The sequence below is a fragment of the Winogradskyella rapida genome (assembly GCF_042675845.1).
Lineage (GTDB): Bacteria > Bacteroidota > Bacteroidia > Flavobacteriales > Flavobacteriaceae > Winogradskyella > Winogradskyella rapida.
Map to the genome: position 1 here is coordinate 232,014 of NZ_JBHTKM010000017.1, position 57,671 is coordinate 289,684.

Annotated in this window: 53 protein-coding genes (2 of these 53 cut by a window edge); 28 read left to right on the plus strand and 25 right to left on the minus strand. The window is 35.9% G+C overall.

What is annotated here, in order from left to right:
* The 5 genes from ACFQ13_RS04830 to ACFQ13_RS04850 form a co-directional block, all read left to right on the plus strand.
* Nucleotides 1-8, plus strand: partial view of a GNAT family N-acetyltransferase gene (locus ACFQ13_RS04830; protein WP_386114671.1) — the 3' portion only. The gene continues 1,042 nt to the left of window position 1, outside the view; the window shows 8 of its 1,050 coding nt (coding positions 1,043-1,050); the start codon falls outside the window, past its left edge; the stop codon is at nucleotides 6-8.
* A 243-nt stretch (nucleotides 9-251) separates the two neighbouring features.
* Entirely contained in the window at nucleotides 252-1,292 is a 1,041-nt protein-coding gene (locus ACFQ13_RS04835; RefSeq protein WP_386114673.1) for a GMP reductase, read from the plus strand.
* Nucleotides 1,293-1,315: 23 nt separating this feature from the next.
* Nucleotides 1,316-2,086, plus strand: a complete 771-nt coding sequence (locus ACFQ13_RS04840; protein WP_386114676.1) for a TIGR02757 family protein — start codon at nucleotides 1,316-1,318, stop codon at nucleotides 2,084-2,086.
* 51 nt (nucleotides 2,087-2,137) lie between these two features.
* Complete coding sequence (locus ACFQ13_RS04845; protein WP_386114679.1) at nucleotides 2,138-3,628, plus strand: S10 family peptidase; 1,491 nt, start codon at nucleotides 2,138-2,140, stop codon at nucleotides 3,626-3,628.
* Between the two features lie 70 nt (nucleotides 3,629-3,698).
* On the plus strand, nucleotides 3,699-4,889 hold the full coding sequence (locus tag ACFQ13_RS04850; RefSeq protein WP_386114681.1) for a sensor histidine kinase: 1,191 nt from the start codon (nucleotides 3,699-3,701) through the stop codon (nucleotides 4,887-4,889).
* 81 nt (nucleotides 4,890-4,970) lie between these two features.
* On the opposite strand, the gene ACFQ13_RS04855 is transcribed toward ACFQ13_RS04850, so the two are convergent.
* Nucleotides 4,971-6,863 carry a M61 family metallopeptidase gene (locus tag ACFQ13_RS04855; RefSeq protein ID WP_386114684.1) on the minus strand — a complete coding sequence of 631 codons (1,893 nt, stop codon included), beginning with the start codon at nucleotides 6,861-6,863 and terminating at the stop codon, nucleotides 4,971-4,973.
* 84 nt (nucleotides 6,864-6,947) lie between these two features.
* Here ACFQ13_RS04855 and ACFQ13_RS04860 point away from each other — a divergent pair, with 84 nt between their 5' ends.
* The 5 genes from ACFQ13_RS04860 to ACFQ13_RS04880 all read left to right on the plus strand — a co-directional run bounded on the left by ACFQ13_RS04860 (nucleotide 6,948) and on the right by ACFQ13_RS04880 (nucleotide 12,274).
* On the plus strand, nucleotides 6,948-7,955 hold the full coding sequence (locus tag ACFQ13_RS04860; protein WP_386114687.1) for a glycosyltransferase family 2 protein: 1,008 nt from the start codon (nucleotides 6,948-6,950) through the stop codon (nucleotides 7,953-7,955).
* Nucleotides 7,956-8,119: 164 nt separating this feature from the next.
* Nucleotides 8,120-10,045 carry a BatA domain-containing protein gene (locus ACFQ13_RS04865; protein ID WP_386114691.1) on the plus strand — a complete coding sequence of 642 codons (1,926 nt, stop codon included), beginning with the start codon at nucleotides 8,120-8,122 and terminating at the stop codon, nucleotides 10,043-10,045.
* Complete coding sequence (locus ACFQ13_RS04870; protein WP_386114694.1) at nucleotides 10,042-11,295, plus strand: dihydroorotase; 1,254 nt, start codon at nucleotides 10,042-10,044, stop codon at nucleotides 11,293-11,295. Before ACFQ13_RS04865 ends, ACFQ13_RS04870 begins: the two co-directional genes overlap by 4 nt.
* Nucleotides 11,295-11,627, plus strand: coding sequence for a hypothetical protein (locus ACFQ13_RS04875; protein ID WP_386114697.1), 333 nt, complete (start codon nucleotides 11,295-11,297; stop codon nucleotides 11,625-11,627). Before ACFQ13_RS04870 ends, ACFQ13_RS04875 begins: the two co-directional genes overlap by 1 nt.
* A 2-nt stretch (nucleotides 11,628-11,629) precedes the next feature.
* A complete protein-coding gene (locus ACFQ13_RS04880; protein WP_114309466.1) occupies nucleotides 11,630-12,274 on the plus strand; it encodes an alpha/beta hydrolase in 645 nt (214 codons plus the stop codon).
* A gap of 54 nt (nucleotides 12,275-12,328) precedes the next feature.
* Here ACFQ13_RS04880 and ACFQ13_RS04885 read toward each other — a convergent pair whose 3' ends face one another.
* Together ACFQ13_RS04885 and ACFQ13_RS04890 are read right to left on the minus strand one after the other, a co-directional pair.
* Nucleotides 12,329-12,835 carry a hydrolase gene (locus tag ACFQ13_RS04885; protein WP_386114699.1) on the minus strand — a complete coding sequence of 169 codons (507 nt, stop codon included), beginning with the start codon at nucleotides 12,833-12,835 and terminating at the stop codon, nucleotides 12,329-12,331.
* A gap of 2 nt (nucleotides 12,836-12,837) precedes the next feature.
* Entirely contained in the window at nucleotides 12,838-13,599 is a 762-nt protein-coding gene (locus ACFQ13_RS04890; RefSeq protein ID WP_386114702.1) for an MBL fold metallo-hydrolase, read from the minus strand.
* Nucleotides 13,600-13,808: 209 nt separating this feature from the next.
* On the opposite strand from ACFQ13_RS04890, the gene ACFQ13_RS04895 reads away from it, so the two are divergent.
* Entirely contained in the window at nucleotides 13,809-15,269 is a 1,461-nt protein-coding gene (locus ACFQ13_RS04895; RefSeq protein WP_386114705.1) for a TonB-dependent receptor, read from the plus strand.
* A gap of 82 nt (nucleotides 15,270-15,351) precedes the next feature.
* On the opposite strand, the gene bcp is transcribed toward ACFQ13_RS04895, so the two are convergent.
* Nucleotides 15,352-15,807: a thioredoxin-dependent thiol peroxidase gene (gene bcp / locus ACFQ13_RS04900; RefSeq protein ID WP_386114707.1), complete on the minus strand. Its 456-nt coding sequence runs from the start codon at nucleotides 15,805-15,807 to the stop codon at nucleotides 15,352-15,354.
* A 36-nt stretch (nucleotides 15,808-15,843) separates the two neighbouring features.
* Between bcp and ACFQ13_RS04905 the strand changes: the two genes are divergently transcribed.
* Both ACFQ13_RS04905 and ACFQ13_RS04910 read left to right on the plus strand, forming a co-directional pair.
* Nucleotides 15,844-16,500 carry an endonuclease III domain-containing protein gene (locus ACFQ13_RS04905; protein WP_386114710.1) on the plus strand — a complete coding sequence of 219 codons (657 nt, stop codon included), beginning with the start codon at nucleotides 15,844-15,846 and terminating at the stop codon, nucleotides 16,498-16,500.
* A 47-nt stretch (nucleotides 16,501-16,547) separates the two neighbouring features.
* Entirely contained in the window at nucleotides 16,548-17,099 is a 552-nt protein-coding gene (locus tag ACFQ13_RS04910; protein WP_386114712.1) for a hypothetical protein, read from the plus strand.
* 24 nt (nucleotides 17,100-17,123) lie between these two features.
* Here ACFQ13_RS04910 and ACFQ13_RS04915 read toward each other — a convergent pair whose 3' ends face one another.
* Together ACFQ13_RS04915 and ACFQ13_RS04920 are read right to left on the minus strand one after the other, a co-directional pair.
* Entirely contained in the window at nucleotides 17,124-17,267 is a 144-nt protein-coding gene (locus ACFQ13_RS04915) for a hypothetical protein (RefSeq protein WP_181858379.1), read from the minus strand.
* A 57-nt stretch (nucleotides 17,268-17,324) separates the two neighbouring features.
* Nucleotides 17,325-17,909, minus strand: a complete 585-nt coding sequence (locus ACFQ13_RS04920; protein ID WP_114309460.1) for an RNA polymerase sigma factor — start codon at nucleotides 17,907-17,909, stop codon at nucleotides 17,325-17,327.
* Between the two features lie 361 nt (nucleotides 17,910-18,270).
* Here ACFQ13_RS04920 and uvrA point away from each other — a divergent pair, with 361 nt between their 5' ends.
* Entirely contained in the window at nucleotides 18,271-21,060 is a 2,790-nt protein-coding gene (uvrA, locus tag ACFQ13_RS04925; RefSeq protein ID WP_386114715.1) for an excinuclease ABC subunit UvrA, read from the plus strand.
* Nucleotides 21,061-21,179: 119 nt separating this feature from the next.
* Here uvrA and ACFQ13_RS04930 read toward each other — a convergent pair whose 3' ends face one another.
* Nucleotides 21,180-22,256: a DUF3667 domain-containing protein gene (locus ACFQ13_RS04930; RefSeq protein ID WP_386114717.1), complete on the minus strand. Its 1,077-nt coding sequence runs from the start codon at nucleotides 22,254-22,256 to the stop codon at nucleotides 21,180-21,182.
* Between the two features lie 191 nt (nucleotides 22,257-22,447).
* On the opposite strand from ACFQ13_RS04930, the gene ACFQ13_RS04935 reads away from it, so the two are divergent.
* On the plus strand, nucleotides 22,448-23,587 hold the full coding sequence (locus tag ACFQ13_RS04935; protein WP_386114720.1) for a hypothetical protein: 1,140 nt from the start codon (nucleotides 22,448-22,450) through the stop codon (nucleotides 23,585-23,587).
* Between the two features lie 109 nt (nucleotides 23,588-23,696).
* On the opposite strand, the gene ACFQ13_RS04940 is transcribed toward ACFQ13_RS04935, so the two are convergent.
* From ACFQ13_RS04940 to ACFQ13_RS04955, 4 genes are all read right to left on the minus strand, one after another.
* Nucleotides 23,697-25,160: an oligosaccharide flippase family protein gene (locus tag ACFQ13_RS04940; RefSeq protein ID WP_386114722.1), complete on the minus strand. Its 1,464-nt coding sequence runs from the start codon at nucleotides 25,158-25,160 to the stop codon at nucleotides 23,697-23,699.
* A gap of 46 nt (nucleotides 25,161-25,206) precedes the next feature.
* Nucleotides 25,207-26,496: a glycosyltransferase gene (locus tag ACFQ13_RS04945; protein ID WP_386114724.1), complete on the minus strand. Its 1,290-nt coding sequence runs from the start codon at nucleotides 26,494-26,496 to the stop codon at nucleotides 25,207-25,209.
* A gap of 73 nt (nucleotides 26,497-26,569) precedes the next feature.
* On the minus strand, nucleotides 26,570-29,002 hold the full coding sequence (locus tag ACFQ13_RS04950) for a YfhO family protein (RefSeq protein ID WP_386114726.1): 2,433 nt from the start codon (nucleotides 29,000-29,002) through the stop codon (nucleotides 26,570-26,572).
* Nucleotides 29,003-29,088: 86 nt separating this feature from the next.
* Nucleotides 29,089-29,382, minus strand: coding sequence for a DUF4834 family protein (locus tag ACFQ13_RS04955; protein ID WP_114309453.1), 294 nt, complete (start codon nucleotides 29,380-29,382; stop codon nucleotides 29,089-29,091).
* A 103-nt stretch (nucleotides 29,383-29,485) separates the two neighbouring features.
* On the opposite strand from ACFQ13_RS04955, the gene ACFQ13_RS04960 reads away from it, so the two are divergent.
* Complete coding sequence (locus ACFQ13_RS04960; protein ID WP_386114729.1) at nucleotides 29,486-30,454, plus strand: transporter; 969 nt, start codon at nucleotides 29,486-29,488, stop codon at nucleotides 30,452-30,454.
* A gap of 19 nt (nucleotides 30,455-30,473) precedes the next feature.
* Nucleotides 30,474-31,592, plus strand: a complete 1,119-nt coding sequence (locus tag ACFQ13_RS04965; protein WP_386114732.1) for a GTP cyclohydrolase — start codon at nucleotides 30,474-30,476, stop codon at nucleotides 31,590-31,592.
* A 99-nt stretch (nucleotides 31,593-31,691) separates the two neighbouring features.
* Here ACFQ13_RS04965 and ACFQ13_RS04970 read toward each other — a convergent pair whose 3' ends face one another.
* The 3 genes from ACFQ13_RS04970 to ACFQ13_RS04980 form a co-directional block, all read right to left on the minus strand.
* Nucleotides 31,692-32,951 carry an aminotransferase class I/II-fold pyridoxal phosphate-dependent enzyme gene (locus ACFQ13_RS04970; RefSeq protein WP_386114734.1) on the minus strand — a complete coding sequence of 420 codons (1,260 nt, stop codon included), beginning with the start codon at nucleotides 32,949-32,951 and terminating at the stop codon, nucleotides 31,692-31,694.
* 507 nt (nucleotides 32,952-33,458) lie between these two features.
* On the minus strand, nucleotides 33,459-34,496 hold the full coding sequence (locus tag ACFQ13_RS04975) for a PLP-dependent cysteine synthase family protein (RefSeq protein ID WP_386114736.1): 1,038 nt from the start codon (nucleotides 34,494-34,496) through the stop codon (nucleotides 33,459-33,461).
* Between the two features lie 69 nt (nucleotides 34,497-34,565).
* On the minus strand, nucleotides 34,566-36,629 hold the full coding sequence (locus ACFQ13_RS04980) for a S9 family peptidase (protein WP_386114739.1): 2,064 nt from the start codon (nucleotides 36,627-36,629) through the stop codon (nucleotides 34,566-34,568).
* Between the two features lie 75 nt (nucleotides 36,630-36,704).
* Between ACFQ13_RS04980 and ACFQ13_RS04985 the strand changes: the two genes are divergently transcribed.
* Nucleotides 36,705-37,028: a YbaB/EbfC family nucleoid-associated protein gene (locus ACFQ13_RS04985; RefSeq protein WP_386114742.1), complete on the plus strand. Its 324-nt coding sequence runs from the start codon at nucleotides 36,705-36,707 to the stop codon at nucleotides 37,026-37,028.
* Here the strand turns inward: ACFQ13_RS04985 and ACFQ13_RS04990 are convergent.
* Nucleotides 37,021-38,037 carry a threonine aldolase family protein gene (locus tag ACFQ13_RS04990; protein ID WP_386114744.1) on the minus strand — a complete coding sequence of 339 codons (1,017 nt, stop codon included), beginning with the start codon at nucleotides 38,035-38,037 and terminating at the stop codon, nucleotides 37,021-37,023. The genes ACFQ13_RS04985 and ACFQ13_RS04990 overlap by 8 nt on opposite strands.
* 106 nt (nucleotides 38,038-38,143) lie before the next feature.
* Between ACFQ13_RS04990 and prfB the strand changes: the two genes are divergently transcribed.
* The 4 genes from prfB to ACFQ13_RS05010 all read left to right on the plus strand — a co-directional run bounded on the left by prfB (nucleotide 38,144) and on the right by ACFQ13_RS05010 (nucleotide 42,729).
* Nucleotides 38,144-39,254 (plus strand): peptide chain release factor 2 gene (prfB, locus tag ACFQ13_RS04995; protein ID WP_386114747.1). Its coding sequence is split into 2 segments (ribosomal slippage): nucleotides 38,144-38,206 and nucleotides 38,208-39,254, totalling 1,110 coding nucleotides; the frame shifts between segments, so codons are not numbered across the junction.
* 12 nt (nucleotides 39,255-39,266) lie between these two features.
* Nucleotides 39,267-39,608: an arsenate reductase (glutaredoxin) gene (arsC, locus tag ACFQ13_RS05000; protein ID WP_386114749.1), complete on the plus strand. Its 342-nt coding sequence runs from the start codon at nucleotides 39,267-39,269 to the stop codon at nucleotides 39,606-39,608.
* A gap of 11 nt (nucleotides 39,609-39,619) precedes the next feature.
* Nucleotides 39,620-40,075 carry a hypothetical protein gene (locus tag ACFQ13_RS05005; RefSeq protein ID WP_386114751.1) on the plus strand — a complete coding sequence of 152 codons (456 nt, stop codon included), beginning with the start codon at nucleotides 39,620-39,622 and terminating at the stop codon, nucleotides 40,073-40,075.
* Nucleotides 40,076-40,200: 125 nt separating this feature from the next.
* Nucleotides 40,201-42,729, plus strand: a complete 2,529-nt coding sequence (locus tag ACFQ13_RS05010) for a TonB-dependent receptor domain-containing protein (protein WP_386114753.1) — start codon at nucleotides 40,201-40,203, stop codon at nucleotides 42,727-42,729.
* A 90-nt stretch (nucleotides 42,730-42,819) separates the two neighbouring features.
* Here the strand turns inward: ACFQ13_RS05010 and ACFQ13_RS05015 are convergent, their stop codons facing one another.
* Complete coding sequence (locus ACFQ13_RS05015) at nucleotides 42,820-43,482, minus strand: HAD family hydrolase (RefSeq protein WP_386114755.1); 663 nt, start codon at nucleotides 43,480-43,482, stop codon at nucleotides 42,820-42,822.
* A gap of 126 nt (nucleotides 43,483-43,608) precedes the next feature.
* On the opposite strand from ACFQ13_RS05015, the gene ACFQ13_RS05020 reads away from it, so the two are divergent.
* Nucleotides 43,609-43,770 (plus strand): hypothetical protein, encoded by a 162-nt coding sequence (locus ACFQ13_RS05020; protein ID WP_181858378.1) that lies wholly within the window; start codon nucleotides 43,609-43,611, stop codon nucleotides 43,768-43,770.
* 2 nt (nucleotides 43,771-43,772) lie between these two features.
* On the opposite strand, the gene acs is transcribed toward ACFQ13_RS05020, so the two are convergent.
* From acs to ACFQ13_RS05035, 3 genes are all read right to left on the minus strand, one after another.
* Complete coding sequence (acs, locus tag ACFQ13_RS05025) at nucleotides 43,773-45,680, minus strand: acetate--CoA ligase (protein WP_386114757.1); 1,908 nt, start codon at nucleotides 45,678-45,680, stop codon at nucleotides 43,773-43,775.
* A 35-nt stretch (nucleotides 45,681-45,715) separates the two neighbouring features.
* Nucleotides 45,716-46,072, minus strand: coding sequence for a DUF779 domain-containing protein (locus tag ACFQ13_RS05030; protein ID WP_386114759.1), 357 nt, complete (start codon nucleotides 46,070-46,072; stop codon nucleotides 45,716-45,718).
* Nucleotides 46,073-46,140: 68 nt separating this feature from the next.
* The gene (locus tag ACFQ13_RS05035; protein WP_386114761.1) at nucleotides 46,141-47,640 is read right to left on the minus strand and encodes an aldehyde dehydrogenase family protein; all 1,500 of its coding nucleotides are present in this window, start codon (nucleotides 47,638-47,640) and stop codon (nucleotides 46,141-46,143) included.
* A gap of 172 nt (nucleotides 47,641-47,812) precedes the next feature.
* Between ACFQ13_RS05035 and ACFQ13_RS05040 the strand changes: the two genes are divergently transcribed.
* Nucleotides 47,813-48,733, plus strand: a complete 921-nt coding sequence (locus ACFQ13_RS05040) for an AraC family transcriptional regulator (RefSeq protein ID WP_386114764.1) — start codon at nucleotides 47,813-47,815, stop codon at nucleotides 48,731-48,733.
* A 7-nt stretch (nucleotides 48,734-48,740) separates the two neighbouring features.
* Here the strand turns inward: ACFQ13_RS05040 and ACFQ13_RS05045 are convergent, their stop codons facing one another.
* Nucleotides 48,741-50,117 carry an alanine/glycine:cation symporter family protein gene (locus ACFQ13_RS05045; protein ID WP_386114767.1) on the minus strand — a complete coding sequence of 459 codons (1,377 nt, stop codon included), beginning with the start codon at nucleotides 50,115-50,117 and terminating at the stop codon, nucleotides 48,741-48,743.
* Nucleotides 50,118-50,350: 233 nt separating this feature from the next.
* Here ACFQ13_RS05045 and ACFQ13_RS05050 point away from each other — a divergent pair, with 233 nt between their 5' ends.
* From ACFQ13_RS05050 to ACFQ13_RS05065, 4 genes are all read left to right on the plus strand, one after another.
* On the plus strand, nucleotides 50,351-51,292 hold the full coding sequence (locus ACFQ13_RS05050) for a mechanosensitive ion channel family protein (protein ID WP_386114770.1): 942 nt from the start codon (nucleotides 50,351-50,353) through the stop codon (nucleotides 51,290-51,292).
* A gap of 96 nt (nucleotides 51,293-51,388) precedes the next feature.
* A complete protein-coding gene (locus ACFQ13_RS05055; protein ID WP_386114772.1) occupies nucleotides 51,389-52,477 on the plus strand; it encodes a heparan-alpha-glucosaminide N-acetyltransferase domain-containing protein in 1,089 nt (362 codons plus the stop codon).
* Nucleotides 52,478-52,519: 42 nt separating this feature from the next.
* Entirely contained in the window at nucleotides 52,520-52,972 is a 453-nt protein-coding gene (locus ACFQ13_RS05060; RefSeq protein WP_386114774.1) for a hypothetical protein, read from the plus strand.
* Between the two features lie 133 nt (nucleotides 52,973-53,105).
* The gene (locus tag ACFQ13_RS05065; RefSeq protein WP_386114777.1) at nucleotides 53,106-53,579 is read left to right on the plus strand and encodes a nuclear transport factor 2 family protein; all 474 of its coding nucleotides are present in this window, start codon (nucleotides 53,106-53,108) and stop codon (nucleotides 53,577-53,579) included.
* 137 nt (nucleotides 53,580-53,716) lie between these two features.
* Here ACFQ13_RS05065 and ACFQ13_RS05070 read toward each other — a convergent pair whose 3' ends face one another.
* The 5 genes from ACFQ13_RS05070 to ACFQ13_RS05090 all read right to left on the minus strand — a co-directional run.
* Nucleotides 53,717-54,271, minus strand: a complete 555-nt coding sequence (locus ACFQ13_RS05070) for a 1-acyl-sn-glycerol-3-phosphate acyltransferase (protein ID WP_386114779.1) — start codon at nucleotides 54,269-54,271, stop codon at nucleotides 53,717-53,719.
* A 119-nt stretch (nucleotides 54,272-54,390) separates the two neighbouring features.
* Nucleotides 54,391-55,473 carry an iron-containing alcohol dehydrogenase family protein gene (locus ACFQ13_RS05075; protein WP_386114782.1) on the minus strand — a complete coding sequence of 361 codons (1,083 nt, stop codon included), beginning with the start codon at nucleotides 55,471-55,473 and terminating at the stop codon, nucleotides 54,391-54,393.
* A gap of 193 nt (nucleotides 55,474-55,666) precedes the next feature.
* Entirely contained in the window at nucleotides 55,667-56,368 is a 702-nt protein-coding gene (locus tag ACFQ13_RS05080; protein ID WP_386114784.1) for an HAD family hydrolase, read from the minus strand.
* Nucleotides 56,359-57,087, minus strand: a complete 729-nt coding sequence (gene kdsB, locus ACFQ13_RS05085; RefSeq protein WP_386114785.1) for a 3-deoxy-manno-octulosonate cytidylyltransferase — start codon at nucleotides 57,085-57,087, stop codon at nucleotides 56,359-56,361. Before kdsB ends, ACFQ13_RS05080 begins: the two co-directional genes overlap by 10 nt.
* 327 nt (nucleotides 57,088-57,414) lie before the next feature.
* Nucleotides 57,415-57,671: the final stretch of an ATP-dependent DNA helicase gene (locus ACFQ13_RS05090; RefSeq protein ID WP_386114787.1), read on the minus strand. It continues 1,183 nt past the right edge of the window; only the last 257 of its 1,440 coding nucleotides appear in the window; its start codon lies beyond the right edge, outside the window; the stop codon is at nucleotides 57,415-57,417.

Sequence of the window (57,671 nt, forward strand, 5' to 3'; positions counted from 1 at the left end):
TTTCTTAATTTCCTCCCCCTATTCCCCTTTATAATTTTGAAGGTATCCCTATTCACCTTATAACTTTTTAATCTCAAAAACTAATATTAAGAATTCTACCTTCCCCGAAATAAAAGGGCTTTGTTATAAAGTCAACTACGCCTCTACCCTATAAACAATTGTTAATAAAACAAATGCTGTTCTATCCAAATTTGTGCCGTCTGAAGGTAAAGAACTTGTATTTTTGAATAGCACCAAAATTCATTCTGATTATGCATATAGAACACGATATAAAATTAGGCTTTAAAGATGTGATGATTCGTCCAAAACGTTCCACCTTAAAAAGTAGATCGCAGGTCTCTTTAGAACGTGACTTCAACTTTCTAAACAGCAAAACAAGTTGGAAAGGTATTCCTATTATGGCTGCAAATATGGATACGGTGGGTACCTTTGAAATGGCAACCGCTTTAGCAAAACAACAACTATTTACCGCCATACACAAACACTATACACCACAGCAATGGAGCACCTTTTTAAGTGAGGCCCCAGAAGATATTGTAAATTATATTGCTATAAGTACAGGCACCGGACCTGAGGATACCAAAAAACTAAAAACAGTATTTAAAGCGCATCCGGAATTAAAATTTATCTGTATTGATGTCGCCAATGGGTATTCCGAGCATTTTGTAGAATTTTTACAAAAAACAAGAGCCACTTATCCGGATAAGGTCATTATTGCAGGGAATGTCGTTACCGGCGAAATGGTAGAGCAACTTATTTTATCGGGTGCAGATATTGTCAAGGTGGGTATTGGTCCTGGAAGTGTTTGTACCACTCGTGTAAAAACAGGTGTAGGCTATCCTCAGTTATCCGCCATTATAGAATGTGCCGATGCGGCTCATGGTTTAGGCGGGCAAATTATTAGCGATGGCGGGTGTGCAACCCCCGGAGATATTGCTAAAGCTTTTGGAGCAGGGGCCGATTTTGTAATGCTTGGCGGAATGTTTTCTGGGCATACGGAAAGCGGTGGAGACCTCATTACTAAAGACAATCAACAATACAAGCAATTTTACGGCATGAGTTCTGCTACAGCTATGGACAAATACGTCGGTGGTGTTGCAGAATACCGCGCTAGTGAAGGTAAAACCGTTCAAGTCCCTTATAAAGGTGACGTACAAAACACCTTGCAAGATATCTTAGGAGGCCTTCGAAGTACCTGTACCTACGTTGGAGCAGCACGATTAAAAGAGCTGACCAAAAGAACCACTTTTATACGTGTGGCAGAACAAGAAAACCAAGTCTATAACGGGTAATGCCCCTTTAACTTTTTTGCAATTTGAAACTAAAAAAAGCTGAGCTAAAAGCCTTTCTTAATGAGAAGGTAGAGCTTTATAATCGACCTGATTTTATAGAAAGTGACCCTATACAAATTCCACATCAATTCACACGTAAAGAAGATATTGAGATTGCCGGTTTCTTGGCAGCAACCATAGCTTGGGGTAACCGTAAAAGCATTATTAATAATGCAAATAAAATGATGAACCTGTTAGACCACGCGCCTTACCAGTTTATCACACAGCATCAAGATTCCGACTTAGAGCGCTTAGAAACTTTTGTACACCGTACGTTTAATGGCCTAGATTTTATTCAGTTTATAAAAAGCTTACAACACATCTACGCGCAGCACCAAGGCCTAGAAGCCGTTTTTAAAGCTCATGTAGAAAAGGATTCCATCCAGCGTAGTATTCACGAGTTTAAAAATTGCTTTTTTGAAATTCCACATCTCAAACGCACCCAGAAACATATTAGTGATCCGCTTAAAAATTCAGCAGCAAAACGTATAAACATGTTTTTAAGATGGATGGTTAGAGCAGACAACACAGGCGTTGATTTTGGAATTTGGACAAGCATTTCGCCCGCAGTATTAAGTTGTCCTTTAGATGTACACTCCGGAAATGTAGCTCGGAAATTAGGCCTTTTAAAACGGAAACAAAATGATGGTAAAGCCTTAGCTGAATTAGATAAAACCTTACGAAAGTTAGACCCCACAGACCCCGTAAAATATGATTTTGCCTTATTTGGACTTGGCGTGTTTGAAAACTTCTGATAATCCATTTGTAATTAGTACCTTTAAAGCTTATTTTAAATTGCTCAACATATGAAATGGTACACCTCGTTTTTACTTTTATTTAGTTTTCTATTTAGTTTTTCGCAAGACTTAAAAATTCCAATAGACACCGCTTACACCACACAAGGCAGTGTTAGCATTAAAGGAAAAACTGTAAATTATACTGCTGAAACAGGTTTTCAACCCGTTTGGAATGATGAGGGCAAAATAATTGCGTCACTCTATTACACCTACTACAAGCGCAGCAATATTACTAAGACCAATAACCGACCAATTATCTATTCATTCAATGGAGGCCCTGGCTCTGCTTCCGTATGGATGCATATTGCTTATACAGGTCCTAAAGTATTAAATATTGATGATGAGGGCTACCCTATTCAACCGTATGGCGTTAAGGATAATCCTTATTCTATTTTAGATGTTGCGGATATTGTTTTCATTAATCCGGTAAATACAGGTTACTCTAGAAAAGTGGCCGATAAGGACGGAAAGCTTCCTTCCGATAAATTATTCTTCGGAATTAATGCAGACATTAAGTACTTAGCTAGTTGGATGAATACCTTTACCACGCGTAAAGATCGATGGTCTTCACCAAAATACATCATAGGTGAAAGTTATGGGGGGACCCGCGTTATGGGCTTATCTCTAGAGTTACAGAATAAACAATGGATGTACTTAAATGGGGTAATTATGGTATCGCCTGCAGATTACAAAGTATTGCGTACCGGTGGCCCATTGGCATCTAGTTTAAATTTGCCGTATTACGCAGCAACGGCTTGGTATCACAACAGATTGCCCGAAGCGCTTCAGCAAAAAGACCTTTTGGACGTTTTACCAGAAGTAGAAGAGTTTGCTTTAAATGATCTTATGCCAGCCATAGCAAAAGGCGGATTCATTGCTCCGAACGAGAAAGCTGCTATTGCTAAAAAAATGAGTTACTATTCTGGACTATCTGAAAATGTAATTTTACAACACAACCTCGATGTGCCTACATCTTTCTTCTGGAAAGAACTCTTAAGAGACACTTCTGGAAAAACAATAGGCCGCTTAGATTCTAGATATCTCGGCATTGACAAGACCGATGCTGGCACACGACCAGATTACAATCCGGAATTAACCTCTTGGCTCCACTCTTTTACTCCGGCGATCAATGCTTATATTCAAAATGAATTAGGGTTTAAAACCGATGTAAAATACAATGTGTTTGGTAACGTTGGGCGTTGGGACAACAGTAATGACAGAACAAGAGACAATCTGCGCCAAGCCATGGCTCAGAATCCTTATTTAAAAGTTTTTACACAGTCTGGCTACTACGATGGGGCTACCACATACTTTGCCGCAAAATACTCACAGTGGCAAATTGATCCTAGTGGAAAAATGAAAGATCGCTTCTTTTTTAAAGGTTATAGAAGTGGACATATGATGTATTTAAGACATGAGGACTTAATTAAGGCGAATGATGACCTCAGAGAATTTATTAAAGCGTCTTCTTCAAACGGAACATCTGCTAAATATGAATAAACTTACAATTTTAAGAAACCATTAAGACCTTATTTTCCGTATATAGTTTTTCCAAATTGATCTGATACCTATGAAAAGTCCTACATTTCCAAGTAATGAAAACGAACGCTTAGCGGTTTTAAATTCTTACAACATATTAGACACGGCTCCTGAAAAGGATTATGATAATATTTCTGAATTAGCAGCTACAATTTGCGACGTTCCTATTGCCCTAATTACAATTCTAGACCGGAATCGGAATTTTTTCAAATCTCATTTTGGAACCCCTTTAACCGAAACACCACGCGATGTTTCTTTTTGCGGCCATACCATTCTTGAAGATGATATTTTTATTGTTGAAGATGCCACTAAAGACGATCGCTTTTTTGACAATCCTTTAATTAACGAGCAGAACATATCCTTCTATGCAGGAGTTCCTCTTATTAATCATTCAGGACATAAATTAGGAACCATTTGTGTTTATGATCTAAAACCAAGACAGCTTAACAGTTCTCAAATTAAAGCGCTTAAAACCTTGGCCCAACAGGTGGTTAATCTCTTTGAATTAAAGAAAAACAACGATCATTTAGAAGCGATTAAACAGGAATTAGAACGCCGGAACAAGCAGCTAAAATCGTTTGCCAGTTTAGTGTCTCACGATTTAAAGTCACCTTTATCTAATATCATTTCTTTAACCGATTTATTAAAAGACGAGAACCAAAATAACTTATCGGAAGATTCCCTTCAGTATTTGGATTATATTGAAGAGTCTACCACCATTCTTAAGGATTATATTGATGGTATTTTACTGTATTACTCTGCAGATGAACTCTTAAATTCTAAAACCGAAGATATAGAATTACGCACGGTTATGGAAGATATAGAACTCATTCTTATTTCTGAAAATGATAGTCTTATTTATAACGACAACCTCATTGAAAACATCAATAAAGCAGCCTTAACACAGATATTAATTAACCTAATAGACAACGCTCTTAAATACAATGATAAAACAGAACGCTCTGTAGAGGTTTCTTATCATAAAGATGATACGCACCATAATTTTAGCGTTAAGGACAATGGTATTGGTATTCCTGAAGACCAGCAGACACAAGTCTTTGAAATTTTTAAAACCGTTAAAAACGACAAGATAAAATCGAGCACAGGTATTGGACTGAGTACGGTAAAAAATCTCGTAGAAAAACTCAATGGACAGATAAGTGTCACTTCAAAATTAGGAGAAGGAAGTACTTTTAGTTTCAGCATTGCACAAACCATATAAACACCGCCAGTTTTAAAACATAAAAAAGCTGATAAATATTAAATTTATCAGCTTTTTTTAGGTTTATAAATAAGAGTAGACTTAGCCTTTTAACCAAGCAGCTCTTAATGATTTTTGACCTTCTGTTGCTTCTGGATTCTCAACAAGACCTTCAGATTTTGCGAAAGCTTTAGTTAAGGTTGTTTTAATTACAACAGGTTCGCCATTACGCTCTAAGTCCATAGTTATTTCCTGACCTTCTTGCCATGAAAACATCCCACCAAGCACTTCCTTAGCGTTTAATAGGTTTAATTCTTTACCATTAACCTTGTTAATGATATCTCCTTCTTGTACGCCTTGAGCTTTCCAGAAAGAATTCTTTAAAGCCATTGCAGAAAAGAAAAGAATTCCTTTTTCCTGATCAGCATCAAAAATTATATTCTGTCCACCTGCAAAAATATAGTTGGTTTCTACTTCAGTTTCCCCTTGTACTAAACCTACCATTTCAAAAAACGTATTATAATTGATAGGCACATCTCCTTGTACATGCGTATTTAAAAATTCACCCACACTTGGATAAGTCATCGCAGTAATTTCAGCAATAATCTTATCATCATCAAACGGTTTATTTTTACCGTATTTAGCCGATAATTCTTTCATTAAAGACAACATACTACGTTCTCCATGACTTTCTTTACGCATTAAAATATCAATACACATTCCAATTAAAGCGCCCTTTTGGTACACATTATAATAGTTAGAAGCGTAAGGTTCTTTTAATACATTCTCACTCATTACGGTAAAGCTCATGGCATCATCCATACGTTGCGAGATCTTAATTTTAGACTGCATGGTGTTGTAAAACGTTTGGGCATCCACTAAACCTTCGTACACTTGAAAGTGCTGTGCAAAGTATTCCGTTACCCCTTCATACATCCATAAATGCTTAGAGAATGTAGGTTGGTTATAGTCAAAATAATGTACATCTTCAGAATGTACTGATAAAGGCGTTACAATATGAAAAAATTCATGGGCCACAACATCAACAATTGAAGCCGCTAAAGCTTCTTTAGTTGACGATTCTGGTAATACAACTACCGTAGACGTATGGTGTTCTAAAGCGCCAAAACCTTTAGGTGCCGTCTCTGAACCATCTGATAAATACAGATAAATATCATAACGTGGTGTACTATTTACGTCTCCTAAATAGGCTTTTTGAGCTTCCATCATTTTAAAAACGGTTTCTTTCTGACTAGCAGCGGTATGAATCCCGTTTGGAGAATAGACGCTTAATACAATTTTAATATCACCTACCATAAACTCTTCAACATCCAATTTTCCATACATCATAGGATTATCGGTAATATCAAAATAACGTGGAGCAAAATAACTCGTCGTTACAGACTGTCCATCTTCGCTGGTAGTACTCCCTTTTGTTTCTAAAGCTGAAGTTCTAACGAAATCTGCCGGTGCCGTAACATCTAAAGCATATTGGTTGTTTTTTAAACTATCAAAATACCCCACAAATCCATGAAGGTTTAATACGTAATTATCATCTTCAATATTGGTCCCTGCAGGAGAGAAAGGTTGCTCACCTCCAATTCCACCAACTTTCTCCACATCAAAAGTATCATTCACATAATACTGAATCACGTCTAACTTAGTGGCCTCAGCTATAGTCCAAGTATTATCATCAACCTTAGTTACGGTTAATTCATTTCCATCATAATCCAAAGCTTTAAAATCATCTACATATTTCCCAAAATCACTAACCGAATAGGTTCCTTGCACCACACGTGGTAATCTATAGGTTACCGTTTCTGTAGTAAAACGTCCTGGATTAATAGTTACAGGCACTCTATCGCTGTTCACTGCTGTTAAATCTAAAGCGGTGACAATAGGATTGCTTACTGCTAAGTCATTAATGTTTGGCTTTGCTGTACCGCAACCGACCAAAACGACGCTTAAGCCAAAAATGGCTAAATAATTCTTCATGTTTAAGTTTTTGTTTTTATAATAGACTCACAAATCTACAATCTGTTACTATTAAAAACCTAAAGGTTTTGTTAAATTCGCAGCATGTCAGAACCCACAGTAAGCATCATCATCCCCTTTAAAAATACGGAAGCATTTATCGCTGAATGCCTTAGCTCTATTCTAGAACAAACCTATACGCATTGGGAAGCTATTTTTATAGACGACCACTCGACCGATAATTCGTACAAAATAGCGCAATCTTATGCTGAAAAGGATCAAAGAATCCAACTCTTAAAAAATAAAGATCATGGAATTATAGCGGCCTTACAAACGGGATATTCTGTAAGTTCGGGCATCTATATTACCCGTATGGATAGTGATGATAAAATGGCTGACATCCGTTTAGAAACCATGGTGCAAAACTTAAAAACCTACGGGCCAAAACATCTCGCTATTGGGCAAGTGAAATACTTTAGAGCTGATGGGCTTAGTGATGGCTTTGCACGGTACGAAGCCTGGTTAAATCAGTTAACCCTAACGGGCCAAAACTATACGGAGATTTATAAAGAATGCGTGGTACCCTCTCCTTGTTGGATGCTACATCGTGAAGATTTTGAAGCCTGTGGAGGGTTTAATTGCGAGACCTATCCTGAAGATTATGATTTAGCTTTTCGGTTTTACAAAGCCCAATACCAATGTATTCCTTGTGATCAGATTTTACTTTATTGGAGAGATTATAGTTTTAGAACCTCTAGAACCCATCACCATTATGCCGAAAATTCCTTTTTAGACCTTAAAGTTGACTATTTTTTAGAATTAAATTACGATCGTAGCAAACCTTTAGTCATTTGGGGCGCTGGTAAGAAAGGAAAAACCTTAGCTAAAATTCTTCAGAATAAAGCCATTCCTTTTTATTGGATCTGCGACAACCCAAAGAAAATTGGAAAACATATTTATGGCGAAGAGCTTTTAAATTTTAACTATCTCACTCAAATCAATCAACCCCAAAGTATTGTAACAGTGGCAAACACAACGGCCCAAGAAGAGATTAAAGCCTATTTTAATAAACAAGGCATGAAAGCCATGCGCGATTATTTCTTTTTCTGTTAAATTTCTTAAAACCAAAACAAGCTAATCGGCTTGCGTTACTTATATTTGAAATGACTAAAATGGTTTTTATAAGAATTGTCAAAAGAAGTACCGCAACATTATTATAACGGTCGCATTGACTTTAATTTTATAAAACGCTTAATCAGTAAATTTAAAGATCTAGAATGCATTTTAAACATCCCGAGTTACTCTACGCCCTTTTCTTACTGATCATTCCTATTTTAATACACTTGTTTCAACTCCGTAGGTTTGAAAAAGTGACATTTACCAATGTTAAATTTTTACAAGCCGTAAAACTTCAGACCCGTAAAAGTTCGCAAATAAAAAAATGGATCACACTGTTTACAAGAATGCTTTTATTAGCCTGTATTGTTCTTGCCTTTGCCCAGCCTTTTATTCCAAAAACGACAGCCTTTAATAAGGCTCAAGAAACGGTGATTTACTTAGACAATTCGTTTAGTATGCAAGCTAAAGGACGAAATGGTTCTTTGTTTAATGAAGCGGTACAAGATATCATTAACAGTATTCCTGAAACTGAAAGCATCAGCTTATACACCAACACCGAAACCTTTAGAAATACTAGTCTTAAAACTTTAAAAAAGGATTTAATTCAACTGGAATTCGCTCCAAATCAATTAAGTTACGAAGCCGCTTATCTAAAAGGGAAACAACTGTTCTTAGACCAAGGCGATACAAGCAAGCACTTAATTTTAGTTTCCGATTTTCAACAACAGGCAAAAGCCTTACAATTTGAAGCGGATTCTACAGTGCAAGTCACCTTAGTACAGCCACAAATTAACGACCGCTCTAATATTAGTATAGATAGTGTTTATATTTCAAATACTTCAGCAGAAACTATAGATCTTACCGTAACCTTAAGCAATCAGAACACGCCTGTAGATAATGTCTCTGTGGCCTTATACAACGATGATATTCTAAGTTCTAAAAGTGCCATTGCACTTGATAAGGAGGCAGAAGTTATATTTACTATGCCTTATAATGAAGAAATTAATGGGAGATTAAGCATTGAAGATTCTGGGTTAGAATTTGATAATTCATTCTACTTTAATATTAATGCGAAGCCTAAAATTAAGGTCTTAGCGATTAATGAAGACGCGGAGGATGCATTCTTAAAACGAATTTATACCAATGATGAATTTGACTATCAAAGCGCTGCCTTAGACCGTCTGAATTACAAGCTTATTTTAGATCAGAATCTTATTGTTTTAAACGAACTCAGCAGCATCCCTAAGGCCTTAAGTGAAGCGCTTATTAATTTTACTAAAAACTCGGGGAAACTTTTAATTATTCCTAAAGACGAAATCAACATAAACAGTTATAACCAACTCCTTAAAAACACTAATCTTAATCCGTATACTCCTATTAAAAAGCAAGATAAACGGATAACTAAGATCCATTACAGCCATCCTTTACTGAAAAACACGTTCTATAATAAGGTTAGTAATTTTCAATATCCAAAAGTTGAACACACACAGCAATTTACCTCAAATTCTGGCGCGGTACTCTCTTATGAAGACGGTACAGCCTTCCTGATGGGGAACTCTGAAAATTATGTGTTTGCCTCACCGCTGAACCTTAGCAATTCAAATTTTAAAAATTCACAACTCATTGTTCCGGTCTTGTACAATATAGGGTTACAAAGTTTAAACCTTTCTAAACTTTTTTATACTATAGGAGAAGCCAATTCCATAGCCATCCCAACTTCTATTGGTCAAGATGAAATTTTAACGTTAGCCGATACTAAAAGTGCTGTGATTCCTTTACAAAAAACCTACAGTAAAACGGTAGTTTTAGAAACAGGGGCATTCCCCAATACAGCAGGAATTCTGGAGGTGAAGAACAAAAATAAAGTCATACAAAAATTAAGTTTCAATTATGACAGAGCAGAAAGTCAGCTTAATTATTACGATTTAAATGCTTTAGAAAATGTAAGCCTCGCCTCTCGTTTAGAAACCACTATTAATAATATAAAAAGTCAGGCAAATGTTAATGCGCTATGGAAATGGTTTGTTATTTTTGCACTAGCATTTTTAATAATAGAGATGTTACTTCTAAAATATCTTAAATGAACGCACTCATAAAATCTGCAACCATCGTTGATTCTAAAAGTGATTTTCACAATGAAACGGTTGATATTTTAATTGAAAAAGGTCGGATTTCCAAAATTTCAATAGACCTTGACAATCCTAATAATTACCAAGAAATAGCATTAGACAACCTTCATGTTTCCCAAGGTTGGTTTGATAGTAGCGTTTCATTTGGAGAACCTGGTTATGAAGAACGCGAAACTATAGCAAATGGTTTAAAAACAGCAGGACACTCGGGCTTTACAGCTGTGGGTCTTAATGCTAATTCACGACCTGTCATTGATAGCTATGCTGATATCGCTTTTGTAAAATCTAAAGCCGCTGATAACGCCGTAAGCCTCTATCCTATTGGAGCACTAACGCAATTAAGTGAAGGTGAAGATTTAGCCGAATTATACGACATGAGTAATGCAGGCGCTGTAGCTTTTTATGATTACCAGCATCCTATTTCTAATCCTAATCTCATGAAAATTGCGCTGCAATACGCAAGTAATTTTGATGGTCTCATATGCTCCTTCCCGCAAGAGTCTCGCATTTCTGGACTTGGCGTTGTTAACGAGCATATTAACAGTACGAAATTAGGACTAAAAGGTAATCCGGCTTTAGCTGAAGAATTACAAATTGCTAGAGATTTATTTATCTTAGAATATACGGAGGGAAAATTACATATCCCAACCCTATCTACGGCAAAATCTGTAGACCTTATTAGAGCTGCGAAAGCTAAAAACCTTAATGTCACTTGTAGTGTTGCTATTCATAATCTCATTTTTACCGATGATGTGTTGCACGACTTTGACACCCACTATAAAGTTTTACCGCCATTGCGAACGCAAAAGGATTGTGAGGCTTTAATTGAAGGTTTAAAAGACGGCACTATAGATATGGTCACTACAGATCATAATCCTATTGATATAGAGCATAAGAAAATTGAATTCGATTTTGCCCTTAACGGTACTATTGGTCTTGAATCGGCTTTTGGTGCGCTTCAAAATATCTTCACTACGAAGAAAACAATAGCTTTATTAACACAAGGAAAAGCACGATTTGGAGTGAAAACCGCGAGCATCAATGAAGGAGAACTTGCAGACATCACTTTATTTAATCCTGATAAGTCTTATACCTTTAGTCCAGCAGATATTTCATCTCGATCTAAGAATAGCATGTTTTTAGGATCAGCTTTAAAAGGTGTTGCTTACGGTGTTATTGCTAATGATAAAATGGTTTTAAAATAATGGATCAAACAACTATAGAAAAAGGTAAAACCTTAGCTTTTGTCGCTTACTTAACTTTAATGGGGACTCTCATTGCCTATTTTATGAATAAAGAAAAAGAAAATCCCTTTACTCATTTTCATATTAGACAAGGCTTAGGATTGGGCTTAGCTTATATCTTAATAGCCATTGTGATAGGCGGCTTAGACAATATGATGGTGAGCATGTCTTTCTGGATCTTTTTCTCGGTACTTTACATTTACGGTATTGTAGGAGCGATCACCGGAAAACTTAACAAAGTCCCGTTACTCGGTAACTATTTTCAGAACGCTTTTAAATCTATTGGCCAATAAGTATGTCGCAATTACATTATATTACAAGACCTTCTACTTTAAAAGAAAACGCCCCCTTATTAATTATGTGCCATGGTTACGGGAGTGATGAAAATGATCTCTTTTCTTTTGCTTCGGAATTACCAGAGGAACTTTTTATTATTTCCTTAAGAGCTCCGCACCCTATGCAACCTTATGGAAACGCATGGTATGCTATTAATTTTGATGCTGATAGAGGAAAATGGAACGACGTAGACCAAGCTAAAGCTTCCATTGCATTACTTTCTGACTTTATAGATTACGCCGGAAAAACCTATGCTGTAGATGCTAATAATGTGACCCTTTTAGGATTTAGCCAAGGTTCTATATTAAGCTATGCCGTAGCCCTTACGTTTCCTGAAAAAGTAAAAAACATCATCGCATTAAGTGGTTATATTAGTGAAGATATGCTTCCTTCAACCTTAGACAAGTCTAAATTTTCACATTTAAACTTTTTCTGCTCGCATGGTACGGTAGATCAGGTTATCCCTGTGGCATGGGCACAAAAAACGCCTTTGTTTTTAGACGCTTTAGCAATTAATAATGTCTATTCGGAATATCCTGTAGGCCACGGTGTTGCACCTCAGAATTTTTACGATTTAAAAGCGTGGTTAGAAAAGCACCTTTAAACCTTCAACTTTTATAAGGTAAAATAGGTGCTTTTATAAAATCTTGCTTAGCGCTTAATTAAGGATAGGGTACATTAAGTACTCTACCAATTTATACTTAAGATCGTTATTTTCATCAATAGAATAACTCACTAGAATTTCTCCCCAATGTTTACCATCTGTAAAATTGGCAATAATCCATTTATGGTTTAAAATTCTTACTTTATTAATAAGTAATTTAGAGTCGGTCATAGAAACATAAGGCACTAAAGGATGCTCCTCGCCTTCATAGTCGTTCGTATTATAAAGCCCTTCAACAATAGCAGGAATTAAAGCTTCTGTATCATAACCTAAAGCCTCAAAATAACTTAAGGCGTCCTCATTACCTTCAATATTAAAATAGCTAAGTTCAAAATTCTTGTCTTCTAAAGCGTCTATTTCTTTGTCTTTTTCTACCACTTTAGCCTTAACCTTGACGATATCAGTTTCATATTTGTCAATGATATTTTTAGAATTTACGTATTGAAATAACAGTAACAATACAGAAAAAATAAACAAATACATTAAAATTTTACTCTTCATAATTAGATGGTAATTTGTAGGTTATCGTAAGCTAAAAAAACGTTTTCTGGTAATTCTTTTTCAACAGCATCATGAAATCCTAAATGCGGACTGATGTGGGTTAAGTAAGCACGCTTCGGATTCACCTTAGCGATAAAATCAAGGGCTTCTTCTAAATTAAAATGAGATTGGTGTGGTGTTATTTGCAAGGCATTCACCACTAATACTTCTACTCCTTGGAGTTTTTCTATTTCAGCATCAGCAACCGTTTTCATATCTGTTAAATAGGCAAACTTATCAAAACGATAGCCAAAAACTTGAAGTTCATGGTGTAAACCATCAATGGGCACTATAGACAAATCGCCAGCCACAAAGGGTTTATTTTCAACCACATTTTTTATAACCCCTGGCGCACCGGGATATTTGTTTTCGGTAGCAAAAATATAATCGAAACGTTTTTCTAAAGACGTAAAAACACGTTGGTGTGCATATAAAGGAATATCACCTTGTCTAAAGAAAAATGGACGAATATCATCTAAGCCCATGGTGTGGTCGGCATGCTCATGCGTAAATAAAATACCATCTATTTTAGACACCTCAGCCCTAAGCATTTGCTGTCTAAAATCTGGACCACAATCTACAACAAAAGTATAAGCACCCCATGAAACCAAAATGGAAACACGGAGACGTTTATCTTTAAAATTTTCACTTAAACATACCGGATGATCACTTCCTATAACAGGAATGCCTTGAGAGGTACCAGTGCCTAAAAACGTAATTTTCAAACCTTTTCAATTTAGTGCAAGCCTTTCTCAGTTAAAAAAATCGCAATAAAATTGTCTTTTTTTCGTGTAGAATTCACGATAAAATAAAAAAGACATCTAATTTTTATTATATGCTTTTAAGTCAGAAATGCTAAGACAAAAATAAACTTATTTTTTTGTTTGCAACAGTAAAACCTTACCTTTGCTTAAACGATAGAAACCCAAACTTAATGAAGGACATAACGTATAAAGGCGACACGGATTTCGAGAATATTCCATCTCTAAAAGATAAAGCATTACGAATCAATTTGAATGCCGATATTTATGGAACATTTTCAGAAATTGGCGCTGGCCAAGAAACGGTACGACACTTTTTTAGAGCCGGTGGTGCGTCTGGAACAATTGCTAAGGCAATGTCTGCTTATGACAAAGATTTTAGTGATGCCATTTATGGTATAGAAGATGATCGTCGTTACGTCACTGAAGCCAGACTTCGTAAGATGTTAAATCATGAAGTGAATTTAATGGAGGAACGTATTACTAGAGATAAGCATCCTAACAAGATTTTTTTCTCTTATGCTAATACCGTAGCGACCATTGATTTCGCAAAGCAATATAAGGGTCATGGTTGGGTTGGAATTAAGTTTCAAGTTGAACCAGGACAAGACGAAGAATACAATGAAATTGTGCTTCATATTCGATTTAAAGAAACCGATGCACGTTTACAACAAGAAACCCTTGGTAAATTAGGAACTAACCTTATTTATGGGGCGTTTTATAAATACAATCAACCGCGTAAATTATTACGTTACCTCTACGATCACTTAGATAAAGATCAGTTAGAAATTGATACCATTAATTTCTCCGGACCTGTTTTTGAAGACGTTGACAACCGTCTTATGAGCTTACAATTGGTTAAAAATGGGATGACAGATGCCGTGATGTTTGCACCAGATGGAAACAACGTTTTACCTGCAAGAGTCCTTTACAAGAAAAACATTTTAGCCTTAAGAGGAAGCTTTAGACCCGTTACTAAAGTGAACATGGACATGCTAGAGAAGTCTTATGAAATGTTCATTAAAGAGAACAAGGTCGATAAAGATAGAACTCAGGTCATTTTTGAAATTACTTTATCTAACTTAAGAGCTGAAGGAAAAATTGATGAGCAAGATTTTATGGATCGTGCTAAACTCTTATGTTCTTTAGGACAAACAGTTTTAATTTCAAACTTCCAAGAGTATTATAAGCTTGTTGAGTATTTCTCTCAATACACGAAAAACAGAATGGGCTTAGCTATGGGCGTTAATAACCTTGTAGATATTTTTGATGAGAAATATTACCGCCACTTAAGTGGAGGTATTCTAGAGGCCTTTGGAAAATTATTCTATAAAGATCTACGTGTCTATCTCTACCCAATGGAGAATGAAGATGGTACGTTAACAACCAGTGAAAACCTTAAGGTTCACCCACGTATGAAAGAGTTATTTAAATTCTTTAAATACAATGGTAAGGTGGTTGATATCTCGGATATCGATGCCTCAAACCTATCTGTTTTCTCTAGAAAGGTCTTAAAAATGATTGTTAATAATGAAGATGGTTGGGAAGCTATGCTCCCTGAAGGTGTAGACAAATTAATTAAAGAAAAAAGCTTGTTTGGCTGGGAGTCTGAAGAGATTATTCATAAGCGTTAAACCAAACAGCATTAGATATTAAAAAGCGACGATTTTTATAAAAAATCGTCGCTTTTGTATTATACTAGAATATTCTATGCGTTTAAGCTGGCAATATTTGCTCGGCATGCGCTTTTGTTTTCACTTTAGAAATAATATCTGTAATCACAGCATTTTCATCAATAACAAAGGTAGTTCTATGGATGCCATCATACTCCTTCCCCATAAACTTTTTAGGTCCCCAAACTCCAAAGGCTTCAATTACACTTTTATCCTCATCGGCCAATAAAGGATACTTAAAATCATATTTATTCTTAAAATTAGATTGTCTTTTCGCACTATCTGCACTGACTCCTAATATGGCATACCCTAAACTTTTAAAACGATCGTAATTATCATTTAAGTTACAAGCTTCGGCTGTACAGCCTGGTGTGCTTGCTTTTGGGTAAAAGAAAACTACTAATTTCTGACCTTTATAATCAGATAAAGAGACAGTATTTCCTTGTTCATCTTTTGCTGAAAAATCTGGAGCCTTATCTCCTACTTGTAAATGCGTCATATTGCTTAAATTTGTCTTTCTGTAAAAATACAATGAATGACTAAACAAGAAAAGGTAGATTTTGTTATAAATACGTTAAATCAACTATACCCTGAAATTCCGATCCCCTTAGATCACAAAGATCCTTATACGCTATTAATTGCCGTTTTAATGTCGGCACAAAGTACAGATGTACGCGTCAATCAAATAACACCGTTGTTGTTTGAACGTGCCGATAATCCCTACGACATGGTTAAACTCAGCGTAGAAGAGATTAGAGAAATCATTAAGCCTGTTGGCTTATCGCCTATGAAAAGCAAAGGGATCCATGGCTTATCGCAAATATTAATAGACCAACACAACGGTGAAGTTCCTAAAACTTATGAAGCGCTTGAAGCATTACCTGCAGTTGGTCATAAAACGGCAGCGGTAGTCTTATCTCAAGCTTTTGGTATTCCTTGCTTCCCTGTAGATACCCATATTCATCGTTTGATGTACCGTTGGAATTTAACCAGTGGTAAAAACGTTGTTCAGACCGAGAAAGATGCTAAACGCCTCTTCCCTGAAGAGCTATGGAACGACTTGCATTTGCAAATTATTTGGTACGGAAGAGAATACTCTCCGGCTCGAGGTTGGGACTTGGATAAAGATATCATTACGAAGACTATAGGACGAAAAACGGTTTTAGAGGCCTACTATAAAAACAAAAAATAGCTTAATTTTGAAAGCCCTCTTGTTCTAAAATCTACAAGGCAATACAGATGAAAAAGGTTTCTCTTATAATTTTAGTGCTCTTTGTTTGGGGATGTATCCCTGTAGCCGTGGCGCCAAGGTTTAAGCGACACGACTATAAGATTATGCAGGCCAAAAAGTTTCAGAAAGATTTGCCTAGAGAAATTGCTTTTATTTTTAAAGACCCAAAAGAAGCCGAAGAATTTTACCACTATATCAATAAAAAGTACCAGTTACAGCATAACAATGTAGGTTATAATGTGCCTTTTCAATTGCAAAATCAAACCCTGTATCTTAGTTATCACGAAACCCAACGAACGGACAAAAAAATCAATGTACCTCTAGCGGCTATAGATAGTAAACGTAAAAGCAATGGAAATTCAGCCTTATTTGAAGGCCACTATGTCTCAAGAACGGGGCATTGGTATCTTGCACTTACAGTTTACGATAATAACATCAAAAACTGCTTAAAAGAGAACCACCCTTTAAGAGCAGAGACCATTGCCTACTTAAAAGCTTTAAAAGCGGAATATCTAAGCACTTACAATTATGAAGAATTGCTATTAAATAAAAAATCCTGAAGTGAATACTTCAGGATATCTTTTTTAGTTGAGCAGCGCTTCAGACTCTAAATTATTACAATCTAAAACGTTTAAAGCTTTAGAGTAATTTAAGATCCACCGTATGGTTTCATCTTTAGGTTGTAAGAGATTAGGCCTTGAAGACACTTGTGTGTAGTTTTTTGCCATTTTCGCTGTTTAATAGTTTATATATAGCAAAAACGCAGAATTAAACACTTTATTGTTTTAATTTGTTAAAATGATATTATTTTGATCAATAACCTTACGCATATTTATAAGCGCATAACGCATACGCCCTAAAGCAGTATTTATACTTACTCCTGTACGTTCTGATATTTCCTTAAAACTCATATCTTGATACATACGCATTAGTAAAACCTGTTTTTGATCTTCAGGCAACTCTTCAATAATACGTCTTACATCAGACTCCACCTGATTTTTAATCAAGGTTTTCTCCGCATTTAAACTGGAGTCACTTAATACAGAAAATATGCTGAATTCGCCAGTATTATCAAATTTAGGCATACGGCTACTTTTTCTAAAATGATCAATCACCAAGTTATGTGCAATACGCATTACCCATGGTAAAAATTTGCCTTCCTCGTTATATTTCCCGCGTTTTAGATTTTTAATCACTTTAATAAAGGTATCCTGAAACACATCTTCAGTCACATCTCTATCGTAAACTTTAGAATAAATAAAACTGTAAATTTTTTGCTTGTGCCTTTCAATCAAAATCGAAAGTGCGTACTCATGGCCGTTTATATAGTTCCGAACCAACTCTGAGTCTTGGATAAGGTCGTGTGTCATAATAATTACTTTAAGTCCTAGTAGTAGCCTACTAAGGTTGGGATTTAAGCTTTTTTTTTAAAGTAATCTTATGCTATAAGCAGATGTTTTTTAAGTGAATAGATTTCAAATATAACAACATTCCGATTGAAAAAGCAAAAAATACTTCTAAAATTTAACAATTTATCGGATAAAAAGTTCCTTTTATGGATGAAACCTCTAGAAAACTTAAGGCTAAGGTTACGCGCTTTAAGCGACAGCAGAGGGATACAAACCGCTTCACTCCTAATTTCATCTTTTCGCGATAAGGAATTCTAATCTAGAGTTTATGGGTTATTTGGTATTGTAGTATCTTTGCAAACTTAGATATCTAAAAAGACTTATGAATACAATTGACCTCGACGTTAACCCAAAGGAAAATATCATTATTAAAGGTGCTAAACTGCATAATTTAAAAAATATTGATGTCGTCATTCCTAGAAATAAATTGGTAGTTATTACCGGGTTATCAGGTTCAGGGAAGTCTAGTTTAGCTTTTGATACCTTGTATGCAGAAGGTCAAAGACGCTATGTAGAAAGTTTAAGTAGTTATGCCCGTCAGTTTTTAGGTCGTTTAAATAAACCTCAAGTAGACTATATCAAAGGAATTGCCCCAGCTATTGCCATAGAGCAAAAGGTAAACTCTACCAATCCACGCTCTACGGTTGGAACCACTACCGAGATCTATGATTACCTAAAACTGCTTTTTGCAAGAATTGGTAAAACCTACTCTCCTATTTCTGGTCATGAGGTTAAGAAGCATACGGTTTCAGACGTAATCAATTATATCACTACCTTCGAGGAGCGTTCAAAATTATTACTCTTAGCGCCGCTTATTTTAGAAGAAGGCCGAACCTTAGAAAACAAACTACAAACTTTGCAGCAGCAAGGTTATGCGAGAATTAAGGTTAAGGATGATGTGGTTAGAATAGACGACGCTTTAAAACAAGATCTAAGCATTTCTGACGATTTATTCCTAGTGGTAGACCGTATTATATTTAAAAATGATGAAGATTTTCTGAACCGCTTAGCCGATGCTGTAGGTACGGCGTTTTTTGAAGGTGTAGGAACTTGTATCGTTGAGTCTTTAGCCGATAACAAACAAATGCTTTTTAATAATAAGTTTGAAATGGATGGCATGGTCTTTTTAGAACCTAATGCGCATTTATTCAGCTTTAACAATCCTTATGGGGCTTGTCCTAAATGTGAAGGTTACGGTGATGTTATTGGTATTGATGCCGACTTGGTTGTTCCTAATACCGAATTATCAATATTCGAAAATGCCATTTTTCCGTGGCGCGGTGATAGTATGAGTTGGTACAGAGACCAATTGGTTAATAATTCGCACCATTTTGACTTTCCTATACACAAACCTTATTTTCAGTTAAGCGAGGCTAATAAAGCCTTAATCTGGAAAGGAAATAAATATTTTGAAGGCTTAGATTCCTTTTTTGCAGAGCTCGAATCTAAAGCTTATAAAATTCAAAACAGGGTTATGTTATCTCGTTATCGTGGTAAAACAAAATGTAATGTTTGCCATGGAAAACGTTTAAGACAAGAAGCTAATTACGTTAAGGTTGGTGAGGCTACAATTACGGATTTGGTAGATCTACCTATAGATGAACTCTCTCAGTTTTTCAAAACCCTTAAACTTAACGAATACGATGCTAAAATAGCCAAACGTTTACTCATGGAAATCCATACCCGATTAGAGTTTTTATCTAATGTAGGGCTTAATTATTTAACGATTAACAGAAAATCCAACACCTTATCGGGTGGAGAAAGTCAGCGTATTAACCTTGCCACCTCTTTAGGAAGTAGTTTAGTAGGGTCTATGTATATTTTAGATGAACCAAGTATTGGCTTACACCCTAAAGATACCGAACGCCTTATTGACGTCTTAAAATCACTTCGCGATTTAGGCAACACCGTAATTGTGGTAGAACACGATGAGGATATTATGAAAGCTGCAGATGCAATTATAGATATCGGTCCTGAAGCCGGAACCTTAGGTGGAGAAGTTGTTGCTGTTGGTGATTTTAAAGAGATTTTAGCCTCAGAGAGCCTTACCGCTAAATACTTAAATGGCGATTTAGAAATTGAAACCCCAAAGAAACGTCGTAGCTCTAAATATCAAATTGAAATTATAGGAGCTCGTGAAAATAATCTTAAAAATATCGATGTTACTTTCCCTTTAAATATGCTTACAGTTATTACTGGCGTCTCTGGAAGTGGAAAAAGTACATTGGTAAAAAAGATTCTTTTTCCTGCTATTCAGAAGAAATTAACAGGGTTTAGTGATAAAATAGGTCAGTTTTCTGAGATGAAGGGAAACATGAGTAATATACAACATGTAGAGTTTGTAGATCAAAATCCTATTGGGCGTTCTTCGCGCTCTAATCCGGTAACCTACATTAAGGCTTATGATGATATTCGTGCTTTATTCGCGTCTCAAAAACTAAGTCATATTAGAAATTTTGCGGCGAAACACTTTAGCTTTAATGTTGATGGAGGACGTTGCGAAACCTGTAAAGGTGAAGGCGAAGTGACGATAGAAATGCAATTTATGGCCGACGTACACTTAACCTGTGACACCTGTGGTGGTAAGCGCTTTAAAAAAGAAGTCTTAGAAGTCAAATTTGAAGACAAGTCTATTGACGATGTCTTAAATTTAACTATTGACGATGCTATTGCGTTTTTTCAAACCCATAACGAAACCAGAATTCAGAAGAAATTACAACCACTACAAGATGTAGGTTTAGGCTACGTTACTTTAGGGCAATCGTCCTCTACCCTATCTGGAGGGGAAGCGCAACGTATTAAATTGGCCACTTTTTTAGGTAAAGGCAGTAAAAGTGATAACACCCTCTTTATTTTTGATGAACCCACTACAGGACTTCATTTTCAAGACATTAAAAAACTATTAAAATCGTTTCAAGCCTTAATTGAAAAAGGCCACTCCATAATTGTTATTGAGCATAATATTGATTTAATAAAATGTGCGGATTACATTATAGACCTTGGTCCAGAAGGTGGTAAACACGGAGGACAATTGGTCGCTGAAGGGACACCTGAGGCCCTTGCAAAAGATGAAAATTCAGTAATTGGCGCATACCTACAGGATAAACTATAGAAGGTTTTTGGTGTAATGAGTCCGAATAAATCAAAGTCCTTTATCTAAGCTTTTATAGTTTTATAGTAATGTAGATAGAGGATTTTTTGATACGTTTTACTTGGTCAATTAAAAAGCCATTAGTAAAACAAAAATGCCATAAGCCCAATTAAAACCACAGTAGTTGGAATCACAATGGTGGTAAAAATAAATCCGATTACCCCCGACTTAAAGAAACTTAAAAACCAGCCTTGCCCATAGAAATTCTTTAACGCGATAAGTAGGTAGATATAAGTTGAAAGTCCTATAAACCAATTAAGGGCACCAGGAATTTCCCAAATTACATTCAGGCCGTAAAGCAGGCTAAACACCATAAATAGGAAAGAGAAAAAATACAGACTAAAGACTAAGTGGTGCGAATAAGGCCCTCTGTAGAAGTATAAAATCTTTAATAATAAAGCGAAAATTGGCAGTAAAAAGAATAGGGCAATCGGGATGGCATCAAAAAATGCTTTAAGGATATTACCTCCATCTCGCATTTTATAAAATTTCAAGCCTTGGGAATAAAACTGCCTTTGAAACCAGTTATCATCCTCTTTAGCACCCATATATTTATACATCTCGTCATCAGAAGCATTCGCCTCAATAAGCGAATCTAGTCCTGGTTTATTAAAATTCCATTCTATTTCAGGGTCATTGAGATCTTTCACCACAAAATTAGAATCTACTTGTTGAGCTGTAAGGCTATCTAATGCTTTAGTATTGATAGAATCTTTAAAAGCTGTATTTAGACGCTCTAAATCGTCTAGGTTTAAAGAAGTACCTTCTGATTCCGTTATAGCAGGCCCCTTCTTTTTAGAACTTGAAGACAGTGTTTTTTTTAATTCTAGGTTCACTGCATCGCGCTGACTATTTACAGAGAATGATAAGAGTGCAAAAAAGACAATGGTAATAAAAAAGTACAATTGAGCAGGATGCAGATACATGGCACGCTTTCCGCTAATAAAAGCTTTAGCCAAATAGCCAGGTTTAAACATTAAAGGAATAAAACTTTTAAAAAACCGGGCGTCTACTGAAAAGTAGTTATTTATGGTATTAGAAAATAAAACCCTTAGTGTGAGTTCGTCATTTACCTTCTGACCGCAATAAGGACAAAATTTAAAATCGTCATCTAAAGGACGTTCGCAATTTTTACAGGATTCTAACTTATCGCTCATGATGGGTCGTTGATGGTTTAAAAATAATCAAATTTATGAGATCATTCTTAGCTATTTGTTGCATTCAGCACCTAAGCGTTACAAACAGCACAACATAAAAACACCTAAACCACTAACAGCTAGTTTATTATATTTTTTGGCACGCTGTTTGTTTTAAACCCAATGTGTTTAATTTTTAAAACCTATCAATTATGAAACGAATTATATATCTACTTGCAGCTTTTGTCGCATTTGGCAGTACTGCATTCGCAAGCAATACTAATACCACAGACCTTGAAGCTTCTACGCAGACCACCGCTAGAGGCTATGGCAATTCTTTCATATTTGAAGAAGCAGGCATTGAATTTTCAGTTTTCGCTGATGGGCAGTTTGATTTCTATTTACCTAATTATGGTCCAGATGTAAGCGTTGGCATCAATACCCCTGGTTTTAGTTTAAGTTTTAATACCGGTTACGACTATAATCCTTATGTGCAGTATGATAGTTACGGTGCAATTATTCAGATTGAAAACACACCAATTTATTATGACTATTACGGTCGTGTAAATCAAATAGGTAATATTGTAATTCAGTATAATACCTTTGGAAGAATAAGCCGTTTAGGTGGTTTAAACGTCTATTATAAAAACAACGTATTTTACCGTTATGATGGGTTTATTAATAGCTACAACAGAGCTTATGTCTATAGACCATGGCACCGATTTTACAGCATTCCTACAGCACAATATTGTGTTATTAACGTAAAACCTTATAGACGATTTTATACCCCAGTAAGACACATCTATTATAGACCTTACACAAACAATGTCCGTTACTTTAATAGAAATGGCCGAAGAAGTACAACGGTAAATACCCGTTATGTACAAACCCCTAGAAACCGTGCTGAACGTGCACTAAGAACGCAAGTGCAACGTAATAATAGAGCGATTGTTAACACAAGAGCTACACGATCTAGAAGTGCCGTTACTAGAACAACGACCACACGTACTCCTGTAACAAGAACGACACGAACAACTACAACAACTCGAACGGTAACGCCTAATAGAACGTCAAACCGATCTACAGCGCGCCAAGTAAGTTCAAGAAATGTAAAACAAAATGTGACGAGAAGTAACAGGACTGTGTCTAATAAAATGAATCAGAGAACTTCGGTAAAAAAACCAAGTAGCACAAAATCTCGTACATATAATAAATCAGTAACGCCAAGCGCTAAACAACGCAGTGTTACCACAAGTAGAACCAAATCATCGTCAGTAAAAACGAGATCAAATTCAAGTAGAACGAGCAACCAAAGTTCAACACGATCTCGAACAAGTCGATCTAGAGGATAAAAAAGTTTTTTTGGTTGGTTAGTAGAATGTCCCGTGAGAGTTTGCCTCAAAGCGCCTTGCGGGACTTTCTCATTTTAAAACTCAAGGCAAAAGGTCCTTTGGCTAAAGGCTAGCTTTTAAGTTTTAAATATTTAATCATCTGATTTGAAATATCCTCGGAGACCTTCAACTTAAAAATTAAAATCAAATAAATAAGGCCAAGACTTACAGATTTAAGCCCCATATTTATTAAAGGATAAAATGGAAATTCCCAGAAGTAAAACAAAAAGCCTAAGCTCATAATAGCCAAAATCACTTTTAAAGTGCCCATTGAATAGGGAAGCATATTAAACTTGCGCTTTACAAAAATAATCTTAATCGTATTATAGATTGCAATGGCTAAAAAGGTCGCAAATGCAGAGCCTTCAATCCCATAAACAGGAATAAAAAGGGCGTTTAAAACAATGGCCATAACTGCCAATAAAACTCCGAAGAGCAAAACCATACGGTAATAATCACTATTAAATAAAATAGCATTATTGTTCCCTAAACTGTTATCGTAGAGTTTCGCTAAACTAACAATAAGCACTACAAAAAGTCCGCCTGTAAATTTATCGGGCAATATTTGGTATAATTGATTGATGTTTACAACAATTAAGAGGAAAATAAACCCACTCACCACCAAAAGCGTCATAGAACTCCGTTGGTACAAATCTCTTAAAGCCACATCCTCTTTTTCATTAAGATATTTTGCGGTTAATGGCAGCATTATTTGATGCATAGCGCGTTGTGGAACCGCAATAACTGTAGCTATAAAAATTGCGACACTATAATAGGCAACTTGTTCAATTTGTGGTAATAATAAGCCAATCATAAATTTATCGATATCCAAGATCAGCATGGCAATAGACCCTGCAATAATCATGAGTCCTGCGTATTTTAATATTGAAGATTGATGCTTTAACTTTTGAAATTTTAATTTTGGAAACCTTAACGTGAAGGCGTACAATTTCATAATCATCATGCGTAAAACGTAAACAATGACAAGCGCCGTTATAAACTGATCTACCGTAAGCCATTGTAAATAGACTGCAAAAAGTAACCCCATAATACCAACGCGATGAAATATTTCTTTCATAACATTACCAAAAACGGTTTGCATTTGCACTTTAGTCCAAGCAAAGAAAATTTCAAAATAAGCCATGGCTACCGCTAAAATGAAGATATGCCACACATAGTGTTTTACAATGGCATTTTCATGACTGAGCCCATGAACAATAGCATCATAAGCAACATACCCTACCAAAGCCGCCGGTAGGATAAAGATTAAGGGTAAGAACAACATTAAGGTTAGAAAACTATTAATGCTATGTTTGGTTTTAAATGAGGCGTAAAACTTTACAATGGCATTGTGCACTCCAAAGGCCATAAAAGGCATCATAAGATTTGCTGCTGATAATAAAAAGGCGACTAAACCATAATACTGGTCCGTTAAAAAATTGGTATAAAGAAAAAGGGTATTTATGGCGCCTATTCCAAAGCCTAAATAGGTTGTAATGGTATTTTTGAAAGACTGATTTAATACAATTCCCATAGGGTAGCAAAATACAATAATTAAACCCTAAGACAACCCTAGGCTATTAACAATCTTTAATAATAGCACTTAACTTTTCGGTTAGCGCTTTTCTACTATACGGTTCTAAACCTTTAGCATTAACCTTAAGGGTATTGGCTTTAAACGCTTCAAAATACGTTAATAATTGAGTTTTAAGCGCCTGTTTCTGATTGTAACTAAAGTACGTCCCCGTTTGGGTGTTCGCGATTATATGCGCCACATCGGCATCTTTAGGCCCTAGCGCTAAAATAGGAGTTTTTGAAATGAGGTATTCAAATAATTTCCCTGGAATAATTGCTTTTGTATCTTCAGAATCTATCTCTATCAGCAAAAGCAATTGAGATTGCATTTGAAACTTTATGGCCTCATCATGGCTCACATAACCCACAACATCAACATAGTCCTTCAACCCAAATGTGTAAATGGTCTCTAACACATCATCGCTAACCACACCAATTAACTGTAGTTTAAAATCTTTAGCAAAGTCGGGCTGTTCGTTTATCAATTCTGAAAGCACCTCCCATAAAATTGTTGGATTACGTTCAGATAATAAAGACCCAATATGCGATAAGGAGAATAGTTTATCTTTCTGCTTAACCTTCACCTCATGGGCATCGTAACCATTAGTTATAACCGTAATAGGTTGTTCTGTTTTTAATGCAAATTCATTTTTAGTATGTGAGCTAGTCACAATAATATGATCTGCCGTATTTAGAACCTTATGTTCTAAGTCTAAATGTATTGCTTTAGAAGCCGCAGTAAGTTTTAACGCTTTATGGTAGCCAATAGTGGTCCAAGGATCTCTAAAATCGGCTATCCAATTAAGGCCTAAAGCCGCTTTTAATTGTAAACCTATAATATGCAAGCTATGCGGAGGCCCCGTGGTGATAATGGTATCTATATGATGCGTTTTTATATAGTCCGATAAAAATGAAACCGATGGCGAAATCCAATTTTTACGAGCATCCGGAATAAAGAAATTCCCCCGTACATAAAGCATTCCTTTTTCTATAAGAGACTGCTTCTTAGCTTTAGGGATCACCCCAGAACTTATCTTAGTGGTACTCCCTTTTGAAAACAACCTTGCCAAAGCATAAGGTTCCTTAATCTTTTGTTTTATAACCGTAACGCTTTCAGGGATTTCATTAACCAAACTTTGATCTTGAATCGGGTAATTGGGATTTTCCGGACAATATACAATGGGTTCTACTCCAAAATCGGGTAAATATTTTACGAATTTTAACCAACGCTGCACTCCAGGCCCTCCTGCAGGTGGCCAATAATAAGTGATGATCAGTGCTTTTTTTGTCGTCATAATGATTACCCTATACAGCGGCTTCGCTCTATTTTAGAAGCTTAGCCTCGTATTTACGTTTAGCAATTTCGCTTTAATCTCTTTTAGTGTTGAACTTGAAATATAAGCCCGCTAATAATAGAACAACTAAAATAATTGAACTTGATAAGGCGATATAACTTCCTGTTTTAACCACCTGAGGTTCAAACTTAAATTCTAAAGTGTGTTCGCCTTTAGGAAGCGTTAAAGCTCTTAAGACATAATTAACACGGAAGTGTGGTACTAATGTGCCATCAAGATAGGCATTCCATCCTTCTTTATAATAGATTTCTGAAAACACCGCTACCCCATCATTCGAATTTGAAGTGTTGTATTTTAAATAATTAGGTTGAAATTCTTTTAGTTGAATTGTTGCTGTAGAATCTAAGGCATAATTAGATTTTAAATTAAAATCGCTTGCCATTGTCTTTTGAATAACCGCTGTGGTTTTGGTATTCAAATTTTCTAAAGCCAACAGTTCTTCATTCGCATTGTCTACTGTTTTTAGATTGGATACAAACCAAGCGTTTCCATTAGCGTCTGAATTGGTATAAGGAAAAACAGTGTTTTGTTCTTCAGCAATAATATACTTTGCATTCAGCATATTAAGAACATTCATATTGTTTTTATAGACGTAAAAATCTAACAACTCATTTACACGGCCCAACTTCACCGCACTATAGCCCAGAAGTGAATTATGAAAATACGCTGCTTTTGCCGGCATACGTTGTCCTTCTGTAGACAAGTCCATCACTCTATAATGTCCTTTATCCTTTAAAATTTCTTTATCTGCAGTATTAGCGCGATAAGGTTTATCGACTTTTAAGGCTGAAACAAAATTATCGTTATTTACGTATTGTCGATCCACACTAACTAAATCGAAAAGAATTAATACCGCAAAAACCACGACAAGCAATTGCTCTGATAATTTCTGCTTTAAGAACATAAAGATTGTTCCTGCGGATAACAACACCAAAATCAATGTTCTTATGGTGTCTGAGGTCATTAAAGCTTTTCTATCTTCAATAATAGCCTCTATAAATGCTGGTCCGTACGCACTGATATACTGATCATCTCTTAAGCCTTCAAAATCAAATAAAGCCGATTTAAAGACTAAGAAGATCACGGCCAAACCTGCGGTAATTCCAACAGAAAAGGCTAAAGCTCTTAGTTTTTCTTCCTTTTCTAAGCCCGCCTTAAACACTTCCGATAAGGCCATAATTCCTAAAGCTGGGATACACAATTCTAAAATGACTTGTATAGAACTTACCGCTCTAAACTTATTATAGAAAGGCACATAATCAATAAACAAATCTGTGAGTAGGCCAAAATTCTTACCGTACGACAGTAGCAAGGATAAGACCGTCCCTCCTACTAACCACCATTTTACACGTCCTTTGACTAGAAATAAACCTAAGACGAAGAGAAAAATAATAACGGCCCCTACATAAGCAGGTGCTTCTACAATAGGCTGATCGCCCCAATACATCGGTGCATTTCTTGAGGCCTCTAATGCTTCAATTGGCGAGGCGCCCAAACGGATATAGGCTTCATAGGTTTCAGAATCTTTTCCGACATCTTCATAATTACCGCCCCCCATAAACTTCGGAATGTATAGATTAAAGGTTTCTAAAATCCCATAACTATATTCCGTAATATAAGCACGGTCTAAACCAGAGGTTACTTCTTTTTCAGACCCATCTGGATTAATGGTTAAAGGACTTGGGCCCCTTGTACTTTCCTTAGCATATTGTTGCGTTGCCAATAAACTGGTAGCATTAAGACCAACCGCAAGAATAGCAGCGAACGTCAATATACCAACCGATTTAAAAAAATGAAGTAAGATTTTTTTCTTGTACGCCTCTACCAGATAAGCTAAGCCTAAAACAAGGATAAGGAGTAATAAATAATAACTCATTTGTGGATGATTGGCTACTAACTGTAAACCAGAAGCGACTGCAGTAAGCAAAAAACCTAAGATATATTTTCTTCTAAACGTAAGAATAATACCTGCTAAAACCATAGGCATATACGCAATAGCATGGGCCTTAGCATTGTGCCCAACCCCTAGAATAATAATGAGATAGGTAGAAAATCCAAAAGCTAATGCCCCTAAGGCTGCCAATTTAAAATCGACTTTAAGCGCTAGCAAAAGCATATAAAATCCTAAAAAATATAGAAATAAATAGTCTGCTGGTCGTGGTAGAAACCGCAGAGCTAAGTCTAGTTTTTTAATGTAATTGTGCGGATACTTTGCTCCCAATTGATAGGTGGGCATACCGCCAAAAGCACTATTAGTCCAATATGTTTCTTCTCCCGTGGTCTTAGCAAACTCTTTTTGTTGTTCTGCCATACCAATATAGTGCATAATATCACTTTGGTTGATTTTTTTACCTTGTAAAACAGGACTAAAGTAAGCTAATGATAAAACCACAAACCCTATTAAAACTAGGAAATGTGGTAATAAACGTTTAATAGAAAATGACATGTAAATGCTTTAAAGTGATTGATTCTGAAAAGTAAGTATTTATTTTGAAACCTCACAAAAGATTTCAAAGGGTACAACTTTAGCGATTACTCTATTTCTTCGTAATCGATATATTCGCCAACATCAGGGTTAGAAGATCCCTTTTCGTTAGGCATTTTATCAATAACCGTTTCGCCTTCTTTACGCTTTTGCGCTTGTTGCTGTTGGTTCTGATTTTGAAATCCGCCAAATTGTCCTCCAAATTTTTCCTCTGCTTTTTTGGCCACAAATTTTAGTAATAGTGGCGCAAACAAACGAGCTAATATCTTAAACCCGAAGTAAACAAGTAAAATAATTAATAGCGTTCTCAGTAATCCCATGGCCGAAGCTTCTTGTATCATAAGTAAAATAATATCAAAAATACAATTATACTCATTTATAATCCGTTATTATTCCTTAAAAAAAGTATAAAATATCTATATTTGAATTTAAACCAAAAATAAAATGCGATTACTCAAATCAATTTTCATCCTACTATTCTTTATTAGTTTTACCAACGCTAACGCCCAATACACGGAAGTGATCAACTCTAACCGACCAGGAGTTTCAGAAAGTGCTTTTTCTGTTGGAACCGGTGTGCTTCAGTTTGAAGCTGGTGCTTTTACCGTAAAAGAAGAACACGCCTTATCTAATTACGAGGTTTCAGGTTTCGGCCTTGATTTTGCCTTACGTTATGGCTTGTTTTTTGAACAATTAGAACTCGCTATTGATGGGGTTTACCAAAACGACACTAAAACCAATAACAGTTCTTTTACCCCTGTGGATAATAAGCGTTCTAATTTTAAGAATTTAACCATAGGCGCCAAATACTTAATTTACGATCCTTATAAAAATGCAGGAGAGCAAAAACCGAATTTATACAGCTACCATGCTAACAATAGATTTAGTTGGAAATCTCTAATACCAGCTGTAGCCATTTATGCCGGTGCTAATTTTGATAGCGAAAACAATCCCTACACTGCACCAGATGTAGAAGGTGTGAGTCCTAAAATAATGATCTCTACCCAAAACAATTTTAACGGTGGTTGGGTGTTTGTTATGAACTTAATAAAAGACCGTATTGGCTCAGAGTATTCTGATTTTCAATACATCTTTACCTTAACCCATTCATTTACCCCACAATGGGTTGTATTTGGTGAGGCACAAGGGATAAAGAGTGACTTTTATGCGGATAATATTTTTAGATTTGGAGGCGCTTATTTGTGGACTAAAGATTTTCAAATTGATGCTAATATCGCCTTTAACGCCAAAGATACACCTACCGTTTTTAATGTGGCTTTCGGAGCCTCTTACCGATTAGATTTTCATAAAGATAAAAAGATCGACAACGGAAATTCTGCCAAAGAAGAAGGCAAACGCAAACAGCGAAAAAACAAAAATAAAAAGAAGAAAATAGACGATTTCCAGTCTTAATATAAGCCTTGCTTAACCAATGATAACAATAAAAGAAGCTAAATCACAAAGCGAATTAAAAGCCTTTGTAAAATTCCCTTTTAAACTCTATAAAAACTCGCCATACTGGGTCCCTCCCATTATAAAGCAAGAGTTAGAAACTTTTAATAAAGATAAAAATCCCATTTTTAAAGATGCTGACGCTCGTTTTTTCCTAGCTTATAAAGCAGGCGAAATTGTAGGGCGTGTTGCGGCCATTACCAATTGGCTTGAGGTGAACAAACAAGACATCAAGAAAATGCGATTTGGATGGTTTGATTTTATTGACGATTTAGACGTCAGTAAGGCATTGCTTGAGACCGTCGCTACCATTGGGAAATCGCATCAATTAGAGTATTTGGAAGGTCCGGTTGGATTTTCTAACCTCGATAAAGTTGGTGTAATGACAGAAGGTTTTGATCATTTATCAACGATGATTACTTGGTATAACCACCCGTATTACGTTAATCATTATAACGCTCATGGATTTGCGATTGAAAAAGCATATTCTGAAAGTAAATTTCCTTTTGAGAATGTAAAACCTGAACATTTTAAAAAGGCACAAGAATTAATAAAGCGACGTTACAAGCTTAGGGCACTTAAGTTTACTAAAACCGAAGAGGTTATGCCTTATGCCGACAGGATGTTTGACCTCTTTAATGAAAGCTACGCTTCACTCTCTTCTTTTGTGGAGATTACAGATATACAAAAGGAGTATTTTAAGAAAAAATTTATCAGTTTTGTCAACCCTGAATACATAAAATTTGTGGTGGATGATCAAGATGAATTGGTAGGATTTGCTGTGGTTATGCCTCGATTTGCTTCGGCATTACAAAAAGCTAATGGTAAATTATTCCCTTTTGGTTTCACTCATATTCTAAAAGCAAAAAAACACAGTAAAGATGTTATTTTCTACCTTATAGGTATTCATCCAGATTATCAGAACAAAGGTGTTCATGCGGTGATCTTTAATGAATATTACGAGACTTTTAGAGAGAAAGGCATTGAGACTTGTTATCGTACACCAGAATTAGAGGACAACCATGCCATTAAACAAATCTGGAAGCATTTTGATCCTAAAGTATACGTTAGACGTAAAACTTTTAGAAAGGACCTATAATTTCTAAACAAGCGCAGAAAAACGTTTCATAAAGCCTTAAAAAAAAACGGCCAATACTTTTGAAGTATTGGCCGTTTTTAGTTGTTATATTCAGAGAAATTATTCTCCCATTGCAGCAATAAGGGCTGCAGACATTCTTTTATAAGTTCCGTTAACTAAACGCTCTCTAATAGCATCAAATGCATCAAGAGTTTCTTTAACGTCTTCTAAAGTATGTGTCGCTGTAGGAATCATTCTTAAAAGAATTAAACCTTTAGGAATTACAGGATATACCACGATAGAACAGAAAATACCATAGTTTTCACGTAAATCTCTCACTAAAGCCATCGCTTCAGGAATACTTCCTTTTAAATAAACAGGGGTCACACAACTTTGCGTTGTTCCAATATCAAAACCACGCTCTTTTAAACCTGACTGTAATGCATTTACAATAGTCCAAAGATTCTGCTTCAATTCTGGCATACTACGTAACATATCTAAACGTTTTAAAGCCCCAACAACCAATTGCATTTGTAAAGACTTCGCAAACATTTGCGAACGTAAGTTATATTTTAAGTAATCGATGATTTCTTGGTCAGCAGCAATAAACGCTCCTGTACTTGCCATAGATTTTGCAAAAGTTGCAAAATACACATCGATATCATTTTGAACACCTTGCTCCTCACCTGTACCTGCACCAGTAGCACCTAAAGTACCGAAACCATGTGCATCATCAACAAATAATCTGAAGTTAAATTTTTTCTTTAACTCTACAATCTCTTTAAGACGACCTTGCTCACCACGCATACCAAACACACCTTCAGAAATCACTAAGATTCCACCTCCAGTTTGCTCAGCCATTTTAGTAGCACGCTCTAAGTTCTTTTCTAAACTTTGAACGTCGTTATGCTTATAGGTAAAACGTTTTCCCATATGTAAACGTACACCATCAATAATACAAGCATGAGCGTCTACATCATAAACTATAATATCGTCTTTAGCAACTAAAGCATCAATGGTAGATACCATTCCTTGGTAACCAAAGTTCAATAAGTAAGCAGCTTCTTTATTAACAAAAGCAGCTAACTCATTTTGTAATTGTTCGTGCAAATCTGTATGACCAGACATCATTCTCGCTCCCATTGGATATGCAGAACCATACTTAACACCAGCTTCACCGTCTACCTTCCTCACTTCAGGATGATTTGCTAAACCTAGGTAATCATTAATACTCCAGGTGATTACGTCTTTCCCTTGAAATGTCATTCTATTAGAGATTTCACCTTCAAGCTTTGGAAACACAAAATAACCTTCAGCCTGAGCTGCCCATTTTCCAAGTGGTCCTTTATCTTTATAAATCTTTGCAAATAAATCCTTCATGCTTTAAGTTTGCTATTAATCAACACATTACACATAACATCACGTGTAAGCACTCATTAATATTTAATTAATTTAATATATTTAGTGCTCGCAAAATTAATTAATTATATTATGACTGCATAATTTATTTAATTAAGTATTAACTAAGTTTTGAACAATAGCGTACAACCTCTTCAAATTAAAAAAAATTAATGCGCTTAGTTCAAAAGATAAATCACTTTAATACATATTAAAATCTATCCTATTAGCAAGCTCTACGATAAAACCTACAAAATAGCTTATGTAAATAATGCGTGGGATAATCAAGTAGAAAATCGCATTACTATTCAAAAATTAAGTAAGATTGACCGGCAGAAATTAAGGGCTATCATAACAAGAACTGATTAAAGTAATACGATCCCTACTTTGAAACGAAATATTCCATTAACGAAAATGAACAAATTCACATAAAAAAAAACCTACCACAGTTTTCTATGGTAGGTTCTTTATAATACTATAAATCGTAATTTACTTTATATATTCAATAGTCGCCTGAACTTCAGATTTACTATCAAAAAAGCCTTGATCTTCCATCCACTTATCGTTATAAACTTTACTCATATAACGCGATCCATGATCTGGAAATATAACTACAATTTTATCTGTAGGCTTAAACTCACCTTCTTCTTGTAATTGTTTAATCGCTTGCATTGCTGCTCCACTGGTATACCCTACAAAAAGACCTTCAGTGTTAGAAATTTCTCTTGCAGTATGCGCACTTTCTTCATCTGTAACTTTTACAAACTTATCTATAGCATCAAAGTCAGTTGCCGTAGGAATTAAGTTTTTTCCTAAACCTTCAATTCTGTACGGATATATTTCCTTATCATCAAACTCACGCGTTTCATGATATTTTTGCAATACAGAACCATAAGCATCCACACCTATAACTGTTACATTAGGTTTTTGCTCCTTTAAATACTTTGAGATTCCAGAGATTGTTCCTCCTGTTCCGCTACACGCCACTAAGTGGGTAATTTCACCATTGGTCTGATCCCAAATTTCTGGACCAGTAGTGTTGTAATGGGCATCAATATTTAATTGGTTAAAATATTGATTGATATAAATTGAACCTTTATTTTCTTCGTGTAAACGTTTTGCAACTTCGTAATAAGAACGGGGATCGTCTGCTTTAACGTGTGCCGGACAAACATAAACCTTAGCTCCCATAGACTTTAACATGTCTATTTTATCTGGAGACGACTTAGAACTAACAGCCAAAATACACTCATAACCTTTTATAATACTAACCATTGCTAAACTAAAACCTGTATTACCAGACGTTGTTTCTATGATTGTATCACCAGGAGTCAAAATACCTTGACGTTCTGCTTCTTCTATTATATGTAATGCAATTCTGTCTTTAGAGGAATGACCTGGATTAAACGCTTCTACTTTTGCATAAAAATCGCCGTCAAAGTCGGCAGTCATTTTATTTAATTTGATTAGAGGAGTGCTACCTATTAATTGTAACACATTATCAAATACATTTTTGTTTTCGTTCATAAATGAATTTTTTCAGTAGTCGTTATTTATTAGACACCTAAAACCGAGCAAAGGTAACATTTTTTCTATTTATATCGAAATACCTTCTAAATCAAGCAAGAAAGCAAACTCTTCCGCATCTTCTTTTAAGCTTTCGAAACGTCCAGAAGCACCACCATGACCGGCATCCATATTCGTCTTTAAGTACAATTTGTTATCATCTGTCTTTAGCTCTCTTAGCTTAGCCACCCACTTTGCAGGTTCCCAATATTGTACTTGCGAATCGTGCAAACCTGTAGTGATTAACATATTTGGATACGCTTTAGCTTTAACATTATCATAAGGCGAATACGATTTGATGTAGTCGTAATACAATTTATCATTTGGATTTCCCCATTCATCATACTCCCCTGTTGTTAAAGGAATAGAATCGTCTAACATGGTTGTTACCACATCTACAAACGGCACTGCTGCAATAATCCCATTATAAAGTTCTGGAGCATCATTAACAATAGCCCCCATAAGTAAACCTCCTGCACTTCCGCCCATAGCGTATAAATGTTGAGATGAGGTGTAGCGTTCTTTTATTAAATGAATAGAACACGCTATAAAATCTGAAAATGTATTTTTCTTTGTTAATAGTTTCCCGTCTTCGTACCAGTCGCGCCCTAAATACTCTCCACCTCTAATATGCGAAATAACGTAAACAAACCCACGATCTAATAAACTTAATCTAATAGTAGAAAAATAAGGATCTATTGTAGAGCCATAACTTCCGTAAGCATATTGTAATACCGGATTAGTTCCATCCTTTTTAAGGCCTTTTTTATAAACCACAGACATTGGTATTTTAGTACCATCGTCTGCTGTAGCCCAAATCCTCTCAGAAGTATAATTGTCTTTATTAAATTGCCCGCCTAAAACCTCTTGCTCTTTTAAAACCGTTTTAGATTTGGTGCGCATATTAAATTCTATCACAGAAGACGGCGTTGTGAGTGAATTGTAGGCGTAACGCAGTGTTTCCGTATCAAAATCTACATTGGTTGCTGTAAAAGCGGTATAAGTTTCGTTGTTAAAAGGCAAGTAGTAATCTTCAGTACCATCCCAACGTTTAATACGTATTTCGTTAAGTCCATTTTTACGTTCGCTTAACACCAAATAATCTTTAAAAATATCAATACCCTCAAGCAACACATCTGCTCTATGTGGAATCACATCTACCCAGTGCGCCATTTCTGTTTGGGCTTCAGGCGTTTTCATAAGTCTAAAGTTCGTCGCTTTATCTAAGTTGGTCATGATATAGAAATGATCACCATAATGCGAAATACTATACTCTAATCCTCTTACTCTAGGCTGAAATACTTTGAATTTCCCTTCAGGATCATTCGCATCTAAAATATGGTATTCATTAGTTAAGGTACTGTAGCAAGCAACAATAATATATTTTCGAGATTTAGACTTATACACTGCCACACCAAAGGTATCATCACCTTCTTCAAAAACCAATTCGTCTTCAGATTGATCCCCCAAACGATGCTTGTATATCTGGTATGCTCTTAAGGTAACTTCATCTTTTTTGGTATAGAAAAGCGTGGCATTATCATTCGCCCAGCTTGAAGAGCCTGTGGTGTTTAAAACTTGGTCTGCAGCAACCTCTTGAGTTTCTAGGTTTTTTACAAAAATGGTATAATTACGTCTTCCGGTAGTATCAATACCATAGGACACCATTTTATTATCTGGACTTATACTAATGCCTGTTAATTTAAAATAGCTGGTTCCTTCTGCCATTTTATTACAGTCAAAAAGTAATTCTTCAGGATTATCAAGGTGTTCCTTTTTACGCAAATAAATAGGGTAATCTTTTCCTTTTTCAAACTTAGTGATATACCAATACCCGTTAAATTTATAAGGCACAGAAGAATCATCTTCCTTTATACGCGCTTTCATCTCCTCAAAAAGATCTTTCTGAAAATCTTTAGTATGAGCCATCTGCATATCGCAATACTCGTTTTCCGCGTTTAGGTAGTCGATGACTTCAGGATGCTCGCGGTCTTTCATCCAAAAATAGTCATCGATACGGATGTCGCCATGCTTTTCTAACTGATGAGGAATTTTTTTGGCTTTTGGCGGGTGCATTACTAAAGTATTTGTCATTTGTTCGTCTAAATTATTCTGAAAAAAGGCGCAATTTACTAATTTTGCACCTTAATAAATTTAAAAGACAAGATTATGTTTGGAGATATGATGGGAATGATGGGTAAATTAAAAGATGCCCAAAAGAAAGTAGAAGCTACAAAAGAGCGTCTGCATACGGTTTTAATTGACGAAGCGAGTAATGACAACAAGCTAAAAGTTACTATTACAGCCAATAGAACAATTAAAGCTATTGCTATTGACGACGAATTGCTTCAAGATAAAGACATGTTAGAGGATTATTTAATTTTAACCCTCAATAAAGCCATTGAAAAAGCCACTCAAGTTAACGAAGCAGAAATTGCAGCTGTTGCTAAAGAGGGGATGCCAAATATTCCTGGAATGGACATGTTTAAATAGAACCTAGTTCACTGAGCAACTTATCATGCATTTGGTCTGTATAATCTAAATGCGTTACCATGCGTAACTTACCACTGCCCATCCCAATAATATGGATGTTTTTTTCGAGCAGTTGGTTTAAAAAGTGAGCTTCATCAACATCATCATTTAACTCAAAAATGATGATGTTGGTTTCTATAGGTTCTACTTTTTTGATGAAAGATAATTGTGCTAACACAGCGCCTATTTCCTTCGCTTTTTTATGATCTTCAGCTAAACGTTCTACATGATGATCTAGGGCATACAATCCTGCAGCCGCTAAATACCCTACTTGTCGCATATTACCACCAAACAATTTCCTAAGGCTTAACGATTTTTCCATTAACGCTTCATCACCAAGTAACACTGATCCCACAGGACAGCCTAAACCTTTACTGAGACAAACGGAAATACTATCAAACGCAGTTCCATACTGTAAAGGGGTTTCATTTTTAGACACCATAGCATTCCACAAACGTGCTCCATCAAGGTGAAAGCCTAAATCATGGGTTTTACATACGGTTTTTATCTTTTCAATTTCAGAAAAATCCCAACAGGCTCCGCCTCCTTTATTGGTGGTATTCTCCACTTCTACTAAACGAGATTGACTGTAATAATAGGCTGAAGGACTGATAGCTTCTTCCACTTGTTTCGCGGTAAACATACCACGATGACCGTCTAAAAGTTTACATGTAGCGCCACTATGAAACGCCACACCTCCAACTTCATAATTATAAATATGCGCGTACTTATCACAAATCACCTGTTCTCCGGGTTGGGTATGCAATTTTATAGCCACTTGATTAGCCATACTTCCCGAAGGAAAAAACAAGGCTTTTTCTTTTCCAAACATCGTTGCTAAACGCTCTTCTAAAGCATTCATTGTAGGGTCTTCTCTAAAGACGTCATCTCCTACTTCTGCAGACATCATAGCATCTAACATTCCTTTAGAAGGCTTAGTCACCGTATCACTTCTTAAATCTATAATCATTCGTCAAAAAATTTCTAAGCTCAAAATTACGGATTTCCTAAAAAACCGATTCAAAATTATGGCACTTTAACAACGCTGCTTATATTTGTATAAAAATGTACTATATATGATTACTTCAGATCAAATTAAAGATCTTAACTCCCGTCTAGACGTACTTAGACAATATCTTTGACTTAGATGCCAAACGCATAGAAATCGCTAACGAAGAAGAACAAACTTTCGACCCTAATTTTTGGAATGACTCAAAGGCTGCCGAATTGGTTATGAAATCCATTCGTGAGAAAAAAAGCTGGATTAATGACTACGAAGCTGCCGCCTCTCTTGTTGAAGATCTAGAGGTGATTTACGAGTTTTATAAAGAAGACGAAGCTCCTATGGAAAACGTGGAAGCACGTTATGACTTGGCTGTGAATGCGATTGAAAAGTTAGAATTTAAAAACATGCTTTCTGAAGAAGGCGATGGCTTAAGTGCCGTACTCCAAATTACGGCCGGCGCTGGTGGAACAGAATCTTGCGATTGGGCCAGTATGTTAATGCGTATGTACCTTATGTATGCTGAAAAAAATGGCTTTAAAGTTAAAGAACTTAACCTTCAAGAAGGTGATGTCGCTGGGATAAAAACTGTAACTTTAGAAATTGAAGGTGATTTTGCTTTTGGTTGGCTTAAAGGTGAAAATGGTGTACACCGTTTAGTACGTATCTCACCGTTTGATAGTAACGCCAAACGCCACACTAGTTTTGCCTCGGTTTATGTCTATCCTTTAGTAGATGATACCATTGAAATTGACATCAACCCTTCAGATATTGAAATTACAACCGCCCGATCTAGTGGTGCTGGAGGACAAAACGTCAATAAAGTAGAAACGAAGGTGCAACTTTTACACAAACCTTCAGGCATACAGATTCAATGTTCTGAAACACGCTCGCAACACGATAACAGAACAAGAGCCATGCAAATGCTTCGTTCGCAATTGTACGAGATTGAATTGCAAAAACAAATGGCGCAGCGCGATGATATTGAAGCGGGTAAAATGAAAATTGAATGGGGAAGCCAAATACGAAATTATGTGATGCATCCTTATAAATTAGTAAAAGATGTACGTTCCGCTCATGAAACCGGGAATGTTGATGCCGTTATGGATGGCGCCATAGAACCTTTTTTAAAGGCTTACCTGATGATGATGGGACAAAAAGAAGAGCAAACCGAAAACCTATAAGATTTTATAGCAATGATAAAAATATACCACAATCCTCGATGTTCTAAGTCCAGACAAGGGCTTGCCCTTTTAGAAGCTTCGGGTCAAGAATTTGAAGTCATTAAATATTTAGACCAGCCTTTAAGTTCAGAAGACTTAAAAGCTATTGTTTCTAAATTAGGAATTAAACCCTTAGATTTAATCCGTAAAAATGAAGCCATTTGGAAATCAGACTACAAAGGCAAAACCCTAACGGATGACGCCATAATTGAAGCGATGGTCACCAACCCAAAACTCATAGAACGCCCTATCGTTGTTAATGGAACCCAAGCCGTTATTGGCCGTCCAACCGAGTTAATTTCAGACATTATATAATATTCTTAAATATGAAAACGAGCCTTTTAGTAATTTTCACACTTTTGTTAGGTCTTAATGTTGAAGCCCAACGCAGCCGTAGTAGAGACATGAATAACATCCCGCAGTCTAACCGGGAACCTACGGAACAAGAAATCGCAAAACGCGAGCGTGAAATGGAGGAACGAAAAGAAGAATATATTGATAATTTTTTAACAACTTTAGAGGCCGATGATTTTCAGAAACACATCATTAAACAAAATATTTTAAGTTTTTTTGATGAAAAAATGGCCATTTTCAAAACGCAATATGAGCATTCCTTAGACCGTAAAGAAGCCATAAAAAATTTAGAAGACACCCACTTTGTTGAACTAGAAGAACTTATTTCTGAACCAGATATGGCCAAAATAAAGGAAATGATTAAAGGCGGTTTTGATGAAAAAGATGTGAAAAAGAAGAAGAAACGCCAACGTAGAAACCGAAACTAAACTTAAGGTTTTGTTAAATAACAAATAGAGCGAAAGTCCTTTAACAGTAGGGCTTTTGCTTTAACATAAGATTAACCAAATAGACCACAAGGAAGTGTATTTTTGCCAACTAACAAACCCTTGTGATGAAACTAAACTTATTAACCGCTACCCTTCTACTCTTATTCCTGAATTTATCATTCGCTCAAAATGATGTAAAAATCCAAGGAAAAGTATTAGAACAAGACACTAATATTCCATTGGAATATGCCACTGTTGTGGTCAAATCTAAATCAGACAACAAAATAATTACGGGAGGAATTACCGACCCTAAAGGAAAATTTGAAGTCGAAGTTGCTCCTGGACGCTACGAAATTTCTGTAGAATACATCTCTTACCAAACCAAAACATTTCCAGAACAAAACATTACTAAAGATACTAATTTAGGAACTATTAATCTTGCTTTAGATGTCTCTACCTTAAATGAAGTGATGGTTGTTGCTGAAAAAACTACCGTTGAAATTAAGCTAGACAAAAAAGTCTATAATATAGGTAAGGATTTAACTACAGCCGGCGGAACCGTTAGTGACGCTCTTAACAATGTTCCTTCTGTAACAGTAGACGTTGAAGGCGCTATAAGCCTTAGAGGTAACGAAAACGTACGTATCCTTATTAACGGAAAACCATCTGCTATGGCCGGTTTTGGCGATAGTAATATTTTAAGCCAACTTCCTGCCGAAGCTATTGAACGTGTAGAGGTGATTACCTCTCCTTCTGCGCGTTATGATGCTGAAGGAACCGCTGGAATTTTAAATATTATTCTAAGACAAAAAGAAACCCTTGGTTTTAATGGTTCTGTAACCTTAACCGCAGGAAACCCTGACAACTTAGGCGTTTCTGCAGCTCTTAATTACCGAACAGAAAACTATAACTTATTTTCTAACTTTGGATGGCGTTATTTTGATTCGCCAAGAAACACCTTCACCGATGTTAATTATTACGACACGCTAGAAGATGATGGTACTTTTTCTGATCCTGAATACAGACGTATTGTAGAGACTAAAGAAGTAGAACGTTTAAATAGAAATTACAATGCTAATATTGGTATGGAGTACTTCTTGGACGAGTCGTCTTCGATTACCGGTAGTTTATTCTACAACTTTGGAAACGACGCCGATACGTCACTAAACTTTAGTGATCGTTACAACAACGGAAGTATTGTAGAAAACACGTTACGTAGAGAAAAAGAAACTGAGGAAGATAACAGATACCAAGTAGCCTTAAACTACGTTAAACGTTTTGGTGAGGATAGTGACCATAAATTAACAGCTGATTTTCAATTTGAAACAGAAAAAGAAGATGGTTACACTTATTTAAATGAAGATTACGTCTTTACAGATCAAACCAATCCTGAGCCGTTTCAGATAGAACAAGAATTTACTAAAGAGAAAAAACATGAATACCTCGTTCAGGCGGATTACGTGCTCCCTTTAGGTGAAGATTCGCGTTTTGAAGCGGGTTACCGTGGTAATTTTAAAAACAGCAACACGGATTATCAATTAGACCAAGAAAACCTAACCACTGGTGAATTGGAAATTAATGAAGGTATTTCTAACATTTTTGACTATACCGAAAACATCAACGCTGTTTACACACAATACGGCTCTAAAATTGGTAAGTTTTCTTATTTATTAGGGCTTCGTTTAGAGAACACACAATTAAAAGGAACCATTGATTCTGAACTTACAGATGAAGAATTAAATGACCAATACGATTTCCCTATTGATACTGATTTTAATAATAACTACTTAGGTTTATTCCCTACAGTTAACCTTATTTACAATTTAAACACCTCAGAATCCGGAAACGAAGAAAGTATTACTTTAGGATATAACCGAAGAATTAACCGTCCTCGTGGTTGGTACATTAACCCTTTCCCTTCACGTTCTAGTAGAACAAATATTTTTCAAGGAAACCCTAATTTAGATCCTGCTTTCTCTAGCACGTTTGATTTAGGTTACTTAAAGCGTTGGGAAAAGTTTACTTTAACTACCTCGGTATATTACCAACATGAAACGGATTCTTTTGAACGTGTTCAAGAAAACACCGGACAACAAACTACAGATGGTATTGACATTATTAGAACTATACCTATCAACCTTTCTACAAATAAAAGAACAGGAACGGAGCTTGGTTTAATGTATACACCAGCAAAATGGTTACGATTAAACTCTAGTTTTAACTTCTTTCAATTTGAAACCGAAGGAGAATTTAACGGTACAGATTACGGATCTAAAAACACAAGTTGGTTTGCACGTTTTAGCTCTAAAGTAACCTTACCTTTAGCCATAGATTGGCAAACAAGTGCGTTCTATAGAGGCGCTAGACAAGATGCACAATCTGATATTGAAGGGATTTTCTCTTTAGATTTAGCTTTCAGTAAAGAGATCTTAAAGAAAAAAGCAACCATTTCTGTTAACGTAAGAGATTTACTAAATTCTAGAAAATACAAAGCTTTAACGACTACTGATTTCTATGACAGTTATAGTGAATTCCAGTGGAGACAACGTCAAGTTAACGTTTCATTTATTTACCGATTTAACCAATTGACAAATAATAAAGATCGTAAAGGTCAACGTGGAGACAGTGGCGATGACATGGAGTTTGAAGGTTAAACCTGAGAACACCACTATTATAAAAAAAATGTTGCTAATTACTTAGCAACATTTTTTTTTACATTATTTTAAACTTTGACAGGCTTAAATTTAAGACTTAAAATAGTCCTTATGTTTAGCGTAAGCAATTTCACTAAAATCAGAAATGACGTAATCTGCACTGTCATAATCTTGATTTTTAGAATTAACACTTTTATAGCCCACACAAAAGATATTAGCGGCATTAGCGGCTTTAATCCCATTTGTAGAATCTTCAATAACCATACATTCCGATTTATCAAATCCGGTATGGGCTGCAGCTTTTAGGAAAATTTCAGGATGCGGCTTAGACTCTTTTAAATCTGCACCACTAAATTTAGCACTGAAATAAGGGTTGAGATTAAAACGTTCAAAAATAAGATTGATTCCTGGCATAGAAGCCGATGATGCTACCACTAACGTTAGTCCGTTGTTATAAAAATCTTGAATACGATCAAAAACCCCTTCAATAAGATCGAGCTCACCGTGATCAAACAAGTATTTATAATGTTTACGTTTTAAACTCACCAGGTATTCTGGCGTTTCATTCAAACCAAACTGATCGACTACACGTCTACAAACATTAATGGTTGACTGTCCTGTAAAGGATTCAAATAAAGGTTCTGATACCTCTACATTCACCTCATCGAACATATGAAAATAGGCTTTTCGGTGTAAGGGTTCAGTATCTACAATTACCCCATCCATGTCAAACAAAACGGCTTTCAGCTTCATATTTTTTTTATTTGTTGGCGAAGATAAAAAACAAAAATGGCATAGTAGCCTAAAAGCAGACTACAATGCCATTAACAATATATTAAATTATGCGTAATTTTGTGCCTTGATACTTATTCCGAAATTATGCCTAAAAAAGGACGTGAAAAAAATACCGTAAACAAAGCTAAACACAGCAGGTTAATCGCTCAGAAAAAGAATAAACTTAAGTCTAAATCTGAAGAACGAAAAGCGCGCTTAAAAGCCATTGTAGAACTTGCTAAGACCAAAAAAGCCAACGATTCTTAGAACTACAAGACATTATCCATAATTTCCTGTACAATTTCAGGATTTAATAAGGTACTTGTATCGCCAAGGTTACTGGTATCATTGCTGGCTATCTTTCTTAAAATACGACGCATAATTTTACCACTTCGGGTTTTAGGTAATCCATTTGTAAACTGAATTTTATTCAACTTAGCAATAGGGCCAATTTGCTCCGTAATGAGCTGATTGATTTCCTTACGTAGGTTGTCATGATTTCTACTTTCTCCTGTTTCTTTTAAGGTCACGTAACCGTAAAGGGCATTTCCTTTCACATCATGAGGGAAACCAACAATAGCACTTTCTGCCACAGCAGGGTGTTCGTTAATGGCATCTTCAATAGGAGCGGTTCCTAAGTTGTGCCCTGAAACAATAATAACATCATCCACACGACCCGTTATTCTGTAATAGCCCACCTCATCACGTAAAGCGCCATCACCTGTAAAATATTTACCTTCATAGGCTGAAAAATAAGTGTCTTTATAACGCTGGTGATCACCCCAAATGGTCCGTGCCATACTAGGCCATGGGAATTTTACACACAAGCGTCCGTCTACCTGGTTTCCTTTTATTTCCTCGCCATGTTCATCCATTAATGCCGGTTGAATACCAATAAAAGGCAAGGTGGCATAGGTAGGTTTTGTAGGCGTTGCAAAAGCAATGGGTGTTATCATAATTCCACCTGTTTCGGTTTGCCACCACGTATCCACAATAGGCGATTTTTTCTTTCCGACGTTATCATCATACCAGTGCCAAGCTTCTTCATTAATAGGTTCACCAACCGTACCGAGTACTTTAAGCGAAGATAAATCATGCTTTTCCAAATGCTCGACCCCTTCTTTTGCCAAGGCTCTAATGGCTGTTGGCGCCGTATAAAATTGATTTACTTTGTGCTTTTCTACAATTTCCCAAAAGCGGCCGAAGTTAGGATAACTTGGTACCCCTTCAAATAAAACGGTCGTCGCGCCATTACACAGCGGCCCATAAACAATATAACTATGTCCGGTAATCCACCCAATATCGGCCGTACACCAATACACATCTTTTTCTCTATATTGAAATACATTCTTAAAGGTATAAGCGGTATACACCATATAGCCTGCCGTGGTATGCACCATACCTTTTGGTTTTCCTGTAGAGCCCGAGGTATATAAAATAAATAAAGGATCTTCAGCTTTCATAATCTCAGGTTCACATTGCTCGGCGGCATTTTCCAATAAAGGTTGTAACCAAAAATCACGTCCGGCTTTCATTTCAATTTCTAAATGGATTCGCTTTACCACTAATACATTTTTAATTGAAGGACAGCCTTCTAAAGCTTCATCAACAATACCTTTTAAATCAATGGTTTTTGATCCCCGATAAGACCCATCGCTAGTAATTACCATCTTACATTCAGAATCATTTATTCGGGTGGCCAATGCAGAAGATGAAAATCCCGCAAACACCACAGAGTGAATAGCTCCGATACGTGCACAAGCTAAAGTAGCAATGGCTAATTCGGGGATCATCGGTAAATAAATACAAACCCGATCGCCCTTTTCAATTCCTTTTTCTTTGAGAACATTTGCGAATTTACAAACCCGTTGGTGCAACTGCTTGTAGCTAATATGTTCGGCCGCTTCAGAGGGATCATTAGGCTCAAAAATAATCGCCGTTTTATCTCCTCTCGTATAGAGATGCCTATCAATACAGTTTTCTGTAATGTTAAGCTCCGCTCCTTGAAACCACTTAATATCGGGTTTTGAAAAATCCCAACTTAAGACCTCATCCCATTTTTTGCGCCACATAAAATGTTCTTCTGCAATTTCTTCCCAAAACACTTCAGGATTCCTTACCGATTTACGGTATACTTGATAATATTCTTCTAAATGTTTTATATGATAATTACTCATTTTTATTTTCTATTGTTTTCAGTTTAAAAAGATAGTTATTTTGAATTAAAAAATAAAGATTCTTCTTCGGTTAATAATCTAGAATGAATCAAAAACCGCAGTCCCAAAGGAATTTCTAAAGAAAAACTTGCCCCTCGTCCTTCGGTAACATCTACGGTGAGATGCGTATGTTTCCAATATTCAAACTGATCTTGATGCATGTAAAAGTCGACACCTTCAACATTGCCTAAATGCACATCACTGTCGTCTAAATACATCTCCCCTTTTTCAAAAATCATTGGAGCAGACCCGTCACAACATCCGCCACTTTGATGGAATATCAAATCGCCATGTTTGGCTTTTAATTGCCTTACGACCTCTGCCGCTTTATCTGTTATCTCTACGCGTTTCATAATGTCTTGGTATTAAAAAAGGCTGAATTATCGATTCACAATTCAGCCTTATCGCTATTAATCAACTTCTAAAAAAAGCCTAATTTATTTTTATCGTAAGAGATTAACATGTTCTTGGTCTGTCTGTAATGACTCATCATCATTAAGTGATTTTCTCTTCCAAATCCAGATTTTTTATAACCGCCAAACGGCGCGTGTGCAGGATAAGCATGGTAACAGTTCACCCAAACACGTCCGGCTTTAATGGCTCGTGGTATTTGATATAGCTGGTGTGCATCTCGTGTCCAAACCCCGGCGCCAAGACCATAAAGTGTATCGTTTGCAATGGCAATAGCTTCCGCTTCATCTTTAAATTTGGTAACACATACCACAGGACCAAAAATCTCTTCTTGGAAAACGCGCATTTTATTATGCCCCTCTAAAATGGTAGGTTTAATATAGTAGCCATTGGCCAATTCGCCGTCTAATTTATTAGCTTCTCCTCCGGTTAACACCTTTGCGCCTTCCTCTCTACCAATTTTAAAATACGATTGTATTTTTTCATACTGATCGTTAGAAGCCTGAGCGCCAACCATAGAATTTACATCGTAAGGACTGGTTTGTACAATGGCTTCAGTGCGTTCTATAACTCGTGCCATAAAAGCATCGTAAATATCTTCTTGTACTAAAATTCTAGAAGGACAAGTACAAACTTCACCTTGATTAAAAGCGAATAAAACTGCGCCTTCAATAGCCTTATCTAAATACGCATCATCCGCATCCATTACACTATTAAAGAAAACATTAGGTGACTTCCCACCCAACTCCATCGTTACAGGATTCAGGTTTTTAGAAGCATACTGCATAATTAATTGTCCAGTAGTTGTTTCTCCTGTAAAGGCAACTTTATCTACATTAGGACTCGATGCTAAGGGTTTTCCGGCTTCCGGACCAAAACCATGCACAATATTTAAAACTCCTGGAGGAAAGACATCTGCAATTTTTTCCATGAGTAAAGTTGCCGATGAAGGTGTTTGTTCTGCAGGTTTTAAAACCACACAATTCCCTGTAGCTAACGCGGGCGGCAGTTTCCATGATAACATTAAAAGTGGAAAATTCCATGGAATAATTTGTCCGATCACCCCTAAAGGTTCTTTAATATTCATAGATAAGGTGTGCTGGTCTAACTCGGTGGCACTCCCTTCTTCCGATCGAATACAAGCAGCAAAATAACGCCAATGATCTACAGATAATGGAACATCCGCATTTAGAGTTTCGCGGATTGGTTTTCCATTATCACAGGTTTCTACGACAGCAAATTCTTCTAAATTCTCTTCAATTATATCGGCCACTTTATTTAAAAGTGTTGCGCGTTCTGTTGCTGAAGTATTTCCCCAAGCCTCTTTAGCCGCATTGGCAGCGTCTACAGCATTCTTCACATCTTCCTTCTGCGATCTTGGATACTTTGCAATTAAAGTGCCGTCTACCGGAGAGGTGTTTTCAAAATATTCTCCACCTACTGGTGGCACAAATTCTCCGTTAATAAAGTTGGAATACCTCTCTTTAAATTTTGGTTTTGAATAACTCATACCTTTTTGTGTTTATTTATTAGTTTAGTGTTTTATTAGCTAAAAAATTATCTATTTAATAATTTTGATAAAGTTATTTTATCAATTTCTAAACAAATTGAACATATTTACTTTATTTTTGAACATATCTATTATATCAAAATATTTTAATTCAATTTTTGAAATACAGAGCATGAACGCCTTAATTAACCATCAGAGAAGTCAAAGAAAACTAAGTACTTTAGTAGAAAACAGAACTATTTATAGTGCTGAATATGCCGAATTAAACATTTATGAAACCCATAAACAGGTCGAACAAGTGGCACTTACCTTCGACTTCCCCATAATAGCTAGTATGCTTACAGGAAAAAAAGTGATGCATCTTGACGGCTTTGAAGCCTTTGATTTCTTTCCTGGCGAATCTGTAGTGATGCCCGCACATAAAGAAATGCTTATCGATTTCCCGATAGCGAGCTTAACAAAGCCTACCCAATGTTTAGCTTTAGGGATTGATGCGATTAAAATAAAAGAGGTTGTTGGAAAATTTAATTTTAATGTGGCTATTGAAGATGAAAATAACAAATGGAATTTAGATGAAACCTCATCTCATTTAATCAATAATGAAGATGTGAACCATCTTATAAAGCGCCTCACCTATACGTTTACTGACAACAACAGCTCTAAGGACGTTCTATTAGATTTAATGTTACAAGAATTAATTGTACGCCTCCTTCAGACCAAGGCCAAACGTTTAATTACTAGTGATACCCATAGTTTTTCAGATACACGTATTGGTACTGTAATTAAATTCATCAAGGATAATCTAACGAATAAAGATATTACGGTAGACCTCTTAGCGAAGAAGGCCTATATGAGCACCTCGCATTTTCATAAACAATTTAAAAACACGTTGGGGATTTCACCTATTGACTATATCAATTCGGAAAAAATAAAATTTGCCAAGAAGCTTATTAAATCTTCCAAAAACTTAAGGATGTCTGAAATCGCATTTCAATCTGGCTTTAATAATACCAGCTACTTCAACAGACAATTTAAAAAAATGGAACTGATGACACCTCAGCAGTTTAAAGCCTCCATTAGCCCTTCGTATTAAGCAAAGACTAAGACCCTTTCATCCGTTTGGTATAACGCTTTAATTCCTTGGTCACCTTTGGCGCTAAAATAATAGTCGCCACCATCGTTGGGATGGCCATGAGTGCAAACACCCCATCAATAAGGTTAATCATCATACTTAGACTTGTGGTTGCCCCAATAAGAATACTTAAAATATAGAAGTAGTTATAATAGTGCTTTTTATCGGCTCCAAATAAGAAGCTCATACATTTTGTACCGTAGTAGGAGTATGAAAACAGCGAACTCATACTAAAGACGGCAATACAGACCAGTAGTAGATACTTTCCATAAACCGGCATTACATCCGCAAAGGCAGAGGCCGTAAGACTCACTCCATTATTTGATGTTGTTTCCCAAACCCCAGTTACTAAAATAGCCAAAGCGGTAAGTGTACAAACCACTAAGGTATCTATGGCAGGACCTAGCATGGCCACCAAACCTTCTCGGATAGGCTCGTCGGTTTTTGCCGCTCCATGGGCCATAGGGGCCGTACCAATACCCGCTTCATTAGAAAATGCACCACGCTTAATACCGTGTAAAATTAAAGCCCCTAAAACCCCACCTAAAAAAGTATCATCTTTAGGATAATAATTGGCGGCAAAAGCATCTATAAAAATGAGTTTTAAATAATAGCCTAAAACATCATAATGAGCAATTAAAATAATGATCACTAAAATAAAATAGAGAAACACCATACTAGGTACCAAACGCGAAGCTACTGTACCGATACGCTTAATCCCTCCTAAAATCACCAACGCGGTAATACTTATTAGTATAAGTCCTATAATAATATTGGTTTTTAGACCCACTTCTACCCCATTAGGAATCAATAAAATATCATTTAAGGCTTGTGTTAACTGATTCACATTAAACACTGGCAAGGCGCCAATAAGCCCACAGAAACTAAAAAAAACAGCTAAGGGTTTCCAAGATTTCCCTAGGCCTTCTGTAATAAAATACATGGGACCGCCCTGTATATCGCCATTACTATCTTTACCTCTAAACATTATGGCTAAAGTGGAGGTGAAAAATTTAGTAGACATTCCTATTATAGCACTAAGCCACATCCAAAACACCGCACCTGGTCCACCAATAGAAATAGCGACTGCAACCCCTGCAATGTTTCCCATCCCTACGGTCGCCGACAACGCGGTTGTTAGCGCTTGAAAATGTGAGATATCACCAGGATCATTAGGGTCATCATACTTGCCTCGAAGTATATTTAAGGCATGTCCAAGGTATCGAAACGGTGCAAAATGAGATCGTATTAATAAATATAAACCGCCTCCTATTAATAGGATGAGTAAGGGTAATCCCCATGCTAAAGATGAAAACTCGCTAAGTAATTGATTTATAAAATTCATAAGTTAATAGGCGGTCTGTTAAGAGATGATCTATTTTTAATTCCAAATCAAAGCTAAATAAAACAAGCTTAAGAATGGTCATTTATCATTAGTTTACCATAAAATTATGTTTGAACCCGCCTTAAAATCATTTCAACTAATATTTTTTTGAGATGAATTAAGGATTTACGTACATTTCTAGGAGATTGCCAAACGAAAAGAATATTGAATTAACGCTAATACCTATTGTTATTATGAAAAGATCCTTGCAGCTTATTATTTGTATTTCACTTATTCTCATTTTTTTTAATATTGAAGGCATTATCAATGTCATTGCAACAACGACCAATAACGAGGGTTTTGAAAGCAGTATATTAGTGCCTCAAAGGAATAATTTTCTCATTATATGTTTTGCTTGGCTTTTAATAATCCTATTAAGAAAAGGAAAGGCCTTATTTTTAAAACGCTATGATATTAATGCTGAAGATAATCTTGAAGCTCGAAAAATGTACACGCAGATTAATCTGCTTGAAAAAATCATCATTTTTATTATTGGCTTATTCGCGGTAGGCTTTATTCTTTTATCCTTTGATAGTATTAAGAAAATTGGCTACGGAATATTTGCTTCAGCAGGTTTAGCCGGGATTATAATAGGTTTATCGGCACAGAAAGTTGTGGGTGCCTTACTAGCAGGAATTCAGATTGCCTTTACACAACCCTTTAGAATTGACGATGCTGTTGTGGTAGAAAATGAATGGGGTTGGATTGAAGAAATTAACCTGACTTACGTAGTGATCCGTTTATGGGATAAACGAAGATTGGTACTGCCTTCCACATATTTTTTAGAAAACCCTTTTCAGAATTGGACCCGAACCTCTGCAGATATTATAGGCTCCGTCTTTTTACATACCGATTACCATGTTCCGTTTGATGAATTACGAGAAGCTTTAACCACAATCCTAGAAAACTCACCACTTTGGGATAAGCAAGTCAACGTTTTACAGGTTACAGACTCTAAAGCCGATTCTGTAGAAATTAGAATTTTAGTAAGTGCGAAGAATTCTCCAACAGCATGGGACTTAAGAGTTCATGTTCGTGAGAAAATGATTGACTTTATTCAAAAGAATTATCCTCAGAGTTTACCGCGTACACGTGTCTATTTAGAAGATAAGAAAGCACCTTCTAAGCCCTCTTAGTCGCACATTTAAAATTGAGTGGAATGCTTTAAAAAAAGACGATAAAATTTTATTACAAGTCTAAAATAGTACATTTGCACTCCAACCAATTTTAGCTTGAATAGTAACCGCTTATATTTTATTGATGCCGTAAGAGCATTTGCCATCCTTATGATGTTGCAAGGCCACTTTATAGACACCCTTTTAGAAGTCTCCTATAGAGATCAAAGTTATCTTGCCTATAGGGTTTGGGAATATTTTAGAGGAATTACTGCGCCGACCTTTTTTACGATTTCCGGACTTATTTTTTCTTATTTATTGATAAGAGCTAAAGAACGGGGGAGCACAAAAATCAGAATTAAGAAAGGGCTCTCTAGAGGCTTGATGCTTATAGGCATTGGGTATTTGCTACGTGCTCCTATTTTAGATTGGTTGTTCGGACATTTCAACACCTATTTTATGGTTGTCGATGTTTTACAATGTATAGGACTCTCCTTAATTTTGGTGGTGGGTATTTATAAACTCACATTTAAAAACACCTTAGCTTTTTCCATAACCATGCTGCTTATTGGTTTGGCTATTTTTATTACTGAACCTTTATACAGAACCTTAGAATTACCCAATGTACCGGTCTTCTTTTCAAATTACTTAAGCAAGGCTAATGGTTCTGTGTTTAATATGATTCCTTGGTTTGGCTATGTGGCCTTAGGGGCATTTATCTCTACGCTCTTTTACAAATATTTAGAGCGACCAAAATTTAAAGCCTGCATCGTGTCTAGCTTTTTTGTGGTGGGGTTGTTGTTAATTTTATATTCGTCGCAAGCGTTTATCGCCATAAGTGATTTTTTCCATATCTCCATTTTTAAAGCCATAGCCAACTACAACTATTTATTTATACGTTTCGGAAATGTGTTAGTGATATTTTCTATCTTTTATCTTGCAGAAACCTATATAAAGCGTCCTCTCATTTTAAGAATCGGACAAAAAACACTATCTATTTACGTCATACATTTTATTATTATCTATGGCAGTTTTACTGGTATTGGCTTGCATCAACTTATTGGAAAATCTTTAAATCCGTACCAAGCGGTATTAGGCGCCCTTCTCTTTTTATCTACGGTATGCTTTATTTCCTTTTACTACGCTAAGACCAATGCCTTTGTCTATTCTAACATTCAGAAACTAATGCAGCGGATTAAAAAATAGTTCGATAAATTTATTTACTTTAGAAGACCAAAATTCAACCTTTTGAAATACACACAACTATTTACGGTTTTAACCGTGCTATGCCTTACCTCTTGTAATCGTATTACAAATACCACTAAAGATGGTATTAACAAAGGCGGTGAAGTTGTAGGAGAAGCAGCTACAGAATTTTTTGAAGGCGTCTCTAAAGGCGTTGACCATACTCTAGATTGTGAAATTATTTTTTCAAAATCATTGAAAAGCAAAGGGGTTTCAATGGGCGTTTATGATATTGATAGTCATGCGAACAACAAGAAGAATCAGCTTACGTTGTATCTTATTTTTGAACAAAATTTTGAAGGTGACTTAACCGCTAAAGTATATAACAAAAAGAATTTAGAAATTGGCAGAGCTCACAGTACTATCTCTGCAAAGGCTGGTGATGCGGGATATTATGACTTCCAATTTGATAAACGCACCGATATAGGGTATAGAAATACAATTGTTATTGAATAAAAAAAGGTTAACCTCATCGTGCTAACCTTTTTAATTTTCATAGCAATTAAATCCCCTTCTCGTATAGAATAATCATTAACTACACCCTACTTACGATATTAAATCAAAGTCGGTTTTATAAACCTTTGCTGTTATGACCAATATTTTAGAAACTTTTTACACCGCATTACAAAATTGTGACGGTCCCACGATGGCAAATTGTTATCATGACGATGTTATTTTTGAAGATCCTGCTTTTGGCATCCTAAGCGGAGAACGCGCCAAGGCGATGTGGTTAATGTTATGTAAAACCCAAAACGGCAACAATTTTAAGGTTGATTTTTCGCATATAGAAATGACGGAAAATAAGGGTTCTGCGCATTGGGAAGCTCAATATATATTTAGTAAAACCGGAAGACAGGTCCACAATAAAATTAACGCCTCCTTTGAGTTTAAAGATGGTCTTATCATAAAACATAACGATGAATTTAATCTTCATCTTTGGGCCAAACAAGCTTTAGGTGTTAAAGGTATCTTTTTTGGTGGTATGACCTTTTTTAAGAACAAGCTTCAAGGCCAGACCAACAAGCTGCTAGACCAATTTATGGAAAAAGAAAAGCTATCGTGATTAACGATAGCTTTTAGATTATTTTTTACAATGTTTCTTTTTAGGGACCTCAGTTTACTTTATGTTTCATTGTGTTAAGTAAATGGCAAATAACATGCCAAAACACTAGAAATCAAACTTTAAAGTAAAAAAAATTACTAATCATAACTATAGGCTTTAACTTTCCCTTCTACTCCTTTAAAAAAGGCTTTCATAACTTTTAAATCGGCTTCAATATCATCCGTAGGATAAAACGGTTCTGATATTTTATTTTGTTTGTTTTTAAAATCTAAGGTAAACATAATAATAGGCACATTAGCTTTCTTAGCAATGTAATAGAAGCCCGTTTTCCATTCTGTCACTTTTTTACGAGTTCCTTCTGGAGCTAGTGTTAAGCGAAACTCATCTGTAGACTCAAACAACTTTGCAATAGCTTCCACCTTATTTTGCCCTGAAGTACGGTCTAAAGATCGGCCTCCAACAGCCCTAAAATAATAGCCTAATGGCCAAACAAATAGTTCTTTTTTACCCACAAAATTGGTTTTAACATCAGCAATTTTCCTGAGTAAAACACCAATATAGAAATCATGCCAACTGGTATGAGGTACCGCAATGATTATAGATTTTTTCACGGTATCTTTTGAAAAGTTGGTATTCCCGACCACTTTCCAACCTAAAATTTTAAAATATATAAATTTAGCTAACCAACGCATTTTAAGCTCTGTCTTAAGTTATTTTATAAGGTCCTCATAAAGTTCAGCAATCCGCCGCTAAAACTAACATTTAAAGCAGGATTTCGTGATAAGGCCTTATCGCTCTTGATTGATAGAAATTACATCTTTTTATAAAGCTCAAGCAGCTTTTCTCTTGTAATGATGGTTTTCCAGTTTTTACCGATCGCATTTTCCCATAAGGGCTCTAAACTTAAGGCCACATCAATCATTTTATCAAACTGTTCGGGCTCTAAACTGGCACAAACTCCTTGAGGAATTTCAATATTATGTTTGGCTTTCATCTTTTTAAAGATTGCTACACCTTCAGGATAGTATTCTTCTAAATGATCAAAAACGATACAGTTTCCGACACCGTGTTTAATTCCTAATAAATAACCTAAACCATAGCTCATAGCATGAGCCACTCCCACTTGAGAGTAGGCAATACTCATTCCGCCGTGCCAAGAAGCCATCATAAGCTTATCTTGAGCTTCTTCTTCAGATAAATTACCTTCTAAAAAGATTTCTTTACACAACTCAAAGGCTTTTTCGCCATAACTTTGGCTAAAAGCATTAAGATAGGTCCCTGTTAAAGACTCTACACAGTGTACAAAACAGTCCATTCCGGTAAAAAACCATTGGTCTTTAGGAACATCTTTTGTCAACTCTGGATCTAAGACCACTTGATCAAAAGGCGTATAGTCACTATTAATACCTAATTTACGTACCGGACCGGTTAAAATTGTTGTTCTAGAGACTTCGGCTCCTGTCCCTGATAAGGTCGGAATTCCAACGTGATAAATAGCAGGTTGTTTGATAAGATCCCAACCTTGGTAATCTTTAGATTCTCCTGTATTGGTTAACATTAATGAAACCGCTTTAGCAACATCTAAAACAATACCACCACCAATACCTATAATTCCCGAAGGTAATTCGCTATACTCTAAAATAAGGTCTTCAACCAACTGATCAATTTGATCCGTAGAAGGCTCTTTTAAAGTAGGAACATAGATTATTTTGTCTTTATATGAAAGCGGTATTCTAGAGGTTAACCAATGATTCCCTTTAAAGACGTCATCTACATAAAAGATGAACGGTGCCTTTGTTCCTTTGCGCTTTAAAGCGAGAATTTCGTCGAGTTGATTAAAGCTTCCGCGCCCAAAAACCACTCTGGACACCATTGGATAATTTTTAAATTTCATTGACTTTCTATCTTTAACAAAAATAAGAACTTTAGTTAATTATTAGTATTGAACACGTCTAAACTTTTACTTTTATTCTATTTATTTTGAAGTGAATTCTTACTATTTTATCACTCCTTTAACGCTATAATTTAGTCAGAGTATGATTTAGAATCTCGAATTGTAATTTTCTTATAAACTTTTGGGTGTTTTTTTAGAAATAATTTAAAATCTCTGTTAAACTCGAAACTGTTTTATAAGCCAATCCATTGGTTTCTTTTTGCGTAACACGCTCATGCTGCCATGTGGTATGAAAAGGAACATGAATTGCTTGCGCTCCAATTTTTACTAGCGGTAAAATATCTGATTTTAACGAGTTCCCTACCATTAAAAAGGACTCAGGCTCAATATCTAATCGCTTTAATAACTGCTCATAGTTGTCCTCTTTTTTCTCACTTAAGACTTCAATGTGATGAAAATATTTTAACAAGCCCGATTTTTCTAACTTCCGTTCTTGGTCTAACAAATCGCCTTTAGTCGCCACAATTAATTTGTAATCTTTAGACAGTACTTTAAGCACTTCTTCTACCCCATCAAGCAACTCAATAGGTTTATTAATCATGGCCTTACCAAGTTCTAAAATCTTTTCAATAACCGTATTAGACACCGTACCATTAGAGAGGTCTAGGGCCAATTCTATCATTGAAAGTACAAATCCTTTCACCCCATAACCATAGGTTGGCAGATTTTTAATTTCAATTTTAAACAGTTCTTGATCTATTTTATTTGGTGTTTCAAAATGCGATAATAACAGCCCAACTTCTGCTTCAGCCTCTCTAAAATAGGTTTCATTAACCCATAGCGTATCATCGGCATCAAAACCTATAACTTGTATGTTTTTATAATCTACTTCCACAAACGCTTTGCTTTTTCTAAATCTTCAGGTGTATCAATTTCTACACCTTCAATTGAGGTTTCAACCATTTTTATTCGCTTTCCGTATTCTAAGTAGCGTATACATTCAATTTTTTCAGAAGCTTCTAAAAACTTCATCGGTAACACTGTAAAATCTAATAAGGCCTGTTTTCTAAAGGCGTAAATTCCTTTGTGCTTAAAATAACGTGCTCCAACCTCTTTATCTCGTGGATAAGGAATAGGGCTGCGTGAAAAATATAAGGCAAAATTTTCTTGATCTACAATAACCTTAACCGCATTAGGATTGCTAATTTCCTCCCAATCCTTAATCTCTACCATAAGAGACGCTAAATCAATCTCTTTTGCTTTATCATCTTTAAAAACTTCTAAGACTTTTGCCAAGCTTTCACGTTCTGTAAAAGGTTCATCACCTTGCACATTTACAACGATGTCGCAATCTACATTAGCCACAGCTTCTGCAATTCGATCGCTCCCCGATTCGTGTTCCTTAAGGCTCATAATAGCTTTCCCGCCATGATTTACAATTTCATCATAGATAATCTCGCTATCCGTCACCACATAGACGTCGCTAAACAAATTGGTAGCTACCGTAGCTTCATACGTTCTTAAAATAACAGATTTTCCGGCTAAATTTTGCATTAATTTACCTGGAAATCGCGAAGCACTATAGCGTGCGGGAATCATGGATATTATTTTCATTGATGTGATGTGTGTCTTGAAAGTTTTCAACTTCAAAAATAAGATTTAAAGCTGATTTTATTCTATATCTGTCTAACTTTTTGCTGTTTTCAAGCTAGCGCTTTGTATTCAAAGTCTATAAAAAACGGGATTTACGTCTATGATGTAGAGACAAAATATTGCCTTTAGCCTCTTCTTCCTTCAGAAATAGTTGGTATTCGGAAATTCCACCCTAAAACTAGCCATTCTTTAGCGCTAATTAAGGTTGCACTACATTATGAGGAAAACTCATGCGCAGCCCTACCAAGGTAATAGTTAACTTTCCCTATTTATAAGAGTGTTTTCTATTTAGAAGGTTTCGTTATCTACAAACATGTCATCCTTAAATCCTATAAGGTATAACTTGTTCTTCGCTCTTGTAATGGCGGTATATAACCAACGGATATAATCCCTATCCATACCATTAGGTAAATAAGGTTGCTCTACAAAAATGGTATCCCACTGACCACCTTGAGATTTATGACAGGTAATGGCATAAGAGAATTTTACCTGCAAAGCATTAAAAAACTTGTTGTTCTTTACACCTAAAAACTGTTTGTATTTAG

Coding starts and splice junctions, on each gene's coding strand:
- ACFQ13_RS05070 (WP_386114779.1), bottom strand. CDS start 54,271: ATGCGTTGGTTAGCTAAATTTATATATTTTAAAATTTTAGGTTGGAAA.
- ACFQ13_RS04915 (WP_181858379.1), bottom strand. CDS start 17,267: ATGGCAAAAAACTACACACAAGTGTCTTCAAGGCCTAATCTCTTACAA.
- ACFQ13_RS04935 (WP_386114720.1), top strand. CDS start 22,448: ATGAAACGAATTATATATCTACTTGCAGCTTTTGTCGCATTTGGCAGT.
- ACFQ13_RS04975 (WP_386114736.1), bottom strand. CDS start 34,496: ATGAACGAAAACAAAAATGTATTTGATAATGTGTTACAATTAATAGGT.
- acs (WP_386114757.1), bottom strand. CDS start 45,680: ATGAGTAATTATCATATAAAACATTTAGAAGAATATTATCAAGTATAC.
- ACFQ13_RS05045 (WP_386114767.1), bottom strand. CDS start 50,117: ATGAATTTTATAAATCAATTACTTAGCGAGTTTTCATCTTTAGCATGG.
- ACFQ13_RS05075 (WP_386114782.1), bottom strand. CDS start 55,473: ATGAAATTTAAAAATTATCCAATGGTGTCCAGAGTGGTTTTTGGGCGC.
- ACFQ13_RS04855 (WP_386114684.1), bottom strand. CDS start 6,863: ATGAAGAATTATTTAGCCATTTTTGGCTTAAGCGTCGTTTTGGTCGGT.
- ACFQ13_RS04920 (WP_114309460.1), bottom strand. CDS start 17,909: ATGACACACGACCTTATCCAAGACTCAGAGTTGGTTCGGAACTATATA.
- ACFQ13_RS04865 (WP_386114691.1), top strand. CDS start 8,120: ATGCATTTTAAACATCCCGAGTTACTCTACGCCCTTTTCTTACTGATC.
- ACFQ13_RS04910 (WP_386114712.1), top strand. CDS start 16,548: ATGAAAAAGGTTTCTCTTATAATTTTAGTGCTCTTTGTTTGGGGATGT.
- ACFQ13_RS04860 (WP_386114687.1), top strand. CDS start 6,948: ATGTCAGAACCCACAGTAAGCATCATCATCCCCTTTAAAAATACGGAA.
- ACFQ13_RS04875 (WP_386114697.1), top strand. CDS start 11,295: ATGGATCAAACAACTATAGAAAAAGGTAAAACCTTAGCTTTTGTCGCT.
- ACFQ13_RS04965 (WP_386114732.1), top strand. CDS start 30,474: ATGATAACAATAAAAGAAGCTAAATCACAAAGCGAATTAAAAGCCTTT.
- ACFQ13_RS04905 (WP_386114710.1), top strand. CDS start 15,844: ATGACTAAACAAGAAAAGGTAGATTTTGTTATAAATACGTTAAATCAA.
- ACFQ13_RS05035 (WP_386114761.1), bottom strand. CDS start 47,640: ATGAGTTATTCAAAACCAAAATTTAAAGAGAGGTATTCCAACTTTATT.
- ACFQ13_RS04880 (WP_114309466.1), top strand. CDS start 11,630: ATGTCGCAATTACATTATATTACAAGACCTTCTACTTTAAAAGAAAAC.
- ACFQ13_RS04845 (WP_386114679.1), top strand. CDS start 2,138: ATGAAATGGTACACCTCGTTTTTACTTTTATTTAGTTTTCTATTTAGT.
- ACFQ13_RS05040 (WP_386114764.1), top strand. CDS start 47,813: ATGAACGCCTTAATTAACCATCAGAGAAGTCAAAGAAAACTAAGTACT.
- ACFQ13_RS05005 (WP_386114751.1), top strand. CDS start 39,620: ATGAAAACGAGCCTTTTAGTAATTTTCACACTTTTGTTAGGTCTTAAT.
- bcp (WP_386114707.1), bottom strand. CDS start 15,807: ATGACGCATTTACAAGTAGGAGATAAGGCTCCAGATTTTTCAGCAAAA.
- ACFQ13_RS05030 (WP_386114759.1), bottom strand. CDS start 46,072: ATGAAACGCGTAGAGATAACAGATAAAGCGGCAGAGGTCGTAAGGCAA.
- ACFQ13_RS04945 (WP_386114724.1), bottom strand. CDS start 26,496: ATGACGACAAAAAAAGCACTGATCATCACTTATTATTGGCCACCTGCA.
- ACFQ13_RS05020 (WP_181858378.1), top strand. CDS start 43,609: ATGCCTAAAAAAGGACGTGAAAAAAATACCGTAAACAAAGCTAAACAC.
- ACFQ13_RS05065 (WP_386114777.1), top strand. CDS start 53,106: ATGACCAATATTTTAGAAACTTTTTACACCGCATTACAAAATTGTGAC.
- ACFQ13_RS04940 (WP_386114722.1), bottom strand. CDS start 25,160: ATGGGAATTGTATTAAATCAGTCTTTCAAAAATACCATTACAACCTAT.
- ACFQ13_RS04950 (WP_386114726.1), bottom strand. CDS start 29,002: ATGTCATTTTCTATTAAACGTTTATTACCACATTTCCTAGTTTTAATA.
- ACFQ13_RS04885 (WP_386114699.1), bottom strand. CDS start 12,835: ATGAAGAGTAAAATTTTAATGTATTTGTTTATTTTTTCTGTATTGTTA.
- ACFQ13_RS05010 (WP_386114753.1), top strand. CDS start 40,201: ATGAAACTAAACTTATTAACCGCTACCCTTCTACTCTTATTCCTGAAT.
- ACFQ13_RS04835 (WP_386114673.1), top strand. CDS start 252: ATGCATATAGAACACGATATAAAATTAGGCTTTAAAGATGTGATGATT.
- ACFQ13_RS04955 (WP_114309453.1), bottom strand. CDS start 29,382: ATGATACAAGAAGCTTCGGCCATGGGATTACTGAGAACGCTATTAATT.
- ACFQ13_RS05050 (WP_386114770.1), top strand. CDS start 50,351: ATGAAAAGATCCTTGCAGCTTATTATTTGTATTTCACTTATTCTCATT.
- ACFQ13_RS04970 (WP_386114734.1), bottom strand. CDS start 32,951: ATGAAGGATTTATTTGCAAAGATTTATAAAGATAAAGGACCACTTGGA.
- arsC (WP_386114749.1), top strand. CDS start 39,267: ATGATAAAAATATACCACAATCCTCGATGTTCTAAGTCCAGACAAGGG.
- ACFQ13_RS04980 (WP_386114739.1), bottom strand. CDS start 36,629: ATGACAAATACTTTAGTAATGCACCCGCCAAAAGCCAAAAAAATTCCT.
- kdsB (WP_386114785.1), bottom strand. CDS start 57,087: ATGAAAATAATATCCATGATTCCCGCACGCTATAGTGCTTCGCGATTT.
- ACFQ13_RS05015 (WP_386114755.1), bottom strand. CDS start 43,482: ATGAAGCTGAAAGCCGTTTTGTTTGACATGGATGGGGTAATTGTAGAT.
- uvrA (WP_386114715.1), top strand. CDS start 18,271: ATGAATACAATTGACCTCGACGTTAACCCAAAGGAAAATATCATTATT.
- ACFQ13_RS04985 (WP_386114742.1), top strand. CDS start 36,705: ATGTTTGGAGATATGATGGGAATGATGGGTAAATTAAAAGATGCCCAA.
- ACFQ13_RS04990 (WP_386114744.1), bottom strand. CDS start 38,037: ATGATTATAGATTTAAGAAGTGATACGGTGACTAAGCCTTCTAAAGGA.
- ACFQ13_RS04930 (WP_386114717.1), bottom strand. CDS start 22,256: ATGAGCGATAAGTTAGAATCCTGTAAAAATTGCGAACGTCCTTTAGAT.
- ACFQ13_RS04850 (WP_386114681.1), top strand. CDS start 3,699: ATGAAAAGTCCTACATTTCCAAGTAATGAAAACGAACGCTTAGCGGTT.
- ACFQ13_RS04895 (WP_386114705.1), top strand. CDS start 13,809: ATGAAGGACATAACGTATAAAGGCGACACGGATTTCGAGAATATTCCA.
- ACFQ13_RS04870 (WP_386114694.1), top strand. CDS start 10,042: ATGAACGCACTCATAAAATCTGCAACCATCGTTGATTCTAAAAGTGAT.
- ACFQ13_RS04960 (WP_386114729.1), top strand. CDS start 29,486: ATGCGATTACTCAAATCAATTTTCATCCTACTATTCTTTATTAGTTTT.